The 57,536-nt window shown below is 63.9% G+C and carries 50 protein-coding genes and 1 pseudogene (2 of these 51 only partly in view); 37 read left to right on the forward strand and 14 right to left on the reverse strand.

Going from position 1 to position 57,536, the window contains the following annotated elements; translation table 11 throughout:
• Positions 1–592, forward strand: partial view of a methyl-accepting chemotaxis protein gene (locus JOE27_RS13440; RefSeq protein WP_204918960.1) — the end only. It extends 1,355 nt beyond the left edge of the window; the window shows 592 of its 1,947 coding nt (coding positions 1,356–1,947); its start codon lies off the left edge, out of view; its stop codon occupies positions 590–592.
• Positions 593–647: 55 nt separating this feature from the next.
• On the opposite strand, the gene JOE27_RS13445 is transcribed toward JOE27_RS13440, so the two are convergent.
• Together JOE27_RS13445 and JOE27_RS13450 are read right to left on the reverse strand one after the other, a co-directional pair.
• Positions 648–1,427, reverse strand: a complete 780-nt coding sequence (locus JOE27_RS13445; RefSeq protein ID WP_046787860.1) for a helix-turn-helix transcriptional regulator — start codon at positions 1,425–1,427, stop codon at positions 648–650.
• Between the two features lie 70 nt (positions 1,428–1,497).
• Positions 1,498–2,775 (reverse strand): acetyl-CoA C-acetyltransferase, encoded by a 1,278-nt coding sequence (locus JOE27_RS13450; RefSeq protein ID WP_125925040.1) that lies wholly within the window; start codon positions 2,773–2,775, stop codon positions 1,498–1,500.
• A 118-nt stretch (positions 2,776–2,893) separates the two neighbouring features.
• Here JOE27_RS13450 and JOE27_RS13455 point away from each other — a divergent pair, with 118 nt between their 5' ends.
• The 8 genes from JOE27_RS13455 to JOE27_RS13490 all read left to right on the forward strand — a co-directional run bounded on the left by JOE27_RS13455 (position 2,894) and on the right by JOE27_RS13490 (position 8,942).
• Entirely contained in the window at positions 2,894–4,246 is a 1,353-nt protein-coding gene (locus tag JOE27_RS13455) for a 3-oxoacyl-ACP reductase (RefSeq protein WP_046787858.1), read from the forward strand.
• A 2-nt stretch (positions 4,247–4,248) separates the two neighbouring features.
• Complete coding sequence (locus JOE27_RS13460) at positions 4,249–5,100, forward strand: MaoC/PaaZ C-terminal domain-containing protein (RefSeq protein WP_115273811.1); 852 nt, start codon at positions 4,249–4,251, stop codon at positions 5,098–5,100.
• Between the two features lie 84 nt (positions 5,101–5,184).
• Positions 5,185–5,490, forward strand: a complete 306-nt coding sequence (locus JOE27_RS13465; protein WP_012316385.1) for a MazG-like family protein — start codon at positions 5,185–5,187, stop codon at positions 5,488–5,490.
• Complete coding sequence (locus JOE27_RS13470; protein ID WP_204918962.1) at positions 5,487–6,236, forward strand: methyltransferase; 750 nt, start codon at positions 5,487–5,489, stop codon at positions 6,234–6,236. The genes JOE27_RS13465 and JOE27_RS13470 overlap by 4 nt, the downstream gene beginning before the upstream one ends.
• 21 nt (positions 6,237–6,257) lie before the next feature.
• Entirely contained in the window at positions 6,258–6,893 is a 636-nt protein-coding gene (locus JOE27_RS13475; protein WP_115273810.1) for a DUF4136 domain-containing protein, read from the forward strand.
• A 19-nt stretch (positions 6,894–6,912) separates the two neighbouring features.
• Positions 6,913–7,482 carry a DUF4136 domain-containing protein gene (locus JOE27_RS13480; protein WP_174142009.1) on the forward strand — a complete coding sequence of 190 codons (570 nt, stop codon included), beginning with the start codon at positions 6,913–6,915 and terminating at the stop codon, positions 7,480–7,482.
• 93 nt (positions 7,483–7,575) lie between these two features.
• The gene (locus JOE27_RS13485; protein ID WP_115273809.1) at positions 7,576–8,046 is read left to right on the forward strand and encodes an A24 family peptidase; all 471 of its coding nucleotides are present in this window, start codon (positions 7,576–7,578) and stop codon (positions 8,044–8,046) included.
• A gap of 119 nt (positions 8,047–8,165) precedes the next feature.
• Complete coding sequence (locus tag JOE27_RS13490) at positions 8,166–8,942, forward strand: response regulator transcription factor (protein ID WP_046787882.1); 777 nt, start codon at positions 8,166–8,168, stop codon at positions 8,940–8,942.
• A gap of 62 nt (positions 8,943–9,004) precedes the next feature.
• Here JOE27_RS13490 and JOE27_RS13495 read toward each other — a convergent pair whose 3' ends face one another.
• Both JOE27_RS13495 and pbpC read right to left on the reverse strand, forming a co-directional pair.
• Positions 9,005–10,663, reverse strand: coding sequence for a ShlB/FhaC/HecB family hemolysin secretion/activation protein (locus JOE27_RS13495; protein ID WP_204918964.1), 1,659 nt, complete (start codon positions 10,661–10,663; stop codon positions 9,005–9,007).
• A 92-nt stretch (positions 10,664–10,755) separates the two neighbouring features.
• A complete protein-coding gene (gene pbpC, locus JOE27_RS13500; protein WP_204918966.1) occupies positions 10,756–13,110 on the reverse strand; it encodes a peptidoglycan glycosyltransferase PbpC in 2,355 nt (784 codons plus the stop codon).
• A gap of 77 nt (positions 13,111–13,187) precedes the next feature.
• Between pbpC and JOE27_RS13505 the strand changes: the two genes are divergently transcribed.
• Positions 13,188–13,481 carry a hypothetical protein gene (locus JOE27_RS13505; RefSeq protein WP_204918968.1) on the forward strand — a complete coding sequence of 98 codons (294 nt, stop codon included), beginning with the start codon at positions 13,188–13,190 and terminating at the stop codon, positions 13,479–13,481.
• 163 nt (positions 13,482–13,644) lie between these two features.
• On the opposite strand, the pseudogene JOE27_RS13510 reads toward JOE27_RS13505, so the two are convergent.
• Positions 13,645–18,545: pseudogene (locus JOE27_RS13510) on the reverse strand (alpha-2-macroglobulin).
• A gap of 133 nt (positions 18,546–18,678) precedes the next feature.
• On the opposite strand from JOE27_RS13510, the gene JOE27_RS13515 reads away from it, so the two are divergent.
• Complete coding sequence (locus tag JOE27_RS13515) at positions 18,679–20,016, forward strand: MATE family efflux transporter (protein WP_204918971.1); 1,338 nt, start codon at positions 18,679–18,681, stop codon at positions 20,014–20,016.
• A 108-nt stretch (positions 20,017–20,124) separates the two neighbouring features.
• Here the strand turns inward: JOE27_RS13515 and JOE27_RS13520 are convergent, their stop codons facing one another.
• The 5 genes from JOE27_RS13520 to JOE27_RS13540 all read right to left on the reverse strand — a co-directional run bounded on the left by JOE27_RS13520 (position 20,125) and on the right by JOE27_RS13540 (position 24,990).
• On the reverse strand, positions 20,125–20,580 hold the full coding sequence (locus JOE27_RS13520) for a transposase (protein ID WP_204918973.1): 456 nt from the start codon (positions 20,578–20,580) through the stop codon (positions 20,125–20,127).
• A gap of 152 nt (positions 20,581–20,732) precedes the next feature.
• Positions 20,733–22,646, reverse strand: coding sequence for an arginine decarboxylase (gene speA, locus JOE27_RS13525; protein WP_012316398.1), 1,914 nt, complete (start codon positions 22,644–22,646; stop codon positions 20,733–20,735).
• 149 nt (positions 22,647–22,795) lie between these two features.
• Positions 22,796–23,167 carry a translation initiation factor Sui1 gene (locus JOE27_RS13530; protein ID WP_012316399.1) on the reverse strand — a complete coding sequence of 124 codons (372 nt, stop codon included), beginning with the start codon at positions 23,165–23,167 and terminating at the stop codon, positions 22,796–22,798.
• A 216-nt stretch (positions 23,168–23,383) separates the two neighbouring features.
• Positions 23,384–23,920, reverse strand: coding sequence for an NUDIX hydrolase (locus JOE27_RS13535; RefSeq protein ID WP_046787850.1), 537 nt, complete (start codon positions 23,918–23,920; stop codon positions 23,384–23,386).
• A gap of 2 nt (positions 23,921–23,922) precedes the next feature.
• Positions 23,923–24,990, reverse strand: a complete 1,068-nt coding sequence (locus JOE27_RS13540; protein ID WP_046787849.1) for a DUF2333 family protein — start codon at positions 24,988–24,990, stop codon at positions 23,923–23,925.
• Positions 24,991–25,236: 246 nt separating this feature from the next.
• Between JOE27_RS13540 and JOE27_RS13545 the strand changes: the two genes are divergently transcribed.
• From JOE27_RS13545 to JOE27_RS13610, 14 genes are all read left to right on the forward strand, one after another.
• Positions 25,237–26,616, forward strand: a complete 1,380-nt coding sequence (locus JOE27_RS13545) for a diguanylate cyclase (protein WP_046787848.1) — start codon at positions 25,237–25,239, stop codon at positions 26,614–26,616.
• A gap of 113 nt (positions 26,617–26,729) precedes the next feature.
• Entirely contained in the window at positions 26,730–28,691 is a 1,962-nt protein-coding gene (locus tag JOE27_RS13550) for a methyl-accepting chemotaxis protein (protein WP_204918976.1), read from the forward strand.
• 76 nt (positions 28,692–28,767) lie between these two features.
• On the forward strand, positions 28,768–30,549 hold the full coding sequence (locus JOE27_RS13555) for a protein-disulfide reductase DsbD (protein ID WP_204918978.1): 1,782 nt from the start codon (positions 28,768–28,770) through the stop codon (positions 30,547–30,549).
• Positions 30,550–30,728: 179 nt separating this feature from the next.
• Positions 30,729–31,181: a type II 3-dehydroquinate dehydratase gene (gene aroQ / locus JOE27_RS13560; protein ID WP_012316405.1), complete on the forward strand. Its 453-nt coding sequence runs from the start codon at positions 30,729–30,731 to the stop codon at positions 31,179–31,181.
• Positions 31,182–31,283: 102 nt separating this feature from the next.
• Positions 31,284–31,742, forward strand: a complete 459-nt coding sequence (gene accB, locus JOE27_RS13565; RefSeq protein WP_046787845.1) for an acetyl-CoA carboxylase biotin carboxyl carrier protein — start codon at positions 31,284–31,286, stop codon at positions 31,740–31,742.
• Positions 31,743–31,759: 17 nt separating this feature from the next.
• Entirely contained in the window at positions 31,760–33,115 is a 1,356-nt protein-coding gene (gene accC / locus JOE27_RS13570) for an acetyl-CoA carboxylase biotin carboxylase subunit (protein WP_012316407.1), read from the forward strand.
• A 298-nt stretch (positions 33,116–33,413) separates the two neighbouring features.
• On the forward strand, positions 33,414–34,292 hold the full coding sequence (gene prmA / locus JOE27_RS13575; RefSeq protein WP_046787844.1) for a 50S ribosomal protein L11 methyltransferase: 879 nt from the start codon (positions 33,414–33,416) through the stop codon (positions 34,290–34,292).
• A 42-nt stretch (positions 34,293–34,334) separates the two neighbouring features.
• Positions 34,335–35,663, forward strand: a complete 1,329-nt coding sequence (locus JOE27_RS13580; protein WP_177010427.1) for a DUF3426 domain-containing protein — start codon at positions 34,335–34,337, stop codon at positions 35,661–35,663.
• A gap of 205 nt (positions 35,664–35,868) precedes the next feature.
• On the forward strand, positions 35,869–36,882 hold the full coding sequence (gene dusB, locus JOE27_RS13585) for a tRNA dihydrouridine synthase DusB (RefSeq protein WP_115273799.1): 1,014 nt from the start codon (positions 35,869–35,871) through the stop codon (positions 36,880–36,882).
• Positions 36,879–37,199 (forward strand): DNA-binding transcriptional regulator Fis, encoded by a 321-nt coding sequence (fis, locus tag JOE27_RS13590; protein WP_008093076.1) that lies wholly within the window; start codon positions 36,879–36,881, stop codon positions 37,197–37,199. Before dusB ends, fis begins: the two co-directional genes overlap by 4 nt.
• A gap of 81 nt (positions 37,200–37,280) precedes the next feature.
• On the forward strand, positions 37,281–38,888 hold the full coding sequence (gene purH / locus JOE27_RS13595) for a bifunctional phosphoribosylaminoimidazolecarboxamide formyltransferase/IMP cyclohydrolase (protein WP_115273798.1): 1,608 nt from the start codon (positions 37,281–37,283) through the stop codon (positions 38,886–38,888).
• A 167-nt stretch (positions 38,889–39,055) separates the two neighbouring features.
• Positions 39,056–40,351: a phosphoribosylamine--glycine ligase gene (gene purD, locus JOE27_RS13600; protein ID WP_046787841.1), complete on the forward strand. Its 1,296-nt coding sequence runs from the start codon at positions 39,056–39,058 to the stop codon at positions 40,349–40,351.
• 136 nt (positions 40,352–40,487) lie between these two features.
• The gene (locus JOE27_RS13605; RefSeq protein ID WP_046787840.1) at positions 40,488–43,259 is read left to right on the forward strand and encodes a hybrid sensor histidine kinase/response regulator; all 2,772 of its coding nucleotides are present in this window, start codon (positions 40,488–40,490) and stop codon (positions 43,257–43,259) included.
• Between the two features lie 141 nt (positions 43,260–43,400).
• Positions 43,401–43,997, forward strand: coding sequence for a MarC family protein (locus tag JOE27_RS13610; RefSeq protein WP_012316414.1), 597 nt, complete (start codon positions 43,401–43,403; stop codon positions 43,995–43,997).
• Between the two features lie 9 nt (positions 43,998–44,006).
• Here the strand turns inward: JOE27_RS13610 and cobJ are convergent, their stop codons facing one another.
• From cobJ to cobG, 4 genes are read right to left on the reverse strand one after another with little or no spacing between them, the layout of a single operon-like run.
• Positions 44,007–45,698, reverse strand: coding sequence for a precorrin-3B C(17)-methyltransferase (gene cobJ / locus JOE27_RS13615; protein ID WP_204920636.1), 1,692 nt, complete (start codon positions 45,696–45,698; stop codon positions 44,007–44,009).
• A gap of 2 nt (positions 45,699–45,700) precedes the next feature.
• The gene (locus JOE27_RS13620) at positions 45,701–46,435 is read right to left on the reverse strand and encodes a precorrin-2 C(20)-methyltransferase (protein ID WP_177010426.1); all 735 of its coding nucleotides are present in this window, start codon (positions 46,433–46,435) and stop codon (positions 45,701–45,703) included.
• Entirely contained in the window at positions 46,432–47,058 is a 627-nt protein-coding gene (locus tag JOE27_RS13625) for a precorrin-8X methylmutase (RefSeq protein ID WP_039602489.1), read from the reverse strand. Before JOE27_RS13625 ends, JOE27_RS13620 begins: the two co-directional genes overlap by 4 nt.
• Positions 47,051–48,382 carry a precorrin-3B synthase gene (cobG, locus tag JOE27_RS13630; RefSeq protein WP_204918980.1) on the reverse strand — a complete coding sequence of 444 codons (1,332 nt, stop codon included), beginning with the start codon at positions 48,380–48,382 and terminating at the stop codon, positions 47,051–47,053. Before cobG ends, JOE27_RS13625 begins: the two co-directional genes overlap by 8 nt.
• Positions 48,383–48,556: 174 nt before the next feature.
• Between cobG and cbiE the strand changes: the two genes are divergently transcribed.
• The 12 genes from cbiE to JOE27_RS13690 all read left to right on the forward strand — a co-directional run.
• Complete coding sequence (cbiE, locus tag JOE27_RS13635; RefSeq protein WP_204918982.1) at positions 48,557–49,768, forward strand: precorrin-6y C5,15-methyltransferase (decarboxylating) subunit CbiE; 1,212 nt, start codon at positions 48,557–48,559, stop codon at positions 49,766–49,768.
• Entirely contained in the window at positions 49,761–50,855 is a 1,095-nt protein-coding gene (locus JOE27_RS13640) for a cobalt-precorrin-5B (C(1))-methyltransferase (protein WP_115273793.1), read from the forward strand. Before cbiE ends, JOE27_RS13640 begins: the two co-directional genes overlap by 8 nt.
• Positions 50,852–51,571 (forward strand): cobalt-precorrin-6A reductase, encoded by a 720-nt coding sequence (locus JOE27_RS13645; RefSeq protein ID WP_115273792.1) that lies wholly within the window; start codon positions 50,852–50,854, stop codon positions 51,569–51,571. Before JOE27_RS13640 ends, JOE27_RS13645 begins: the two co-directional genes overlap by 4 nt.
• Positions 51,572–51,662: 91 nt before the next feature.
• A complete protein-coding gene (locus JOE27_RS13650; RefSeq protein WP_012316422.1) occupies positions 51,663–51,893 on the forward strand; it encodes an AbrB/MazE/SpoVT family DNA-binding domain-containing protein in 231 nt (76 codons plus the stop codon).
• Entirely contained in the window at positions 51,893–52,303 is a 411-nt protein-coding gene (vapC, locus tag JOE27_RS13655; RefSeq protein ID WP_115273791.1) for a tRNA(fMet)-specific endonuclease VapC, read from the forward strand. The genes JOE27_RS13650 and vapC overlap by 1 nt, the downstream gene beginning before the upstream one ends.
• A 134-nt stretch (positions 52,304–52,437) precedes the next feature.
• Positions 52,438–52,875, forward strand: a complete 438-nt coding sequence (locus JOE27_RS13660) for an NfeD family protein (RefSeq protein WP_115273790.1) — start codon at positions 52,438–52,440, stop codon at positions 52,873–52,875.
• 24 nt (positions 52,876–52,899) lie between these two features.
• Positions 52,900–53,754 carry an SPFH domain-containing protein gene (locus tag JOE27_RS13665; protein ID WP_012316425.1) on the forward strand — a complete coding sequence of 285 codons (855 nt, stop codon included), beginning with the start codon at positions 52,900–52,902 and terminating at the stop codon, positions 53,752–53,754.
• 146 nt (positions 53,755–53,900) lie between these two features.
• Complete coding sequence (locus JOE27_RS13670) at positions 53,901–54,290, forward strand: DUF2946 domain-containing protein (RefSeq protein ID WP_046787833.1); 390 nt, start codon at positions 53,901–53,903, stop codon at positions 54,288–54,290.
• A 48-nt stretch (positions 54,291–54,338) separates the two neighbouring features.
• Positions 54,339–54,818 (forward strand): copper chaperone PCu(A)C, encoded by a 480-nt coding sequence (locus JOE27_RS13675; RefSeq protein ID WP_046787832.1) that lies wholly within the window; start codon positions 54,339–54,341, stop codon positions 54,816–54,818.
• A gap of 26 nt (positions 54,819–54,844) precedes the next feature.
• Positions 54,845–55,276, forward strand: a complete 432-nt coding sequence (locus JOE27_RS13680; protein WP_046787831.1) for a DUF2946 domain-containing protein — start codon at positions 54,845–54,847, stop codon at positions 55,274–55,276.
• Positions 55,277–55,341: 65 nt separating this feature from the next.
• Complete coding sequence (locus JOE27_RS13685; RefSeq protein WP_204918984.1) at positions 55,342–57,408, forward strand: TonB-dependent copper receptor; 2,067 nt, start codon at positions 55,342–55,344, stop codon at positions 57,406–57,408.
• A 59-nt stretch (positions 57,409–57,467) separates the two neighbouring features.
• On the forward strand, positions 57,468–57,536 hold the 5' portion of the coding sequence (locus JOE27_RS13690; RefSeq protein ID WP_204918986.1) for a PepSY domain-containing protein. Its footprint extends 1,296 nt past the window's final position; the window shows 69 of its 1,365 coding nt (coding positions 1–69); its start codon is at positions 57,468–57,470; the stop codon falls past the right edge of the window.

Consider the following 57,536-nt stretch of genomic DNA (forward strand, 5'->3'; position numbering starts at 1 on the left):
CAGTGTCGACCGGCTGAGCCAGGAGATCGAGCAATCGGCGCAGTCGATTCAGCAGTTGGAGCGCGACAGCAATGCCATTCAGTCGATCCTCGGTACCATTCGCTCGATTGCCGAACAGACCAACCTGCTGGCGCTCAATGCTGCGATCGAAGCCGCCCGCGCCGGCGAACAGGGCCGTGGGTTTGCGGTAGTTGCCGACGAGGTCCGGGCGCTGGCCAAGCGCACCGCCGATTCCACTGCTGAAATCGACGGGCTGCTTGGCAACCTGGCCAGCCGTACCGCCGAAGTGGCCGAGCAGATGCATGCCAGCCTGGAAGTGTCGCAGCAGTCGGTCAGCCGCATTGGCCTGGCCCGCGACAGCTTTGGCCAGATACGCGAGTCGGTGGACATCATCCGCGACATGAACACGCAGATCGCCACCGCAGCGGAAGAACAGCACCAGGTTGCCGAAGACATCAACCGCCATATCAGCCAGATTCACGGTGATGCGCAGCTGGTGGCCGACCTGGCTCAGGCGGCGCGGCAGGACTCGGAAAGCCTGGCCGGGTTATCCAATGAGCTGGATTCGCTGGTACGACGCTTCCGTACCTGACCGGTTGTCTGCACCGGCCTCTTCGCGAGTTATCGGGAAGAGGCCGGTACCCCTGCTACAACGTCAACTCACCCGGTGTCGAGCCAAACAATTGCTTGAAGGCGGCGATATAGGCCGACGTCGAGTCATAGCCACAGCCCAGCGCCGCTTCGGTCACGCTCGCCCCCGTCTCCAGCAGCGCCAGCGACGACAATAGCCGCATGCGTTGACGCCAGTTGCGAAAACTCAACCCCGTCTCTCGCTGAAAAAGGCGCATGAGGGTCTTCTCCGAGCACTGCAGTTGGCGGGCCCACTGCTGCAGGGTCTGCACCTGATCCGGCGCGGCTATCAGGCTGTTGCACAGCGCCAGCAAGCCTGTATGCCGTGGCAGTGGCAGGGAAAACCCCACTTCAGGCAACGTACGAAGCTGGTCGAGCAGCACCGAGACCAAGCGGCCTTCCACGCTGTCGCCTTCGGGATAGTGCGGCGGGAACACGCAAAACTGCTTTATCAACTCACGCGCCAGCGGGGTCACTTCCAATACCCGGCACTGCGCCGAAGCCCACGGGCAAGCGTCGCGGCGAATGTACAGGCTGCGCATTTCCGCCCGCCCGGACGTCACCACTTCATGTTCGGCGTCGGCAGGGATCCACACGCCCCACTGCGGCGGCGCGAAATAGCTGCCATCACGCGTGTAGACACCCAGCACGCCGCTGATCGCATAGGAAAACTGCACCCAGTCGTGGCTGTGGCGGGTGGTCCAGGAGCCGGCCCCCAAGCTTTCAGCACGGGCATAGAGCGGCCTGGGCAAATGGACCAGGGCAGGGATGGCGCGGGGGTGTCCTATAATCGGCATGGTGAGTTCTTGTAGTTCTGACCAGACAAGCCTAACACCCGCCATCGCGACCCTGCAGCCCTTCAGGCAGTTACCGCTCGACGATCACTGTCACCCCTTGCCCGCCCGCCGCGCAGATCGAAATCAAGCCTCGCCCCTTCCCTGCCGTCGCCAGCAGTTTGGCGAGGTTTGCCAGGATCCGCCCCCCGGTCGCCGCAAACGGGTGCCCTGCCGCCAATGAGCTGCCTTTGACGTTGAGCTTGCTCCGATCGATCGCACCCAGGGGGGCATCCAGCCCCAGCCGCTCGCGGCAGAACTCGGCACTCTCCCAGGCCTTGAGCGTGCACAGCACCTGGGCAGCAAATGCCTCATGGATCTCGTAGTAATCGAAGTCTTGCAGGGTAAGGCCATTGCGCGCCAGAAGCCGCGGCACCGCATAGGCCGGCGCCATCAGCAGCCCTTCCTGGCCCTTGACGAAGTCCACCGCAGCAGTCTCGCCATCGACCAGATAGGCCAGCACCGGCAGGCCCTGTGCCTGCGCCCACTCCTCTGTGCCCAGCAGCACCAGCGACGCACCATCGGTCAGCGGTGTGGAATTGCCTGCTGTGAGTGTGCCCAAGCCACTGCGGTCGAACGCGGGCTTGAGCTTGCTCAACTGCGCAAGGGTCAAGTCCGGCCGCAGGTTGTTGTCGCGCGTAAGGCCCAGAAACGGTGTCAGCAGGTCATCCTGCCAACCCTCGGCGTAGGCCGCTGCCAGATGCTGATGGCTAAGCAGAGCCAGCTCATCTTGCTCGGCGCGACCGATCTGCCAGGCCTGGGCCATGCGCTCGCAGTGTTCGCCCATCGACAACCCGGTACGCGGCTCGCCATTGCGTGGCAGCTCGGGCTTGAGATGGCCCGGGCGCAACTGTAGGAAGGGCTTCAAACGCTCGCCCAGAGTCCTGCCGCGGTTGGCCTGCAGCAAGATGCGCCGCAACCCCTCATTGACCCCGATCGGGGCATCGGATGTGGTGTCGACGCCACCGGCGATACCGCTGTCGATCTGCCCGAGGGCAATCTTGTTGGCCACCAGCAGGGCAGCCTCCAGCCCGGTACCGCACGCCTGCTGAATATCGTAGGCCGGTGTCTGCGGCGACAGCCGCGAACCGAGCACGCATTCGCGGGTCAGGCTCATGTCGCGCGAATGCTTGAGCACCGCACCGGCCACTACTTCACCCAGGCGCAAACCGTGCAGGCGGTAGCGTTCTGTCAGGCCCTCCAGCGTGACCGTGAGCATCGCCTGGTTGCTGACAGTGGCGTAGGCACCGTTGGAGCGGGCGAAAGGGATTCGGTTGCCGCCCAGAATCGCGACCCGGCGAAGTGAACGCATGCGTAAATTCCTCCTGAAACAATTCGATCCGAACAGCCTAGGTGTTTTTGCCGCATTCGAACGACCTCTTCACAAAGTTGGTCCACACTTCAATGCTTGCCTTCAGGGAGACCCGCACATGAGCGACCGCTATCTCGGCTTTGCCAACTCCAACCTCGGCCGCCGCTTCGTCGATGCCCTCGGGCTGCCACGCCCGGCACCGCTGGAACGCTGGCAGGCCGGGCGCCTGCGCCCGGTGGAGGGCGCACTGGTCATCGGCGGTGGGCCTCTGGCAAATCAGGTCGAAGCCATCGCTCCACGCCTGACCGACGAATGCTACAGCTTCAATGGTGTAAGCCTGCAGGCTCCCGCCTGGGTGGCTGGCCTGGGGCCCAAGCTCAAGGCCGTGGTGTTCGATGCCAGTCATCTGTCCGACAGCGATGAGCTGAAGCAGTTGCGCGAATTCTTCCAGCCGTTGCTGCGCAGCCTGGCACCCTGCGCCCATGTGGTCATACTCGGGCGCGCACCGGAAGGCATCGACGACCCGCTGGCCAGCGTCGCCCAGCGTGCTCTGGAGGGTTTCAGCCGCTCGCTGGCCAAGGAATTGCGTAACGGTGCGACGGCGCAGCTGTTGTACGTGGATGAAGCTGCCGATGGCCAGCTCGAAGGCGCCTTGCGCTTCTTCCTGTCACCCAAGAGCGCATTCATTTCCGGCCAGGTGCTGCGTTTGCAGGCCTGTGCCAGCCAGGTCGAAGACTGGACGCGGCCGCTCGCCGGGCGCCGGGCATTGGTCACTGGCGCTGCACGCGGGATAGGCGCCGCCATTGCCGAAACCTTGGCACGTGATGGTGCCGAGGTGATGCTGCTGGACGTGCCGCAGGCCCAGCAAGATCTCGATGCCCTCGCTGCCCGCCTGGGCGGCAAGGCGCTGGGGCTGGACATCTGTGCCAGTGACGCAGCCGCGCAACTGCTCCAGGCCTTGCCTGATGGCATCGATATCGTCGTGCACAACGCCGGCATCACCCGGGACAAGACCCTCGCCAACATGACCCCCGATTACTGGGACGCCGTCATGGCGGTCAACCTCAAAGCACCCCAGGTACTGACCCAGGCGCTGTATGAAGGCGGCGCCCTGGGCGCAGATGCACGCATCACTCTGCTGGCCTCGGTCAGCGGCATCGCCGGCAACCGCGGCCAGGCCAACTATGCCGCAAGCAAGGCCGGGCTGATCGGTTTTGCCCAGGCCTGGGCACCCAAGCTCGCCGGCCAAGGTGGCAGCATCAATGCCGTGGCTCCCGGTTTTATCGAGACGCACATGACCGCCGCCATGCCCATGGGCCTGCGTGAAGCCGGGCGGCGCCTGAGCTCGCTGGGCCAGGGCGGGCGCCCGCAGGATGTCGCCGAGGCCATCGCCTGGCTCAGCCAGCCCGGTTCCGGCGCGGTGAATGGCCAAGCGCTGCGGGTCTGTGGCCAGGCATTGATGGGAGCTTGAGCATGAACCGGCACTGGCATGACCTGAACAGCCCCGACTCACGCGCAAGCCTTTATCTGCGCGCGGCCAGCAAACGCAAGATCAGCGGCCACGCCCTGCCAGCCGATGGCCTGCGCTGCTTCATCCCTATGCAGCCCGGCAATCTCGCGGCGTACCGCAATCTGTGCCACTTCACCGATGACGGCCGCTTGCCGGGCACCTACCCCCATATCATGGCGTTTAACCTGCAGTTGCAGTTGCTGACCGCCCACGGCTTCCCTTTCCCGCTGCTGGGCCTGGTACACCTGCACAACCGCATCGAGGTGCTGCGCCCCCTGGGTGGTATCGACGGGCTGCACTTTGCGGTGTTTGCCGACAACCTGCAGCCACATGCCAAAGGCGGCACATTCGACCTGATCACCGAAGCCGAAGATGGCCTTGGCCTTTTGTGGCGCGAAACCAGCCGCATGCTGGTGCGCGGCTTGAAACTTGAAGGGCAGCCCGAAGAAAGCGAGGAAAGCGAACCGCAGCCTTTGCCTGAGACGACCCGCTGGTACGCCGACAGCGATATTGGCCGGCGCTACGCCAAAGTCTGTGGCGACTACAACCCGATTCATCTGAGCGCCACAAGTGCCCGGTTGTTTGGCTTCCCCAGGGCGATCGCCCATGGCATGTGGAGCAAGGCCATGGCGCTGGCAGCGCTGCGTGGGCACCTGCCAGGCAGCGGGTATGCCTTCGAAGTGGATTTCCGCAAGCCAGTGCGGTTGCCCTCGGAGGTGGTATTGAGTGCCAGCGCCGCCGGCCCTGCCGGTGAGCTGCGCCTGGATGGGCACGGTGAGCTGCTGCACATGGTCGGGCGCTGGGGTTCGCTCTGAAGGCCGCAGGCTGCTTTGGCCCCTTGAATCCTCTTGCTTTGCATTGGGGCTGCACGGAAGCTATGCGGCACTAGGAGAACCGCAATGAACCTGCAAGAACTCACTCAACGCCTGCACCAGATCCGTGACAACAACGACTGGCGCGGCTTCCACAGCCCGAAGAACCTGGCCATGGCCGCCAGCGTGGAAATGGCCGAGCTGGTGGAAATCTTCCAATGGCTCAGCGAAGACGAATCGCGCCAACTGCCTGCGGACAAGCTCGCCCACGCCGGCCAAGAGGTAGGTGACGTCATTCTCTACCTGCTGCTGCTGTGCAGCGAACTGGGCCTGGACATGGAGCAGGTGGTACGGGCCAAGCTGGCCGACACCGAAAGGCGCTTCGCCCGATGAACGACCGTCACTTCGATGAGCTGGCCACTCGCTTCGCCGAGAAGATCTACGGCGGCGCCAAAGGCGCGATCCGCCTGGCCGTGCTGCAGGCCGACCTGGCCGACGCCCTCCCCGACCGCCCGCTGCGGGTACTCGACATCGGAGCCGGGCTCGGCCACATGGCTTTATGGCTGGCCGAGCGCGGTCACCAACTGACCCTGGCCGAGCCGGCCGCACCCATGCTCGAAGGTGCCCGCACGCGCTTTGCCGATGCCGGCCAGACCGCCACGTTCATCCAGGCGCCATGGCAGGACCTGCTCGGTCAGCTCACCGAGCCCTACGATCTGGTGCTGTGCCACGCCGTGCTCGAATGGCTGGCCGAGCCAGAGAGCATCCTGCCAGTGCTGCACCAACTGACCGCACTTGGCGGGTGGTTGTCCCTGGCCTTCTACAACCGGGATGCGCTGGTTTATCGCAACCTGCTCAAGGGCCATTTCCGCAAGTTGCGCAGCAACCGCCTGGAAGGTGAAAAACAGAGCCTCACCCCGCAGAAACCGCTTGATCCACGTGAGCTCAAGGTGCAACTTGATCCTCTGTGGCAGGTCGAAACCGAGAGTGGCGTGCGAGTTTTCCACGACTACATGCCCAGGGAATTCCAGGCCAAGGCCGAGATGCTCGACCTGCTGGAAATGGAACTGGCCCACCGCCGCCACCCGAGCTTTGCCGGGCTTGGCCGCTACCTGCACTGGATGTGCCGCCCTCGCTGAACCACCCGCCGGGAGGATTTCATGCCGTACCGCCTGCTGTGCCTGGCCTTGCTCCCGCTTGCCCTCAGCGCCTGTCAGGGCAGCAACCCGTACGTTGCCAGCAGCCGCCCCTTGCCGCCGGCCCCCGCGCAGGCGGCCAGCACCTTCGACGCCAGTGCCTACCCGGCCCCACCGCGTGACTATGGCCGTTACCGCAGTTGGAGCTGGCGCGACGGCCAGTTGCCAAGCGGCACTGCTGACGCCGCCCCGGGGCAACTGGCCGATGCCGTCAGTGGCGCCCTCGACCAGCATGGACTGCGCCCGGCCAGGGGCGCGACCGGCGACTTGCTGGTCAGTGCCGACATGCGCCTGGAGCGGCGTTTGCGCCAGGTACGCGACTATGACTACTACGACCCCTACTACGGCCCGTCCCCCTACGGCGGTGTCGGTTTCGGCGGTTACCGCAACGGTTACGGCGCCTATGGCAGCGTGCCGATCGTACGCACTTACGAAGTTGAAGTGATGGTGGTGCGCATCGACCTGTTCGACGCCCGCAACGGCCAGCCGGTGTGGAGCGCGAGCGCTGAAAGCGGCAGTGACAAAAGCTCGCCGCGTGACCGCGAAAGCGCATTGCGCGAATCGGTACACAAGGCACTCAGCGGCTATCCTCCCAGTTAATGCCTAACGGAGAACCATCATGTTGCGTCGCTTCGTTCTACTGTCATTCGTGCTGTTGCTTGCCGCCTGCTCCAGCAACAACGTCCAGCAGGATTTCGACGCCAGCCGAGACTTTGCCGCGTACCGCAGCTGGGCATGGCAAGAGCCGGCCCTGCACTACCGCCCGGATGACCCGCGTATCAAGAGCGACCTCACCGAACAGCGGATCCGCCAGGCCGTCGCCGACCAGCTCGACCAGCGCGGCCTGCGCCCGGCACAAGGCAATGCCCAACCTGATGTCACTGTGCGTGCCTACCTGATCGTCGAACAACGCCAGCAGCAGATCACCACCAACTACGGTGGTGGCTGGGGCGGTTATTGGGGTGGCTATTGGGGCGGGCCGATGTACAACGAAACCCGTAGCGTCGATTACAAGGTAGCGACCATCCAGGTCGACATGTTCGATGGCCGCGACGGCAAGCTGGTCTGGCGCGGCAGTGCAGAGCAGATCATGAACAACTACCCGCCCAGCCCTGAGGAACGCAACAGCGCCATCCAGAAGACCGTTGGCCAGGTACTGGGCAATTACCCGCCAGGCAGGGCCAGATGAGCATGGCATAGCCCGTTCGTCAGATCGCGTCTACCCTGTTGATAAACCTGCTGAACGGGTAGACGTGTTCAACGAATAAGGATCGACCTGCCAATGCAAAGCATTGTTCTGCTGATGTGGCTTGCCTTGTGCACTGAACAGGATATTCGCGAACGCCAGATCGCCGATGTCCTGACCTTGGGCGTAGCAGCCTGTGCGCTGATCTGGCTGTTCTTCACCGGCCACACCTGGATTGGCGCCGACGCCAGCGATGCCGGCTGGGCATTGGCCATCGTCATGCTATTGACCTTGCCCGGCTACATGCTCGGCCACTTCGGCGCTGACGACGTCAAGCTGATGGGCGCCCTGGCGTTGGCGACCAGTCATCAGTATGTGCTGGGGACCTTTATCGGTGCCGGCGTCAGCGTGTTGCTGTGGCTGGTGACTCGCCGCCGCCTGTGGACCCTGTTCAACCCCAAGGTAAAGAAGCGGCTGCAGGCGCTCACCGAACAAATGGGCGACAAACAAGCCTTCGTGCCTTATGTGCTGGCCGGCTTTCTGCTCACAGCGGTATGGATCCAATAATCAGTCCCGTTGTCCGATAACTTGTACATGCGTTGTACAGGTTCGCAAGCAGCGTCTATGGTTAAGCTGCCAGAGCGTCTGGCCCGGGAGCAGGGCCGCTTAGGAACAGGGAGTTGATCGTGAACAAGTCATTCAGCGAGGTGAAGGTTCTGGTGGTCGATGACCAGCCCCTGATCGTCGAACAGTTGTGTGAGTATCTCGAAAATCAGGGCCACCATTGCGTGGCCGCGCATTCAACAGACGAAGCCATCGAGCGCTATGTGGCAGATGAATCCATTGGCCTGGTGCTGTGCGACCTGCACATGCCCGAGCGCGATGGCATTGAACTGGTGAGGGCGTTGAAAGAAATTGCCGGGCGCCAGCGCGTGTTCGAAGCGATCATGCTCACTGGCCGAGCCGACAAGCAGGACGTGATTCGTGCGCTGCGCGAAGGCTTCGCTGATTACTACCAGAAACCCGTTGACCTCGACGAACTGCTGGAAGGCGTGCGTCGCCAGGAGCAGGTTTTGCTGGAGCGCAAATCCAACTTCCAGAACCTGGGCAGTCTCAACAAACGGTTGCAAGACCTGGCGGGCTGCATCGATGAGCTTTACCAGGACCTGGAGAAAGCGCGGGGCCAGGGCGTCCACCGCCGCGCCAGCGATGTCGAAGAGGGCGAGAGCGATCTGCCCGCCGCCTTCGAGAAGCTCTCACCACGCCAGCTGGAAGTGGCCCGGCTGGTGAGCAAAGGCAAGACCAACTACCAGATTGCCTGCGAGCTCGGGATCACCGAAAACACCGTGAAGCTGTACGTTTCGCAGGTGTTGCGACTGACCCATATGCACAACCGCACGCAACTGGCGCTTGCGTTGACACCCAGTTCGTCGCCGGTGCACCAGCGGTTCACCACCCATTGAGTGAAACGGTCTTCACAGGCCCTGTCACCGGCAGCCGCCGATAGGGCCTGAAGACCCGACGCTCAATCCAGCTGATAGCTGACGCTCAGCATCAGCCGAGGCCGGCGGTTCAGGCTGTCCAGTGCCACATCCGCCAGCGGCTTGGCCACCTCCAGCGCCACATTGCCATATCGCCCGCCTGCCAGGCGCACGCCCAGCGCTGCCGAACTAAGGTGCGCATCCTCGAAAGGCCCGCCGTTGTACCAGGCGTGCGCCGCATCGAGCACCGCATAGGGCTGCACCCGTTGCAACCAGGCACGGCCAGCCATAATGCTGTAGTTGAGCTCGTAAGCCACACCCCAGCCCTTGTCACCTGAGGCCTGGTCGCTCGGGTAGCCGCGGCCGAAACGCTGCCCGCCAAACACCGCTCGCTCACTGTCGGGCAGCCTGTAGTCACTCCAGTGCACTGCGGCCGACACGACGCCCTGCCACTTTTCAGACAGTTGGTCGCTCTGCAGCCCGGCGATCCGAAAGCGCAGAAAGTCCATGTCGTAGTCCGCATCGCTACGCGCCCCCAGATAATCCATACCCTGATAGACCCCGGCGCTGGCGATGCGCAGGCGACCGGGATCTGCCTTGCGCCAGTCGCCTTCGAATGACAGCGCGCGAACATAGGTGTCGTACTCGGGTAAGCCGCCCGCCCGATACTCAATGTGCTCGCCGACCGAATAAAAACGCCCGGCCACGTTCACCCATTCGTTCGGTGCAATCATCAGGGGCTGGCCGAGGCCAATAGAATAACGCTCGCTCTCAAGGCGCTGATTGATGTCGGCACCGCCATCCAGCCGGACACGAGTACGCGGCTCACTGCGGTACCGTGCAGCGCCTAGCAGCAATTGGTTGCCGTGAGCGTCCAGAGGCTGGCTGTAATCCAGGCGCTGGTAATCAACGTGTTCGTCACCGGCCGGCAGCAGAAAGCTCGCAGTCAGTTGCTCGGCAAAGCGTGTCTGGCCATTGCTGGAGATTTTGAACAGCGCCTGCAGGTCCCCGCGGCTGCCGTCACTCAGGGTCACGCCAGCATCAACTGGCCTGCGCCACGCACGTATTTTCAGACGGTTCGCGTCTTCAGGGGCGGGCCCCACCGCCACTTCAGCCTTCACATTGATACCCGGTAGCCGCTGCACCGCGCCGACATAGCGCTCGAGCGTTTCCTGGGTCAGTGGCCGCTCGGCCAGCAGGCGTCCTGTCACCTGCTTGAGGTAGAGCGCGGGCGGGCCGATATCACCCAGCAGTTCATAGCCCTGGATGTACCCTTCCACCAGCACCACATGCACACGGCCATCGGCAAAGTCCTGAGGTGGCAGGTAGGCATACGACAGCGGGTAGCCATCATGCTGGTAACGCTGGGTCAGTCGCTCAGTGAATTGCTGCAGATCACCCAAGGAGATCTCGTGCCCAATCAATGCTTGATAGTGCTCACGCAATTCACTCAGCGGGTAAACCGTACCGCCCTCGAAGCGCACCTTGTGCAGTACGAATCGGGCATCTGACGGCAAGCTCTCGGGTGCAGCAGGTAACACGACATGCAGCGCCGGGGTAACGGGGCGATAGGTATCTACCGGCAGGTTGGCGGTGGGCAGGCGGCGCTCGTATTCATGGGTATCGAGAAAAGCCGGCAACGGCTCGGCAAGGGCCAGGCTGGCCCAGGTCAGCAGTAACAGGGGCACGACCGCAAGACGCATAGGACGCTCCACGATCCCTTGGGCGCCGGGGGGTCGGCCGGCCACACCCATCACCAGCAAGCGTAGGTGCTGCCCCGGCAAACGTCGAACGGCTAATCGCTGACCTGGAACGCCACCCGCGCGGTTTCACCGCTCTCATCGAGTGCGCTGAGCTCGATCTGCCCGGCCTGCTCAAAGCGCACCCGCATGCTGCCCTGGCCCTCGGTCTGGCCAAGGGGCTGGCCGTTGAGGAACCACCAGCGCCGCCCACCCCCACCCAGGGCCGAAACCTGCAGTTGCAACGGCTCGCTGCTGGTGGCCGGGCGGCGCAGGTTGTCGCCTGGGCGTACACCGACGATAGACAGGGGCGGTGCCGTGGCAGGTACCTGCGGCGGGCAGCTTGGGTCCACCGCCGGCAGCCGCGCCGCACGCCGCTCGACCCGCGCCAGCCAAGGCTCGAGCGGGGCCGGCCAAAGGGCGACATCACGCGCGTGGGCACCTGGGCACGAGCCATCCACCCGCAGCCCCCGCGCGTTGACCCAGACCTGCTCACGCAAACCCAGCCCAAGCGGTTGATCGGCTGCCTGCAGGGTCGGCGGGGTGGTGCCGTCGAGTGTCCAGGCAAAGCGCTGGCGCCTGCAGTTGGGGTCTTGCCGGTTCATGGGCTGGCCCAGCGGCCAGCAGATCGCGGCCACGCCAATGCTGGCGGGCACCTGTTCGACCGGCACGCCAAGGCCCCGCTGGCTGTCACGGTTGGTCAGCAGGTCGTGAATCTGCAGCATCAGCGGCGCCGCCGAAGCCAGGCCGAACTGGCCGGGCACTGGGGTGCCGTCGGGCCGGCCAATCCACACGCCAATCAGATAACGCGGCCCGACGCCGATCGACCAGGCATCACGAAAGCCATAGCTGGTACCCGTTTTCCAGGCCAACTGCGGGCGTTGCACCAACTGCGCGTGCGGGTCACGGTCCGGCCGCGCCTGGCCGCTGAGAATACGGCGGATGATCCACGCCGCCCCCGGTGACAGCAGACGCCGCTCCAGCAGCGGATCCTGCGGTTGCAGACGCACCCGTGCACTGTTACCGCCACGGGCCAATGCCGCATAACCACCCACCAGCTCCTCCAGGCGGCTGCCTGCGCCACCGAGGATCAACGACAGATTAGGCTCGGCCAATGGCGGCAGCGCCAGCGGCATGCCGGCCATGCGCAGTTGCGCAGCAAAGCGCTTGGGCCCATACGCTTCGAGCAACTGCACCGCCGGCAGGTTGAGCGACAAGGCCAGCGCCGAACTGGCCGAGACCGGGCCGCTGAAACCCATCGAGAAGTTGCCAGGCCGGTAATCGCCATAGCGGCGCGGTACATCCTGCAGCAGCGATTCGGAATGGATCAGGCCGTCGTCCAGGGCCATGCCATAGAGAAACGGCTTGAGGGTCGAGCCCGGTGAACGCAGCGAGTGGACCATGTCGACGTGGCCGAAACGGCGCTCATCGGCAAGGTCGATCGAACCCAGGTAGGCACGCACGGCCATGCTCTGCGCATCCACCACCAGCACGGCCGCGGAGGTACGTTCCGGCAAGCGGGCACGCCAGCCCAGCAGCAGGTCCTCGAGGCGCCGCTGCAACGAGGCATCGAGCGTGGTGCGGATCAACGGCGGGCTGCCGGGAGTGTTCAGGCGGCGCGCCAGCAGCGGTGCCAAGGCTGGCTCCTTACGTGGGGCCAGCAATAACGGCTCTTCGGCAGCTTCCTTGATCTGCCAGGCAGGCCACACCTGATACTCGTCCAGGCGCTGCAGCACCTTGTCCCGCGCACGCTGGGCGCGTGCGGGGTGACGGTCCGGGCGCAACCGGCTGGGTGCCTGGGGCAGCACTGCCAGCAGCGCCGCTTCGGCAGGCGTGAGGTGCATCGGCGATTTGCCGAGGTAGGCCCAACTGGCCGCCGCCACGCCCTGCAAGGTGCCACCGAAGGGTGCGCGATTGAGGTAGATCTGCAGAATCTCGTGCTTGGACAGGTGCCATTCCAGCTGCGCCGTACGCCACAGTTGCCGCAGCTTGCCTGCCAGCGTGCGTTCGTGCGGGTCGAGTAAACGCGCAACCTGCATCGACAGCGTGCTGCCACCTGAAACAACCCGCCCGCCGCGCACGTTCAGCCATGCCGCGCGCACCAGCGCCAGCGGGTTGACCCCTGGGTGGTGGTAGAACCAGCGGTCCTCATAGGTCAGCAGCGCCTGCAGGTACAAAGGCGAAACCTCTTTGGGGCTGACCGGGTAGCGCCACACGCCCTCGGCATCGGCGAAGCGCCACAAGGGCGTGCCGTCTTCGGCCAGCACGACCCGCGCCAGATCATCTGCCGGCATGGGCAATGGCCAGATGCGGTCAGCCAGCCACAACAGGCCGGCGATGCCCACCAGCGCCACCACACTGGCGCGCAGGATCCTTGCCGCTCGGGTGCGCGGTCGCGCTAAGCTAGGCATCGGGAACCGACCGGGCCAGGTGATGGCCAAAGGCTTGGGGACGGCAACCTCGCCGATTCGTACATCAGGAAGCAACTATGCATGTAGAAGGTTTTTTCGAGTGGCTTGGCCAGGCACTGGGTTCGTTGATCCGCTTCATCGTCGACGCGTTGAGCGGCCTGTTCAACCTGCTGGCCAACGCCGGGGGTAACTTCATCGATGGCCTTGCGCGCACATTGGGCATGGACACCTCACTGGTCAGCATCCTTGCTCTGGTCGTCGGCCTGCTGCTGCTGTACTCGGCAATCCGCGCCTTCATGCGCGCGTCCATCATCCTCGGGATCATCTGGCTGGTGCTGGGGTTGTGGGTGATGAGCTGGGTGATTCATTGAGCGTGCACCGTCAATTGTAGGAGCGGCCTTGCGTCGCGATCGGGCGCGCAGCGGCCGCAAAAACGGCACACACGATACTTCTTGTTCACCACAGTTGCTGGTCTGGGGCCTCTATGAGGCCCTTTCGCGACGCAAGGCCGCTCCTACAAAAGAGCAGCATGCCCTACCTTGATTTAACCGTCATCTCACCCTGCCCATCGCCCACCGCCTGCAGATTCGGCCGGTACATCGACTCCACTTGCGGCGGCGGTATACGGTAGGTGCCAGGGGTCACCGCTCGCGCCAGATACAACAGGTGAGTGGTGCCATAGCCGTCGAGCTTGAGCGCCGCCACATACCGGTCATCACGGTATTCCTGATGCACCACGCTGGCGTTTTGCATCGACTCACGCCACTGCTTCACTGCGCTGCTGGCATTGTTCAGGCTGGCAGCGCTCTGCGCCAGGTTCTGGTTCTCCAGCTCCAGGCCCGCCGGCAACAGGTCGACCACCAGCGCATCCGGAACCCGGTCCGTGGCCTTGAGCGCCAGATGCACCAGCACCAGGTCGCCGCTGCGCACGTTGTGCAGGTCCAGTAGCTGGCCGTTCATGCCCAGGTATTCGCGGCGGATCTCCATACCGTTGCCGCCCGCGGCAGGCGCCTGACGTGGATAGCCCGAGAGGGTCAGTTGCTGGTAGACAGTTTCACTGCCTTCGTTCTGCACACTCAGCGGCGAGGCCAACAGTGGGCCTTCGAGCTTCATGCCAGCGTCGCCATTGCTGAACTCCCGCACCTCACCGGCACTTTCCAGGCGCGCCTTCCACGGGCTCTCAGGCTTATCGAGCAAGCCACGCCCGGCCAAGTACAGCGCATTGCGCTCCTGCGTCGACAGCCAACGGTTGGCTGCCAGCTCATCAGACAGCGCGAACAACCGCTGATCGACCTGATTACTGGCCAGATCACTCTCCTGCAGCAACGCCAGGATCAGTGCCTGGTCACGCAGGCTGCTGCCGTAATCGGCCATCCAGCCTTTGCTGCGGCTGATACCCAGGCCTGCTTGCAATGCCTCTTGCGAACGCGGCTTGTCGCCCATCTTGTCCAGCGCCACCGCCAGTTGCACCAGCGGCAGGCCGGAGCGCGCATCGGCGCGCCGTTCGAACAGGCTGCGCAAGGCACCCAGCGGAGCCTGCTGGCTGCGCGAAAGCACCAGCGCGGCATAGGCCTGCACGGCAAAGCGGGTGTGTTCGGCGTTCTCGCTGTAGTCGACCTCAATCAGGTTACGCTCCTGCAAGTAGCGCAACAGGCGTTCATTGGCTTTCCTCAGCGCGTCGGCCGGCACACCGTAGCCTTGGTCACGGGCCCTGAGCAGGAAGTCGGTGACATAGGCGGTCAGCCAGTACTCCTCCTCGCTGTCCGAACTCCACAGGCCGAAACTGCCGTTGTAGCGCTGCATCCCCAGCAAGTGTTCGATGCCCATTTCGATCTTGCGCTTGCGCACCTCGGCCGGCTCTCCCTTGATCCCCAGGCGCTTGAGGCTCTGCGCATCGGCGTACAGCGAGGGGTACAGGCCGCTGGTGGTCTGTTCCAGGCAACCGTAGGGGTAGGCTTCGAGGGCACGGATCTGCTCGGCCAGGTTCAGTGGCGGGCGGCTCGACAACGCCAGGCTGGCTTCCAGCCCGGCAGGTTCGAATGCTGCCAGGTCGGCTTCAGGCAGCGTCCAGGGCTGGTCCTTGAGAGCCACGCGGTAATGCTTGAGCACGGCCGGGTACGCGGGGCGTACGCCCAGCGTCCATTCACGCTCGAAGGTGTTCAGCGGCTCGCCCGGCAACTGCAGGCCATTGACCCGTACATGCACCTTGCCCTGGCCCAAGCCACCCTGCGCCTGCACCGGGATCATCAGGGTGGTGTGCTGGCCCTCGGCCAGGGCAACACGCTGCTGGGCGCTCATTGCCAGGCTCACCTGCCCCTCGGTGCTGATATCGACAGTCAGCTGCTGGGCCAGGCCGGAAAGGTTGGCCAGGTCCAGCGCCAGGCTGGTGCGGTCGCCACCGGCAAGGAAGCGCGGCGCCGAGAGTTCGGCAATCAGCGGGGCCGCCACCACGGTCTTGCCCTCGGCCATGCCGAAGTGGTCCTCGGTCCAGGCCTGGGCCATCAGCCGCAGTTCGCCATTGAAGTCGGGAATATCGACGCTCGCCTCGCCCTCGCCCTGCTCGTTCAGGGTCACCGGCACACTCTGCCGGGCAACGATGGTGACCGTGGTGTTGGGGCGCTTGCCCCCCTTGGCCATGGCTGCGTCACCGCCGAAGGCCAGGCTGGCCAGGCGCCCCTGACCGGCTTCGATCAGTTGGCCATAGATGTCCAGCTGGTCGGCGCCATAGGCCTTGCGGCCGAACAGGCTGGCGTATGGGTCAGGGGTCTTGAAGTCGGTGATGTTGAGGATGCCCACATCCACAGCAGACAACAGCACATGGGCCTGTTTGGGAATACTGCCATCGGCATTGGTGGCCTTGATCCTGACCGTCAGGGGTTGCTTGGGGCGCATTTTTTCCGGTGCCTGCAGGCTGACCGCCAGCTTGCGCTCGGCGCGGCCCAGCGGCAGGTGTAGCACACCGACGGCACGCTTGGGCGTGGCATTGGCCTTGCGCTCACCCGGGCGGATCACCAAGGCACTGATGTACAGGTCGTGGCGAGCCCACTGCTTGTCCAGTTGCACATCGAAGGTCTTGCCTTCGGCGGGGACGTCGATCTCCTGCCACCACAGCGGGCCATCGCTGGATTCGATCATCAGGTAGCCATTGCCGGCAGCTGGCGGGGTTACCGTGACCTTGGCAGTAGCGCCATCAGCGTAAGCCGGCTGGTCCAGCGCCAGCTTGACCTGGTCGGGGCGCACTGCGCCGCCTTCGGCATTGTCCTGGGCGCGATACCCCGCCCAGAAGCGTTCGCTGGACACCAGGCCAGTCTGTGGGTCTTCCACCTCGACGCGGTAAGGCCCCCACTCGACCTGGAAGGTCAGCTTGGCAGTCGAGCCCGCTTGTACGTTGACGCTTTGCTCGCTCTGAGTGAGGAATTTTTCGTTGTAGTTGTAGCTCCAGCCGTCGCTTTGCGAGTAGTTCCAGTAGTAATCGCGGCGCTCTCGGATCAGCCGTACCTTGAGGTCGCTTGCAGCGAGCTTGTTGCCGTCTCGGTCGGCCACCAGGAACTCGAATTCCACCGGGCCGTCGCTGTCGGTTTCCTCGCCCTCGAACACGCCACGCAGGCCAGGCAGGCGGTCGGCGGGCCAGATCGGTTGTTCGAGACGACGGGTGATCGGTCGGCCACCGGACTCCTGCAAGCTGGCCTGCACGGTCAACTGCAGCGGCGAGCGCGCTTCGGCCCAGCGGCTTTCGATATCGACCACGGCCTTGCCAGCCTCATCGAGGGTCACTTCATCCAGCTCCAGGTCTTGGTTCAGCTCGGTTTCGGTGACCGAACCAAACTGATAACCCGGCAAAGCAGGTACCGCTTCGCGCAAGGGCGCAAGTACGCCTGGCCGCTCAGGCGATTGCCCGCCGCCGGCGCACCGTAGAGGTACCGGCCATTGACCTGGACCTGCGCCGTTTCTTCGGGCGAGAGCGGTGTGCTGCTGCCCTTCAGTTCAAGCGCCAGGCGTTCAGGAAGGAAGTCTTCGACGAGGAACTCATAGACCTGCTTACGCCCCCCGCCAAGGTCGAGCAGCAGTTGCCAACGACCGGTCGGCGCTTCTGTAGCCAGTTGCAACTGGTACTGATAAAGGCCGTTGGCATCGGCCTCCCAGACAAACTTGCGGCTGACCTGCTCATCCGGGCGGCGTACCTCCACACTGACCGGCTGGGCCTTTACCGGCTTGCCATCCTGGTCGCGCAACAGGCCGTTGAGCAGCACCGTCTCACCCGGGCGATACAGGTCGCGCGGGCCAAAGATGAAGAACTGCAGCGGGTTTGCCTGCGGGCCGGTGATGTCGAATTCGGCCAGGTCCAGCGCTGCAGTGTTCAGGCGTAGCAGTGTGGTATGCACACCCTGGGTCGCGATCAGGGTATCGGCCTTGGCCGTGAGCGGCAGCTGGGCATGGCCTTGGCCATCGGTCTTGGCCTGGGCCAGCAGCTTGCCCTTGTCGTCATGAAGTTCGAGGTTTACCTGGTTGAGCGCCTTGCCGCCCTCCAGGGCCTGGGCAAACACGTCAAGACGGTCGCGATAGCGGTGGGCCGAGACGCCGATATCGCTGAGGGTGAACAGCGTCGCCGGCTGCGAATAATCGTAGGTTCCTGACGCGCGCATCACTGCCAGGTATACGCCCGGCTCCTGCAGCGGCTTGATCCCGGCGATCGGCAGCAACACGGTCTCACGGGTATTGCGCGCCGGGTTGAGGTCGAACCGGCCGCTGTAGACCAGGTCGGCCAGGGCCAGGGTTTCCTTGGACTGGTAGTAGTAGAGGCTGCTGTTGCGGCCCCAGTTGACCAGGAAGGTCGAGAGCATGTCCGGCTTGACCCGGAAAAACTCGACATCGACCTTGTCGACGTTCAGGGCAATCACCGGCAGGCCCTCGGCCAGCCGCGTAGGCAGCAGCGAGCCACGGCTGGCGAAGCCGATGGTCGGCTGCATGTCGCGGGTTTCCAGGCGGGTCACCGACTCGCTTTCCAGCTGCTTGCCGTTGACAGCCAGCAGGCCCTTGTCGACGGTCAACACAAGCTTGCGCTGCGGCTCGAGGTGACGCAGGCGCAGTTCCATCTGGTTGTCGGCAAGCTCCCAGGCACCGTCGACCTTGCCTTTGACGGTATCGACCAGATGCAGCTTGGCAGCGAAGTTCTGCTTGGCGTCCAGCGGTGCGGAAAAACTGACCGAGAGGGCACTGGCGCCGTCGAGCTGCACTTCCGAAACATCCAGCACGCTGAGCTCACGGCCTTCGTAGCGTTTGGCGAGTTCGGCAGGGTCCTGGCGCTTGGGCGCAGCAGATTCGGCCGGGGTGCTTGCCGCCGGTTTTTCGGTGGCGGCAGGTGTGTCTGGCGTGGAGGAATCACAGGCACTGAGCAGGGCCAGCGCGCAGGCCAGCAACAATCCTTTGTTGAACATGGAGTGGGGACTCTAATCGGCAGCGTATGCGTGAAGGCAGCAACTATAGCGCAACGGCAGGTGGCTGGCCGTTAGAATGCGGCCTATCGATCCAGAAGGGCCGCTATGCGGGCCTGTTTTCCCAGGAACTCAAATGTCGCAAATTGCCACCGACTGGCAGCACCGCCTCACCCACCGCAAAGTCTGGGCCCTGGCCGCACCGATGATTTTGTCCAACATCTCGGTGCCCTTGGTGGCCCTGGTAGACAGCACGGTCATCGGTCACCTGCCCCACGCCCATCAGCTTGGCGCGGTGGCGGTGGGTGCCACGCTGTTCACTTTCATGGTCGGCCTGATGGGCTTCCTGCGCATGGGCTCCACCGGCTTCGCTGCCCAGGCCGCGGGGCGTGCCGACGGTGCTGCGCTGCGCCAGGTCCTGGTGCAAGGCCTGCTGCTGGCGGTGGGCTTTGCCCTGCTCATCGGCCTGCTCGCCCTGCCCTTCAGCCAACTGGCGCTGCACGCGATGCAACCGAGCCAAGCCTTGCAGCAATCAACCGAGGCCTTCTTCCATACCCGCCTGCTCGGCCTGCCGGCGGCGCTGGCCAGCTACGCGCTGGTCGGCTGGTTCCTCGGCACCCAGAACGCCCGAGCACCGCTTGCCATATTGCTGACCACCAACCTGCTGAACATCGGCCTCAACCTATGGTTCGTTCTTGGCCTGGATTGGGGAGTGCTGGGGTCGGCGCGGGCGTCGGTGATCGCCGAGTGGTCGGCCGCACTGCTGGGCCTGGCCCTGACCCGCCCTGCCCTGCGCGCCTATCCCGGGCATATCGCCTGGGCGGCACTCAAGCGCTGGCAAGCCTGGCGGCCGTTGCTATCGGTCAACCGCGATATCTTCCTGCGCAGCCTGGCCTTGCAGCTGGTGTTCCTGCTGATCACCGTGCAAGGCGCGCGACTGGGCGAGGCCACGGTGGCGGCCAATGCACTGCTGCTCAACGGCCTGCTGCTCACCGCCTACGCCCTCGACGGCCTGGCGCATGCGGTGGAAGCCCTGTGCGGCCATGCCATTGGCGCCCGCGATCGCGACACCCTGCGCCGCTCGCTGGTGGTGGCCTGTGGATGGTCATTGATTACCAGTCTGGGTTTTGCCGGGCTGTTCCTGCTGGCCGGGCATTTGTTCATCGACCTGCAGACCGATATCGAGAGTGTACGCGCGGCCGCCTATCCGTACCTGCCGTACCTGGCGGTACTGCCATTGGTAGCGGTGTGGAGTTACTTGCTGGACGGCCTGTTCATCGGTGCCACGCGGGCGCGGGAGATGCGCAATGCAATGCTGGTTTCGGTGCTGGTTGCATTGCCGCTGGCGTGGGCCATGAGTGGCTTTGGCAACCACGGGCTGTGGTTGGCGTTTCTCGGGTTCATGGCGTTGCGGGCGCTGACGTTGGGATGGGTGGGCTGGCGCATGCAACGAAAAGGACTGTGGATTCACTGATGCTGGGGCTGCCTTGCAGCCCTTTCGCGACGCAAGGCCGCTCTACGGGCGACCGCTGTAGGAGCGGCCTTGTGTCGCGAAATGAGGGCGCAGCCCTCACCTGCACACTCACAGCCATACACAATCCCAGTGAGAATACTCGCCAGCACGCTGTACCAGTCCGGCACGGATTGGGTTGGCGATGATGTATCGAGCAACGGCCCTGATGTCCTGCTCACGCCGTAACGCTCGGTCATGGAAGCCAGGTTGCCAGATACGGCGCCTATCAGCTCCGGCTCGATAAAGCGCGCAACTGCTTCGAGATTTGAATGCGCACATCAATTCGCCAAGCGTTCCGTGGCCTAGCTCGATCAGCCAGTGCAGATGATCTGGCATCAAGACCCACGCCAGCGTTCGACAGCACGCTTCCTGATCGCTTAGCCGCAACTGTTGAATGGTGGCTGGGGCGAAAGGAAGATTCTTGAAGATTGGAGCGCGATTGCGGGTAACCGTTGTTAATAGATACAGCCTCCCCTGCTCCGAGTGGCGGCCTTTGCGCAAACGGTGATTGCCTTGACGGTCCATGTCGGTATCCCTTGAACATTGCGTTCAACGGTAGTCAGCCCCATGCAGCCGGGTACGTTTGTTCCTTTTCCTGATGTGACACCGGTGAGGGCTGTGCCCTCATTCGCGACGCAAGGCCGCTCCTACAGGGGTAGCAGGAGCGGCCGTGACAATCACGACGACAGGTAGGAAGACCGGGTCAGCCCCAGGCGCAGTGCATCGAGGAACTGGGTACGCTCTCGGGCGCTGATCTTGGCGCTGGCCACTTTGTCGCGGTAGTGGGTCATCAACTCCTCCGGCGACAGGTGCACATAGCGCAACATGTCTTCGATGGTGTCGTGGGTCTCGATACCGGCGTGGAACACGCTGCCATCGGCGTTCTGGTAAATGTTCACCGAGTCGGTATCACCGAACAGGTTGTGCATGTCACCGAGAATTTCCTGGTAGGCACCGACCAGGAACACGCCCAGCAGGTAGTCCTCACCGTCCTTGAGCGAGTGCACCGGCATGCTGGTCTCGATGCTCTGCTCGTCGACGTACTGGTTGATCTTGCCGTCGGAGTCGCAGGTCAGGTCCTGCAGCACTGCACGGCGCAGCGGCTCTTCGTCCAGACGGTGCAACGGGATGATCGGCAGCACCTGGCCGATGGCCCAGGTGTCCGGCAGGCTCTGGAACACCGAGAAGTTGCAGATGTACTTGTCGGCCAGCTTGTCGTTCAGTTCGTCCAGCACCTGGCGGTGCGAGCGCTGGCGGGCCTTGAGCGAGTTGTGCAGGCGACGGCACACGGCGAAGTAGCACTGCTCGGCCAGGGCCTTTTCGGCCAGGCTGATCTTGCCATCGGCATATTGCGCTGCCACGTCACCCATGTAGTGCGTGGCGCGCCAGTAGGTCTCGGTGACCATCTCGATGTCGGTCGGGCCGAGCAGGTCGGCCAGCCACTGCACGGTCTCGGGCAGGCTTTCCTTGTTTTCGATGGTCGGCACGTCGTCGTTGTGTTTCTCGACGTCGGTCACCTGGATCACCAGCATGGCGTGGTGCGCAGTCAGCGAACGGCCACTCTCAGAGAAAATGTGCGGATGCGGCAAGCCCTGCGCGTCGCAGAACTCCTTGAGCATGCCCACCACCACGCCGGCATAGTCGTCCATGTCGTAGTTGATCGAACTGGCGTTGCGCGAGTGGGTGCCGTCGTAGTCCACACCCAGGCCACCGCCCACGTCGATATGGTCGACGGGCAGGCCCAGGGCACGCAGCTCGCCGTAGTAGCGGATGGCTTCCTTGAAGCCGTGCTGGTAGTCGGCCAGGTTGGCGATCTGCGAACCCATGTGGAAGTGCAGCAGGCGGATGCCCTGGTCCAGCCCGGCATCGCGGAAGCGCTGCACGACCGAAATCAACTGGGCAGCCGACAGGCCGAACTTGGACTTCTCGCCACCGGTGTCTGCCCACTTGCTCGAAGCCAGCGACGACAGGCGAACGCGCAGCCCAACCTGCGGCTTGACCTTGAGCTCGGCGGCCTCTTCGATCACCAGCGCCACTTCGGACTCTTTCTCGATGACGATGAACACGTTGTGGCCGAGCTTCTGGCCCATCAGCGCCAAGCGGATGAACTCGCGGTCCTTGTAGCCGTTGCAGACGATGGTGCCGCCCTTCGGCGCCAGCGCCAGCACCGCCAGCAGTTCAGGTTTGGAACCCGCCTCCAGGCCGATGGAAACGTTCTGCGTGGCGATGATGTTCTCTACCACCGCTTCCTGCTGGTTGACCTTGATCGGATACAGCGCGGTGTACTGGCTCTGGTACTCAAGGCGCGCGATGTTGGCGTCGAAGGCACCGGTCAACTGGCGCACGCGGTCCTGCAGAATGTCGGGGAAGCGTACCAGCAGCGGCAGCGACAAGCCGCTCTGGCGCAGCTCATCGACCTGCTCGAACAAGTCGATCGGCGCGCTCTGAGGGCCGTTGGGGCGCACTTCGACGCGCCCGGCTTCATTGATGGCGAAATAACCAGCGCCCCAATGGCGGATACCATAAACACTACGGCTGTCGGCCACGGTCCATTGGCTACCATCGTCTTTGCGTGTGCGTCGTACGGACATTCAAGTCCCCTATAAAGTCGAAAACACTGCCCCACATGGTGGCGGGCGCAGTGTAAAAGCTGGAAATGACGATTCATCCGTGCCCAGCAATAGACCCTGGTCACGGGAACGAGTTTAGAAAGCGCTGGGCAAAAAATCGCGTGATGGCCTCAGCCCCCGGACTTTTTCGCCTTGAAACCCTGTTTGGTCAGCTCGCCGATCAACAGCTCGACATGGTCGCCCTGGATCTCGATAACCCCGTCCTTCAGAGCACCGCCGGTACCGCAGCGGCGCTTGAGGGTGGTGGCCAGCTCCTTGAGCTGGTCTGGCGGCAGCGGCACGCCGGTGACAGTGGTCACGGTCTTGCCGCCACGGCCTTTGCTCTCACGGCGAACACGGGCGATGCCGTCGCCTTCGGGGATGGTTTGCTGCTTGCAGATGCAGGCATCCACCGGCTGGCTACAGTCGGGGCAGTGCCGACCGGCGTCGGTGGAAAACACGAGACCGCCAAGGGCGGAAAAGGAAGAAGCTTTCTTGGCCACTTTTGTTCCTCTGTGCTGAGGACAAAAACTGGTCGGCAGGAGCCGACCGCGAAGCCCCACTCTGGCAGGGGCGGCGCTACTGCCGCAAGATCCTGCAACAGCCCGAAAAGGGCGCGCAGTGTAACGATAAATCAGGTGATTGCTAAGTACCGGAATGCGCCATTTTGCGAAAGATTTGCGACTCATGGGACCTGGGACCGCAAAGCGGCCCCAGCCTTAGCCCAGACTGACCTTGTACCGCTGCAGCGCCGCCAGCGAGTCCGGACAGTAGGGCTTGCTGAGGCTTTCTGCCTCAGCCTGGGCGAGGCTGATGAACCTCGCCTCGCTCACCTCTTCAGGCTGCAACCGCAGCGGCGCGTCCGACACTGCCGAATACACCGCGCACCATAACCGGTTGTCGGGCTGGTCGAAGTAGAACCGTTCGTGGAAACGCAACTCGGCGCCCTCGATGCCCAACTCCTCGGCCAGTTCACGGGCCGCCGAGTCGGCATACGCCTCCCCCGCCGCCACCATGCCCCCTGCGGCCACATCCCAATAGCCCGGATACAGCGCCTTGCTCAAGGTGCGCCGGTGTACGCACAACTCACCGGCGCCATTGAACAGCAGAATGAAGGTACAGCGGCCAATCAGACCACGCTCGCGAAGCTCTGCCCTGGGCAGCGCACCAAGCACCTGATCGGCTTCGTCCACCCAGGCGACCAGTTCGCGGTCGGAAGCCGCCCGGTGGGCGGCCTCGTTGGGGCTTATAGCCATGTTCAACCCTGCGACAACAGTTGACGCAGGTCGATGACCGCCGCGTTGGCCCGCGAAATATAGTTGGCCATGACCAGCGAGTGGTTGGCCCACATGCCGAAGCCGCTGCCGTTGAGCACCATCGGGCTCCACAACGCTTCCTGCGACGCCTCCAGTTCACGAATGATCTGGCGCACGCTGACGGTGGCATTCTTCTTCGCCAGCACGTCAGCGAAGTCCACTTCGATGGCACGCAGCAGGTGCGACAGCGCCCAAGCCTGGCCGCGGGCTTCGTAGAACACGTTGTCGATCTGCAGCCAAGGCGTTTCCACCACCTCCTCGTCCACCTGCGGCGCTTGGCCAGCAACCACCGATTCGGTCTTCAGGGTGGTATTGAGCTTGACCCGGCCAACACTTGCCGACAGGCGCTGCGACAGCGAACCCAGGCGCGTGGCGACATCGCCCAGCCAGTTGTTCAGGTTGTCGGCACGGGTATAGAAGATCGCACCCTTGTCGCCAGCCGCCAGGCGGGTCTGGTAGCGGGCAAGCGATTTGATGCCCTCTTCGAACTCCGATTCGCTCGATGGCAGGATCCAGCTCTTGTTGTCGAAGTTGAAGCGCGGCTCGGCCTTGGCAAGGTCCGCGTCCTCGGTGGACTGCGACTGCGAGCGGGCGAAGTCTTTGCGCAAAGCGCGGGACAGGTCACGCACCTGGACCAGCACGCCGTATTCCCAGCTCGGCATGTTGTCCATCCACAGCCCCGGCGGGAAGCGATCGTTGGAAATGTAGCCGCCCGGCTTGTTCAGCAGGGTTTCGGCCACAGTCTTGAGCGTTTCGATGGTGGTGTAACCAATCACCATCTGCTGGCCGTTGCGCTCGGCTGCTGCCTGGGCATTCTGCTGCACCGGGAACAGCTCCGGTTCCTGGCTCCAGTACCAGCCCAGCCCGATGCAGACCAGCAGGTACAACCCGATCAGGGTCCCCAGGGCTCGGCTCCAGAGGCCACCCACATAGCTACGGGCGGCAGCACCGCGGCCATCGACACGCTCACGGGGCTCGGCCTTGGCCTCGCGGTTTTTCCAGTCCAGCATGGCTTTGTCCTTATCAGTCACGACGGTTCAGGGCTTTTGACCACAGGCCAGTGCCAGGGTGCCACGGCAAGCCCACGTTGCTGCACTATAAAGCAGACACCACCGTACGCATAAGCGACCAATCGGTCAGCAACTGAATATTCGTCATCAACGCTTTGTTGATCCCGCGCACTCGCATGCCTGGAAAGAACTGCTAGCATAGAGCCATCATCGCACCTGCATATCCCACTAATAAGTAGTCAGGACATGACCCAAGCCGCGGAGCCGAGCCAAGAGCGCCTCAAGCAGGAGCTCGATCACCTGTTGCAACGCCTGTCGCGCACTCGTTTGCGCCAGGGCGACCAACTTGATCAGCTGACGTTGCCACCTGCCCGCAGGCCGGTGTATCTGCTGCTGCGCGACCATGAGCGCGCCGAGCGTCTGGCCCAGCAACTGGAGTTCTTCGGCCTGAGCGTGCAAGCGCTGTTCAGCGTCGACGCTTTGCTGGCGTCAGTGGCCGAGCAGGCACCCTCTGCCATCGTGATGGATGTCGACTTCAGCGGGCCAGGTTGCGGCATGCAACTGGCGGCACAGGCGCAGTCGGGTCTGGAGCAGCCGATCCCGCTGCTGTTCTTCAGCCTGCACGAAGCCGACACGCCAACGCGCCTGGCCGCAGTACGCGCAGGTGGTCAAGCATTTCTCACCGGCACACTGGAAGCCTCCAGCCTGCTTGAGAAGCTCGAGATCATGACCAGCACCGCGCCTCTTGAACCGCTGCGCGTGCTGATCATCGACGACTCGCGCACCCAGGCACTGCACACCGAACGCGTGCTGGGCAGCGCCGGCATGATCACCCGCAGCCTGACCGACCCGATCCGCGCCATGGCCGAGTTGGCCGAGTTCCAGCCCGACCTGATCATTCTCGACCTGTACATGCCAGCCTGCTCGGGCCCGGAACTGGCCAAAGTGATCCGCCACAACGACCGCTACGTCAGCGTCCCCATCATCTACCTGTCCGCCGAGGACGACCTGGACAAACAGCTCGACGCCATGAGCGAGGGCGGCGACGACTTTCTGACCAAACCGATCCGCTCGCGCCACCTGATCACCACTGTGCGCAACCGTGCTGCCCGAGCGCGCCACCTCAAGTCGCGCATGGTCCGCGACAGCCTTACCGGCCTGTACAACCACACGCACATCCTGCAATTGCTGGAAGATTGCAGCTTTCGCGCCCGTCGCGAGGGCCAGCCGCTCAGCTTTGCCATGCTCGACATCGACCACTTCAAGAAGATCAACGACCGCCATGGCCACCCCATGGGTGATCGGGTTATCAAAAGCCTGGCGCTTTTTCTCAAGCAACGGCTGCGCAAGACCGACTTCATCGGCCGCTATGGCGGCGAGGAGTTCGCCATCGTCATGCCCAACACCGCACTGGATGCCGCGCACAAGGTTCTCGACGAGATTCGCCGGCGCTTCGCCGAAATCCTCTACCCGGCACAGCCTTGCGACCTGCGGTGCACGTTCAGTGCCGGGGTGGTGCAGCTGGACGATGAGCTCGATGCATTGAGCATGGCCAGCACCGCTGACGAGGCGCTGTATCGGGCCAAGCATGCGGGGCGCAACTGTGTGGTGCGGGTCGAGCCTTAGCCGGCCGGCCCGCGCCCATTAGATAGCGTTAAGCCACCATCGTCATCACTCCGTCACAAAATAGCAATAACTTCAGGCACCTACCCCTCCACCCCCGCAGGAAGTTCGCGGCTATGCGCCTGAAGTGGCTGACCAATTTCAACACCCTGTTGCTGGTGACCGTGTGTATCGCTCTGGGCGCGACCCTTTGGTGGTCGCAGCGCGCCCTGGAGCGCCCCTATCAATTGATGGAACGCTATCTGGGCCTGTCGCAGCAGTTCCAGAACCAGGCCGCGCGCAACATCCAGGCTTATCTGGGCAGCGGCGACGCCCTGCGCCATGCGGCGGCGCTGGAGGCCAACCAACAGCTTGGGCAGGCACTGGCCGACTGGCCTGAGGAGCTGGCCGGCCAATTGCGCCCAAGCCTTGATACCCTGCAAGCCTTCACCGCCAACGAGCTGCTCGCGGCCGGCAAACTGGCCGGCGACCCTCAAGCCTTGCTGTTGCAGGCCGAACGTGAACTAGGCGCCAATTTCGAACAACTGGCCGGCTATGCCCGCGACAGTGCCAGCAGCGAGGCGAGCCGTTACCTGCTGCCGTTGCTCGACGCCAGCGTACACCTGGGCCGCCTGTCGCTGGCCCGTGACAAACTGGTCAGCGGCGGCCGCGCCGAGCTGGCCGACGAGGTGGAACGCGAGCTGCAACTGATCCGCGCCCAGGCTCAGGTCATCGACAACCTGCCGTTGCTGGGCGTGACCCGCGCCGCCGAATCCAACGCTGATGATTTCGCCGCCATGATGGGCCTGGAAACGCAGGCCGCCGGGCAACAGGAAGACGTTGCCGTTGGCCTCAAGCGCGAACTGCAGAGCCTGCTCAACCGCTACCCTGGCGAACTGCAACGCACCCGCGAACAGATCGAGCGGCGCACAGCCCTGGCCGCCAGCACCAATGAACGGCTCGACGCCGTGCAAAAAGCCATTGCCAGCCTTGAGCCTGAAGTGCGCGGCCAGCACGCCCGTATCGCCAGCGAAGTGCGCCTTATCCAGGGCCTGATGATCGGCCTGATCCTGCTGATCGCCCTGCTCATCGACACATTGCAGCGGCGGCTGACGCGCACCCTGACCGGCCTGGCCCCGGCCCTGTCGCGATGGGCCGAAGGCGATTTCGCCGCCCCCATCGCCCTGGGCAAGACAAACCGCGAGCTGCACGACATCCAGGAATCGCTCAACCGCCTGCGCCAGTACCTGGTGGAGCTGGTCGGCACCATCCGCCACAACGCCGAGCAGGTGGCCGGCAGCAGCCACGCACTGGCCGGCATGAGCGCCGCCCTGCATGACGGCGCAGAGCGCCAGGCCGGTGACACAGGGCAGATCCGCGATGCGCTGGGCGAACTGGAAGCCACCATTTTGCAGGTGGCTGATGATGCCAGCTCCGCGGCCGATGCCAGCCGCGATGCCGGCCGCGCCGTGGAGCAAGGCCAGACGGTGATCGGCCAGAGCCTTGGCGGGCTGCGCACGCTGGTCGATGAGGTGCAGGGCAATGCCCGCATGATCGAACAGCTGGCCGAGGAGTCGGCCACCATCGGCGGTGTGCTCACCGTGATCAGATCGATCGCCGAGCAGACCAACCTGCTGGCATTGAACGCCGCCATCGAAGCCGCCCGCGCGGGCGAAATGGGCCGCGGCTTTGCCGTGGTTGCAGACGAAGTACGCTCGCTGGCACAACGCACCACGGGCGCCACTGGCGAGATCCAGACCTTGATCGACCGGCTGCAACAGGCGGCACGGGAGTCGGTGACAGGTATGCGGGCGCAACTGGAACATGCGCAAGCCACAGCTGACCAGGCTCAGGCTGCCGATGGCGCGCTGGACGAGATCGTCAACGCGATCCGCACCATCGCCGATACTGCAGTGCGCATTGCCGACGTCACGGCGCAGCAGAGTGATGCGGTGAGCGAGATTCGAGGGCACAGCGAGCGGATTCATGAGCTGGGTGAAGACAACCTGCAGCGCATCGGTGAAGGGCGCGAGCAGGGCGAGCAATTGCTGACCCTTGGCGGCGAGCTGAACCGTGCGGTGCGGGCCTTCAGGCTGTGATCGTTTGCCTGCACTGCCCCCCAACCAAGGCCAACTCCGCTATCATGCCGGGCACGTTCCACCTCGCGAGTCCGCCATGCGCCGCCTGTTTTTCCTGCTGTTCCTGCTGCTGGCCAGCCCTGCCTTCGCCACGGGCCTGCTCGACAACCGCCCCAGCGCCACCCTCGGCGCCGCCTCGCTGAGCAACAGCGCAGACTTTTTGCCCGTACATGAAGCCTTCAAGCTCAGCCTGGTCCAGGCCGATGCGCACACCATCAAACTGCGCTTCGTCGCCACCGACGGCTATTACCTCTACCGCCATCGCTTCCAGTTCCGCAGCGAACCGGCAGACATCACCCTGGGTTCGCCGAACATTCCCAAGGGCGAGGCCAAGCACGATGAGTTCTTCGGCGACGTCGAGGTCTACCACGGGGTGCTCGACATCGAACTGCCGCGCACCGACGCCCGCGCATTCACCCTGCTGGTCGGCTACCAGGGCTGTGCCGACAAGGGCCTGTGCTACCCACCAGAGACGGCACGCCTGAGCATCGACGGCGCAGGGGGGAGCACGGCCGACGCCCCGGCGACGGCCAGCGAGCAAGGCTGGAGCTGGAAATCGTTGCTGCTGTTCTTCCTCGCCGGGGTCGGCCTGACCTTCACGCCCTGCGTGCTGCCAATGCTGCCGATCCTCTCTGGCGTGCTCCTGCGCGGCCAGGTCGCCGGCCTGCGCGGCCTGGCCCTGTCGCTGGCCTATGTGCTGGCCATGGCCGCCAGTTTCGCCCTGCTGGGGGCGCTGATGGGCCTGTTCGGTGCAGGCCTGAACCTGCAGGCGCGGCTGCAATCGGCTTGGGTACTGGTGCCTTTCGCGCTGTTCTTCGTGCTGTTCGCACTGGCCATGTTCGGCCTGTTCGAACTCAAACTGCCACAGGCCTTGAACAATCGCCTGGACACGCTCGCCCACCGCACCAAGGGCGGCTCGCTGCTGGGTGCAGCAGTGCTGGGCGTGCTGTCCAGCCTGCTGGTTTCGCCGTGCGTCTCGGCACCATTGGCCGGCGCCTTGCTGTATATCAGTGCCAGCGGTGACGCCCTGGGTGGCGCACTCAAGTTGTTTGCCCTCGGCCTGGGCATGGGCGCGCCATTGTTGCTGGTAGCTACTGGGGGCGCGGCCTGGCTGCCAAAGAGCGGGCCTTGGCTGAACACCGTGAAAAACGCTATTGGTGTGTTGCTGCTGGGCCTCGCCATCGGCCTGCTCAGCCGCGTGCTGCCGGGGCCGGCAACCTTGTTGCTGGTCGGTTTCCTGAGCGTGGGCGTAGCCGTTTTCCTCGGTGCGCTGGAGTTCGTGGTCAAGGCGCCACGCCAACGTCTGGCGCAACTGCTGGGCCTGGCCCTGCTGGTCTACGGCCTGGCCTGCTGGTACGGCGCCCTCAATGGCCAGGGCGACCCGCTGCGCCCATTGCCTGCGCCAGCGCCGACAACCGTCGGCAGTGGCCCGGCAGCTTCGGTGGATGCCTGGCAAACCGTCACTACGCCGGCCGCACTTGACGCGGCCCTGGCCGAGGCGAAAGCTGCGGGGCAGCCGGTCTTGCTCGACTGGTACGCCGACTGGTGCATCAGCTGCAAAGTCATCGAGCATGAAGTACTCAACGCAGCGCAGGTCCAACCGCAACTGGGCGCATTCAAGTTGCTGCGTTTCGACATCACCGAAAGCAACGCCGAGCAACGTACCCTGCTCGACCGCTACCAGCTGTTCGGCCCGCCTGCACTGTTGTTCTTTGCCGCGAACGGCAGCGAAATGACCACCGATCGGGTCATTGGCGAGATAAACGCCGCCGAATTTGCGGGTGTTCTGGCGCGCGTGCGCGGCAAACTCGGTCTATAACTTCCCGCGTGCTGGCATATTTCTGCGAACGAGTGACCAGATTTTAATATTTGGTCACATACTTCGCGCGAACCTCGGACATCGTGCTGGCTATTGCCGGGAACTGGACACTTGCCGTCGCTTTACGGCACACTCGCCGCGCTGTGTCGAATTGCCCTACAAATCCAAGGAATCTGCAGATGGCAACGCTACTGGTGCTTCACGGCCCCAACCTGAACATGCTCGGGCTCCGCGAACCGGGCCACTACGGCGCCGTGACCCTGGCCCAGATCAACCAGGACCTGGAACAGCGCGCCCGCGCCGCAGGCCATCACCTGCAGTACCTGCAGAGCAATGCCGAGTACGAGCTGATCGACCGTATTCACGCCGCACGCAACGAGGGTGTGGACTTCATCCTGATCAATCCGGCTGCTTTCACCCACACAAGCGTCGCATTACGTGACGCATTGCTTTCGGTGAGCATCCCATTCATCGAAGTGCACCTGTCCAACGTGCACAAACGCGAACCGTTCCGTCACCACTCCTACTTCTCCGATGTAGCCGTAGGGGTGATCTGCGGCCTGGGCGCCAGCGGGTATCGCCTGGCCCTGGAGGCCGCACTGGAACAACTGGCTGCCAACGCACAGCCCTGATGATAGAAGCCCTGGCCTGAGTGGGCCGGGGTTCGAGAAAAACGTTTCAGATACGTTTTTAACTTAATGCCCCCTGACCGAACCTTTGGGAGTTGATGATTAATGGATATCCGTAAAGTCAAGAAACTGATCGAGCTGCTGGAAGAGTCTGGCATCGACGAACTGGAGATCAAGGAAGGCGAAGAGTCGGTCCGTATCAGCCGTCACAGCAAGACCCCAGCCGCTCAACAGTTCTACGCACCTGCGCCAATGGCTGCCGCGCCTGTAGCTGCTCCGGCCGCTGCTGCCCCGGTTGCCGAAGCTGCCGCCGCTGCCCCGGCCCTCAAAGGCACCGTGATCCGTTCGCCAATGGTCGGTACCTTCTACCGCAAGCCTTCGCCGACCTCGCCGAACTTCGCTGAAGTTGGCCAGAGCGTGAAGAAAGGCGACACCCTGTGCATCGTCGAAGCGATGAAGATGATGAACCACATCGAAGCCGATGTCGGCGGCGTTATCGACGCCATCCTGGTGGAAGACGGTCAGCCGGTTGAGTTCGACCAGCCGCTGTTCACCATCGTTTGATTCGCGGAGAGCCAACGATGTCTGGGAAGCTGGAAAAAGTCCTGATCGCCAACCGCGGGGAAATTGCCCTGCGGATCCTGCGTGCCTGCAAAGAACTGGGCATCAAGACCGTCGCCGTGCACTCCACGGCCGACCGCGAACTGATGCACCTGGGCCTGGCAGACGAGTCGGTCTGCATTGGTCCTGCTTCGTCCAAAGATTCGTACCTGCACATCCCGGCGATCATCGCCGCCGCTGAAGTGACAGGCGCTACCGCCATCCACCCGGGTTACGGCTTCCTCGCGGAAAACGCCGACTTCGCCGAGCAGGTGGAGAAGTCCGGTTTCGCCTTCATCGGCCCGCGCGCCGACACCATTCGCCTGATGGGCGACAAGGTTTCGGCCAAGGACGCGATGATCAAGACCGGCGTACCGACCGTACCGGGCTCCGATGGCCCGCTGCCGGAAGACGAAGAGGTCGCCCTGGCGATCGCGCGTGATGTCGGCTACCCGGTGATCATCAAGGCCGCCGGTGGTGGTGGTGGTCGCGGTATGCGCGTGGTGCACAAGGAAGAGGACCTGATCGCCTCGGCCAAGCTCACCCGTACCGAAGCCGGTGCAGCCTTCGGCAACCCGATGGTCTACCTGGAGAAGTTCCTGACCAACCCACGTCACGTGGAAGTTCAGGTGCTGTCCGACGGCCAAGGCAACGCCATCCACCTGGGCGACCGCGACTGCTCGCTGCAGCGTCGTCACCAGAAGGTACTTGAAGAAGCACCTGCCCCGGGCATCGACGAGAAGGCCCGCCAGGAAGTCTTCAAGCGTTGCGTCGATGCGTGCGTCGAGATCGGCTACCGTGGCGCCGGTACTTTCGAGTTCCTGTACGAAAACGGCCGTTTCTACTTCATCGAAATGAACACCCGTGTGCAGGTTGAGCACCCGGTCTCGGAGATGGTCACCGGTATCGACATCGTCAAGGAGATGCTCAGCATCGCCGCTGGCAACAAGCTGTCGATCCGTCAGGAAGACGTGGTGATCCGCGGCCACTCGCTGGAGTGCCGGATCAACGCCGAAGACCCGAAGAAGTTCATTCCGAGCCCAGGCAAGGTCAAGCACTTCCACGCCCCGGGTGGCAACGGCGTTCGCGTCGATTCGCACCTGTACAGCGGTTATTCGGTTCCGCCGAACTACGACTCGCTGATCGGCAAGCTGATCACCTACGGCAAGGACCGCGACGAAGCCATGGCGCGCATGCGCAATGCCCTGGACGAGATCGTCGTCGACGGCATTAAGACCAACATCCCGCTGCACCGCGACCTGGTGCGTGATGAAGGTTTCTGCAAAGGCGGCGTGAACATCCACTACCTCGAGCACAAACTGGCCAACCAGGAGTGATCGCGTTAGCGTGATGCAGCGAAGAACCCCGGCCCTGTGCCGGGGTTCTTTTTTGTAGGGCTGCTCTCAGACCATCGGTTATGCGTTACCACGTTTACCGGCCCGATCGCTGGCAAACCTGCGCCTACAGTCAGATCAGTGCACTGAAAAACAGTGAAGAGCCCGTTGGACCCGGCTCGCCGGCGATTGGCCTGCAAGGCAGCCCCTCAAGTCATCCACAAACACACCGCACTCGCGTAAACTGCCAGCCTTCGCGCAGCCTCGGGCTGCCCCTCTCGATTTACCAAAGGTGCCCGCCATGCCTTGGCTGCAAGTACGCCTGGCCATCAGCCCGGAACAAGCCGAAACCTACGAAGACGCCCTGCTCGAAGTCGGCGCCGTATCGGTCACGTTCATGGACGCCGAAGACCAGCCCATCTTCGAACCCGACCTCAACACCACGCCGCTGTGGTCGCACACGCACCTGCTGGCACTGTTCGAGGCGGACGCCGACCCTGAGCAGGTATTCGCTCACCTGCGCCTGCTGACCGGTGCGCAGCTGCCGGAACACCAGGCCGAAGTGATCGAAGATCAGGATTGGGAACGCAGCTGGATGGACAACTTCCAGCCAATGCGCTTCGGCCGCCGCCTGTGGATCGTGCCAAGCTGGCACGAAGCGCCGGAAAAGGACGCAGTCAACCTGCTGCTTGACCCTGGCCTGGCCTTCGGCACCGGCACCCACCCGACCACCGCCCTGTGCCTGGAATGGCTCGACGGCCAACAGCTCGAAGGCACCCAGGTGCTGGACTTCGGCTGCGGCTCGGGCATTCTGGCCATCGCTGCATTGTTGTTGGGCGCACGCGAAGCGGTCGGTACCGACATCGACGTGCAGGCCATCGAAGCCTCGCGTGACAACGCCCAGCGCAATGGCGTCGCCGACGAGAAGCTGGCGCTGTACCTGCCCGAGCATATGCCGGCCATGCAGGCCGACGTGCTGGTCGCCAATATCCTGGCTGGCCCTTTGGTCTCGCTGGCGCCGCAGCTGTCCGGCCTGGTACGCCCAGGTGGTCTGCTCGCGTTGTCTGGCATCCTTGCCGAACAGGGTGAGGAGGTCGCCGCGGCCTACGCCGCCGACTTCGAGCTGGACCCGATCGTCGTGCGCGACGGCTGGGTGCGCATCAGTGGTCGCCGCCGCTAAGCGGGCCTAAAATACTTCTCTGCACAGCTCCCGGATCGCCGCATGACCGACAGTTTCGTCACCCAGTGCCCGCATTGCCAGACCAGCTTTCGCGTCACCCATCACCAGTTGAGCGTGGCGCGCGGCGTAGTGCGCTGCGGCCATTGCCTGCAGGTGTTCAACGCGGCGAAGCAACTGCTGGAGCAGAACCGCGCCAGCGCCGCCCCGGCCGTGCCGCCGATACCGGTGGTCGCGCCCGTCACCGCGCCCGAGCCCCCGGTCAGCGAGCGCTCAGCCGCCGAGCCGCAAGACTGGGCAGCCACAGCGCAAGCCCTCGACGAACTCGACCTGGACCAGGAACTGGCCCGCCTCGAACGCCGTGGCAAGCCAGACGAGCCGCGCCCTGCCGCGCCTGCCGATGCACTGCAGGCACGGCGTGACGAGCCCGCCGCCGAGCCCCATGGCGACGCACTGTTCGGTAATGCAACCGACGATCACCATGAGCCGCTGGAAACCGTCGATCCCGCCCCGGTACTGCTGGAGCAGGAGCCACTGGACCTGGAGCCCGCCCCAGGCGATCGCACCGAGCCCACACTGGACGGCAACCTGGACCTGGACTTCGATGATGAACCTGCCACGCATCGGGCTGCCGAGCGCGATAACGCGCACGACTTTTCCGAGCGGCTGTCGCCAGATGACGAACCCGTTCACGAAAAAGGCCTGAGCGCCCGCGATGATGACGATACGGATCTGCATCTGGCGGCGCACGATGACACCCCTGCCCCGGCGCTGACCGGCGAGCGCCTTGAACCTGGCTTCGCTGCCAGGCCCCAGCGCCCGTCACGCAAGGAGCCGCTCATCGACGTGGTCGACGACCCTCTGCAACTGGGCTGGGAGAAGCCGCGCCCCCACTGGGGCAAACGCGTGCTCTGGGGCTTGCTCACCCTGCTGGCCGCCGGCCTGCTGGCATTCCAGTACGTGTGGTTCCATTTCGACGAAATGGCGCGCCAGGACCAGTACCGCCCGCTCTTCCAGCAACTGTGCCCGATGCTTGGCTGCGAGGTGCCCACCCGTGTCGACATCGGCCGAATCAAGAGCAGCAACCTGGTGGTGCGCAGCCACCCTGACTTCAAGGGCGCGCTGATCGTCGATGCGATCATCTACAACCGCGCGCCCTTCGCCCAGCCGTTCCCGCTGCTGGAACTGCGTTTTGCCGACCTCAATGGCCAATTGATCGCCAGCCGGCGCTTCAAGCCGAGCGAGTATCTCTCGGGTGAATTGGCCGGCCGTGGCGAAATGCCCAGCCAGACGCCGATCCACATTGCCCTGGACATCCTCGACCCTGGCCCGAAAGCAGTGAACTACAGCCTCAGCTTCCGCTCCCCCGAATAAACGTCGAGCGGCAAGCTGCAAGAGAAGCGAGCCGACAACCGGTCTGCTTCCTCTTGCCGCTTGAAGCTGAAGCTTGTAGCCCAAAGGCATAAGCCTACAACTGTTCAGAATTTATCCAAATCCATCTTTATCCGGTCACCGAGAGCGGGTATTATGCCAACCCTTTTTCGACTCCAATGATTCGGCCCCACAACAGGGAACACCTATGTCGGCGGTACGCATCGGCCCATACACACTACGCAACAACCTGATCCTCGCGCCCATGGCCGGGGTCACGGACCAGCCTTTCCGTACACTTTGCAAGCGCCTGGGCGCGGGCATGGTGGTGTCGGAGATGGTCAGCAGCGACATGAGCCTGTGGAACAGCCGCAAGTCGAGCCTGCGCCGCATTCACGAAGGCGATCCCGAGCCGCGCTCGGTACAGATCGCCGGTGGCGATGCGCAGATGATGGCGGCGGCGGCCAGGGCCAACGTCGAAGCTGGCGCCCAGATCATCGACATCAACATGGGTTGCCCGGCGAAAAAAGTCTGCAACAAAGCTGCAGGCTCTGCTTTATTGAGAGATGAAGTTTTGGTCAGCGAGATTCTCCACGCCGTCGTCGGCGCGGTGGACGTCCCGGTGACCCTGAAGATCCGCACCGGTTGGGACCGGGCGAACAAGAACGGCCTGAACGTGGCGAGGATCGCCGAGCAGGCTGGCATCCAGGCGCTGGCGGTGCATGGCCGCACACGCGCCGACCTGTACACCGGCGAAGCCGAATACGACACCATCGCTGCCATCAAGCAGGCGGTGTCCATCCCGGTTTTTGCCAACGGCGATATCACTTCGCCAGAAAAGGCCCGGGCGGTGCTGGACGCCACCGGCGTCGACGGTCTGCTGATTGGCAGGGCCGCCCAGGGGCGGCCCTGGATCTTTCGCGAGATCGAGCATTACCTGGGGACTGGCCAGTATTTGCCGGCCCCGCAGCTGGACGAAGTGGAACGTATCCTGCTGGAGCACCTTGCCGCGCTGCACGCCTTCTATGGCGATGTGATGGGCGTACGTATCGCCCGCAAGCACGTTGGCTGGTACCTGGCAACACGACCCGGCGGCAAGGAGTTTCGCTCCCGGTTCAACGCTTTGGAAGACACACAAGCGCAGTGCGCCAACGTTCGAGCGTATTTCAGCGAACGTCGACAGAGCCTTGAGACAGAGGACGGACAAGGGGTGGCCGCATGACGATGATGACCGAGACATTAGTGAGTGGAACAACGCCCGTGAGCGACAACGCCAACCTCAAACAGCACCTCAACACGCCGAGCGAAGAGGGCCAGACCCTTCGTGACAGCGTCGAGAAGGCGCTGCACAACTACTTCGCACACCTGGAAGGCGCTACCGTCACTGACGTGTACAACCTGGTGCTCTCCGAAGTCGAGGCGCCCCTGCTCGAAAGCGTGATGAATTACGTCAAGGGCAACCAGACCAAGGCCAGCGAGATGCTCGGGCTCAACCGAGGCACCCTGCGCAAGAAACTCAAGCAGTACGACTTGTTGTAAGCCAGAATCCCAATCAGAAAAGGCGGCTCCCTGAACAGAGGCGCCTTTTTTGCTGACTCCACCGCGTTATTGGAATCCGAAATGACCGACCAGACTACCCGCCTGCCAGTCCGCCGCGCCCTGATCAGCGTCTCCGACAAGACCGGTATCCTCGAATTCGCTCGTGAGCTGCAGCAGCTCGGTGTCGAGATCCTGTCCACCGGCGGCACCTACAAGCTGCTCAAGGACAACGGCGTGAACGCGGTGGAAGTGGCCGACTACACCGGCTTCGCCGAAATGATGGACGGCCGGGTCAAGACCCTGCACCCGAAGATCCACGGCGGCATCCTCGGCCGTCGCGGTGTCGACGACGCCATCATGAACGAGCACGGCATCAAGCCGATCGATCTGGTCGCCGTCAACCTGTACCCATTCGAAGCCACCATCGCAAAACCTGGCTGTGACCTGCCGACCGCCATCGAGAACATCGACATCGGTGGCCCGACCATGGTCCGTTCGGCTGCCAAGAACCACAAGGACGTCGCTATCGTGGTCAACGCCGGCGACTACGCCAGCGTCCTCGAGGGCCTCAAGGCCGGCGGCCTGACCTACGCCCAGCGTTTCGACCTGATGCTCAAGGCCTTCGAGCACACTGCCGCTTACGACGGCATGATCGCCAACTACATGGGCACCATCGACCAGGCCAAGGACACGCTGTCCACCGAAGCGCGCAGCGAGTTCCCGCGCACCTTCAACAGCCAGTTCGTCAAGGCTCAGGAAATGCGCTACGGCGAGAACCCGCACCAGAGCGCGGCGTTCTACGTTGAAGCCAACAAAGGCGAAGCCAGCGTTTCTACCGCCATCCAGCTGCAGGGCAAGGAGCTGTCGTTCAACAACGTGGCCGACACCGATGCCGCGCTCGAGTGCGTGAAGAGCTTCGTCAAGCCGGCCTGCGTCATCGTCAAGCACGCCAACCCATGCGGCGTCGCCGTGGTGCCTGAAGACGAGGGCGGTATCCGCAAGGCCTACGACCTGGCCTACGCTACCGACACCGAATCGGCCTTCGGCGGGATCATCGCCTTCAACCGCGAACTGGATGGCGAAACCGCCCAGGCCATCGTCGAGCGCCAGTTCGTCGAAGTGATCATCGCCCCGAAAATCTCCCAAGCTGCCCGCGACGTGGTGGCTGCCAAGCAAAACGTACGTCTGCTGGAGTGCGGCGAGTGGCCAGCCGAGCGCGCCGCCGGTTGGGACTTCAAGCGCGTCAACGGTGGCCTGCTGGTGCAGAGCCGCGACAACGGCATGATCACCGCAGATGACCTGAAGATCGTCACCAAGCGTGCACCGACCGAGCAGGAAATCCACGACCTGGTGTTCGCCTGGAAAGTGGCCAAGTTCGTCAAGTCCAACGCCATCGTCTACGCCAAGCAGCGCCAGACCATCGGCGTGGGCGCCGGCCAGATGAGCCGCGTCAACTCCGCGCGCATCGCGGCCATCAAGGCAGAGCATGCCGGCCTGCAGGTGCAAGGTGCGGTCATGGCGTCGGACGCGTTCTTCCCGTTCCGTGATGGCATCGACAATGCAGCTAAAGTGGGTATCAGCGCCGTGATCCAGCCAGGTGGTTCGATGCGCGATGCTGAAGTCATCGCCGCTGCCGACGAAGCTGGCATCGCGATGGTATTCACCGGTATGCGCCACTTCCGCCACTGATAGCAGCGGCAAGCTTTAAGCTGCAAGCTGCAAGCAAGAACAGGCCCAGTCGCTCCTGCTTGCAGCCACAGCCCCTTGAATCCCTGAGTTGTGAGCATTTGAAAGGATCAGCGCGAACCGCTTTTGCTTGACGCTTGCAGCTTGCAGCTTCTCCGAAGGAGCCTGTAATGAAAGTTTTGATCATCGGCAGCGGCGGCCGTGAGCACGCCCTGGCCTGGAAAGTCGCCCAGGACCCACGCGTCGAGAAAGTATTCGTCGCCCCCGGCAACGCCGGTACCGCCATTGAAGCCAAGTGCGAGAACGTCGCCATCGACGTCACCGCCCTTGAGCAACTGGCAGACTTCGCCGAGAAGAACGTCGACCTGACCATCGTGGGCCCCGAGGCGCCGCTGGTCATCGGTGTGGTCGACCTGTTCCGCAGCCGCGGCCTGGACTGCTTCGGCCCGACCAAGGGCGCGGCCCAGCTGGAAGGTTCCAAGGCCTTCACCAAGGACTTCCTGGCTCGCCACAAGATCCCGACCGCCGACTACCAGAACTTCACCGAGATCGAGCCGGCCCTGGCCTACCTGCAGGAAAAAGGCGCGCCGATCGTGATCAAGGCCGACGGCCTGGCCGCAGGCAAAGGCGTGATCGTCGCCATGACCCTGGAAGAAGCCGAAGCCGCGGTGCGTGACATGCTCGCGGGCAACGCCTTTGGCGACGCCGGTTCGCGCGTGGTGATCGAAGAGTTCCTCGACGGCGAGGAAGCCAGCTTCATCGTGATGGTCGACGGCCACAACGTGCTGCCAATGGCCACCAGCCAGGACCACAAGCGCGTCGGTGACCAGGACACCGGCCCGAACACGGGCGGTATGGGTGCCTACTCCCCTGCCCCGGTCGTTACCGCCGATGTACACCAGCGCGTGATGGACCAGGTGATCTGGCCGACCGTGCGCGGCATGGCCGAGGAAGGCAACGTGTACACCGGCTTCCTGTATGCCGGCCTGATGATCGACAAGGCGGGCAACCCCAAGGTCATCGAGTTCAACTGCCGCTTTGGCGACCCGGAAACCCAGCCGGTCATGCTGCGTCTGGAGTCGAGCCTGGTGCTGCTGATCGAAGCCGCTTTCGCCAAGGCGCTGGACAAGGTCGAAGCGCAGTGGGACCCCCGCCCAAGCCTGGGTGTGGTGCTGGCTGCCGGCGGTTACCCGGGCGACTACGCCAAGGGCGACGCGATCAGCGGCCTGGAGGCCGCAGCCAAGATCGAAGGCAAGGTGTTCCATGCCGGTACTTCGCTCAAGGACGGCCAGGTAGTGACCAACGGTGGCCGCGTGCTCTGCGCCACGGCCATGGGCAGCACGGTTGCCGATGCCCAGCAGCAGGCTTACCGCCTGGCCAAGGAAGTCACCTGGAACGGTAGCTTCTACCGTACCGACATCGGCTACCGGGCTATCGCCCGCGAGCGCGGTGAACACCAGCAATAACCTTTACCGGATAGCCGCAGCGTCTTGCGCATGCGGCCTTCGGCTCGTCGACAGGGCCCCATCGCGGGCCTTGCCTTCGACTTGGCGCGCCGCGCATAGTTACTACACGGCACATCAGCTAGGAAGGGATCTCGTAGTGCGTCGGCTTCGGATTGCCACAGCTCTGATCGTCAGCTTGCTGACCCTGCTCTGCCTGCTCCCGGCTTCGGCTGACCAAGGCGGAGGCTGGTCCGTTTTGCTCGACGAACAAGCCAACCTGCAATTGAGCGACGTCCGCTCGGATCGCTATCGCAACCAGTTCAGCCCTACTACGCTGAGCGACCTCGATGCCGCACCGGCGCAACAGGCCCTGTGGCTGCACTATCGCCTCGAACCGGGTGACCAGGAGCAACTGCTGCGGGTCTTTGCCCCGGACCTTTCACGCCTGGACCTCTACGCCCTCGACGGCGACAGGCTATTACGCCAACTGCACCACGGGCGCCAGGCCGGCAACGCCAGCACGACCCTGCGCGGCAGCGATCACGTATTGCCCTTGCCAAACAGCCGCAAAGCGGTGGACATCTACCTGCGCCTGGTTTCCGAGCATCAGCTGCGCCCGGCCATCAGCCTGGAGCCTGCGGCAGTCGCCGCTTCAAACCATGGCCAGCCGTTGCTGTTCGGCATGCTCTTCGGCGGCCTGGTCATGCTCATACTGCACAACCTGATCCGCTTTCTGTACACCCGCTCCAGCACCACCCTGATCCTTGCGCTGTACCATGGGCTGATGCTGCTCAGCGGCCTGATCCTGCTCAACCTCAGCGGCCCCTGGTGGCACCTGTGGCACAGCGCGCAAACCCCGGCCGCCTACCTGACCCTGGTACTGGCGGGCCTCGCGGGGCTGTATTTCACCCAGCACTTCTTCTCGCGCTGCAACTCACCGCAGCTCAATCGCTTGCTGCAGGGCGAAATGCTGGTGGCCGGGGTCAGCGGCCTGATCCTGCTGTTCGTGGATACCCTGCCGCTCAACCTGATGACCTACGCCCTGCTGGCCCTGGGCAGTGTGAGCATGCTGCTGGTCAGCAGCTACCACTGGTACAAAGGTTATGCGCCGGCACGCCTGTTCAGCCTGGCCATGGTGGTGTTCAACCTGGGCGGGCTGGTGCTGCTGCCGGCCCTGCTTGGCCTGACCCGCACCTCGACGCCCTGGCTGCTGTGCATTCTGCTCGGGTTGACGGTGGCCAGCGGCCTGCTGCTCAACCTGGCGGTCAGCGAGCGCCTGCGGCGGATGAGCGAAGAGCGCTTCAGCGCCAGCCGCGCACTGGCGGCCAGCGATGCCGAAATCAATGCCAAGGCCGAGTTCCTGGCCAAGATCAGCCATGAAATCCGCACGCCCATGAACGGCGTGCTGGGCATGACCGAACTGCTGCTGGGCACGCCACTGTCGGTCAAACAACGTGACTACGTGCAGACCATCCACAGCGCCGGCAACGAACTGCTCACACTGATCAACGAAATTCTCGACATTTCCAAACTCGAGTCGCGACAGATCGAACTGGACGATGTGCAGTTCGACCTCAATGCCCTGATCGAAGACTGCCTGAACATCTTCCGCGCCAAGGCCGAACAACAGAACATCGAGCTGATCAGCTTCACCCAGCCGCAGGTACCACGGGTCATCAGCGGTGACCCGACGCGCCTGCGCCAGGCCCTCTCCAGCCTGCTGGAAAACGCCCTGAAAAATACCGACCAGGGCGAAATCCTCCTGGTCGTTGCACTGGACCAGCGCGGCGAGGTGCCGCGCCTGCGTATCGCCGTGCAGGACAGCGGCGAGCCACTGCCTGCGGCCGAACGTGAAGCCCTGCTGCAGGCAGAGCTGCACAGCCATCACTTCCTTTCCAGCAACAAGCTTGGCGGCCACCTTGGGCTGATCATCGCCAAGCAGTTGATCGGCCTGATGCAAGGCGAGTTCGGCATCAAGAGCAGCACCAGCATGGGCAACACCCTGTGGCTGACCCTGCCGCTCGACCCCTCTCGCCTGGAGCAACCCTTGGCCGACCTCGACAGCCCATTGCGCGACGCCCGGGTGCTGGTGGTGGACGACAACGACACCTGCCGCAAGGTGCTGGTGCAGCAGTGCAGCGCCTGGGGCATGAACGTGAGTGCCGTACCCTCGGGCAAGGAGGCCTTGGCCCTGCTACGGACCAAGGCGCACCTGCGCGACTACTTCGACGCGGTCTTGCTCGACCAGAACATGCCGGGCATGACCGGCATGCAGCTGGCGGCCAAGATCAAGGAAGACCCAAGCCTGAACCACGACATCCTCGTGGTGATGCTCACCGGTATCAGCAATGCACCGAGCAAAGTCATTGCCCGTAATGCCGGGGTCAAGCGCATCCTGGCCAAACCGGTGGCCGGCTACACCCTCAAGACCACTCTGGCCGAGGAGCTGGCCCAGCGCGGCCGCGAACAGACCGTGCCGACGCCCTTGCCAGGCACACCGCCCACCCACGAGCTGCCGGGCGACTTCCGCGTGCTGGTCGCCGAGGACAACAGCATCTCGACCAAGGTGATCCGCGGCATGCTGGGCAAACTCAACCTCGAACCGGACACCGCCAGCAATGGTGAGGAAGCCCTGCAGGCCATGAAGGCCCAGCGTTATGACCTGGTGCTGATGGATTGTGAAATGCCGGTACTGGATGGTTTCTCTGCCACCCAGCAACTGCGCGCCTGGGAAGTCGCCAACCAGCGCCCGCGCACCCCGGTGGTGGCACTGACCGCGCACATCCTGGCCGAACACAAAGAGCGCGCACGGCTGGCCGGCATGGACGGGCACATGGCCAAGCCGGTGGAGCTGTCGCAATTGCGCGAGTTGATCCAGTATTGGGCGAACCAGCGGGAAGCCAAGACCGATCCGCTGCATACTTCGTAACCGATAAAGCGCTGTAGGAGCGGCCTTGTGTCGCGAAAGGGCTGCGCAGCAGCCCCAGAATTTCAGCAGCACCACACGGAACTGGGGCTGCTGCGCACCCCTTTCGCGACACAAGGCCGCTCCTACAAAGGACTCACCCTCATGCTTCATGAGTTGTTCAGTGTCTACCTGAAGATGCTGGTGCTCTACAGCCCGTTCTTCGTGCTGTCGTGCTTCATCAGCCTGACCCGAGGCCACTCCAGCAAGGAGCGCAAGCAGCTGGCCTGGAAGGTTGCCTTCGCCGCCTTGGTCGCCAGCGTATTGCTGTACCTGTTCGGGCGGGCGATCTTCGGCATTTTCGGCATCACGGCCGATGCCTTCCGCATCGGCGCCGGCAGCGTGCTGTTCATCTCTGCCTTGGGCATGGCCCAGGGCAAACCGGCCGTGCAGGCCGACAACGTGCAGCAGGACGTGACCATCGTACCGCTGACCATCCCGCTCACCGTAGGCCCGGGCACCATAGGCGCCCTGCTGGTGATGGGCGTCAGCCAGCCGCACTGGGACGACAAGTTGCTGGCCATCGTCAGTATCGCGCTGGCCAGCTTCACCGTGGGCCTGGTGCTGTATCTGTCGCACGGGATCGAGCGCATTCTCGGCGATCAAGGCCTGCAGATCGTCAGCCGGCTGATGGGGCTGTTTGTCTGCGCCTTGGCGGCGCAGATCATCTTCACCGGCATCAGGGGCTACCTGGTCGGCTAGCCCTGCGACTCAGGGCGCAACAGGGTACCAGCGCGGGGTATAGACCCACTGCCCACCGTCGGCACGGGCAAAGGTACAGGTCGTGGAAGAACCGACCAGGACCATGGTGCGCATGTCGACCATCTCTGGCGTCAGCTCGGCGAGGGTGACCACCCTGAGCGTCTGCCCCGGCCTGCCGATGTCACGCCCCAGCACCACGGGTGTATTGCCATCCCGGTGCTGGCGCACGATTTCCAGCGCGCGCCCAAGCTGCCAAGGGCGCGAACGCGAGATCGGGTTGTAGAAGGCCAGCACCAGGTCGGCCTGGGCCGCCAGGGCCAGCCGATGCTCGATGGTCGGCCACGGTTTGAGGTTGTCCGATAGCGACATCACGCAGAAGTCATGCCCCAGCGGCGCGCCCGCCTGAGCGGCAGTGGCCAGCGAGGCCGAAACCCCCGGCAGGATTTCCAGATCGACACGATGCCAGGCGGGGTCAGTGGACCCGTGCAGCGCTTCCAGCACGGCGGCAGCCATGGCGAATACCCCCGGGTCACCCGACGACACCACCACCACCGAGCGCCCTTGTGCGGCGAGCTCGAAAGCATGACGCGCGCGCTGCATTTCTTCGCGATTGTCGGTGCAATGTTGCACCTGGTCATCGCGGAACGGCCCGGCCATGCGTACGTAGGTTTCGTAACCGAGAATATCTTCGGCGCGTGCCAGCTCGGCTTTGACCGCCGGCACCATCAGCTCGGCGGCGCCAGGGCCAAGGCCGATGACGGCCAGGCGACCACGCCTGTGGCCCAGTTGGTTGACCTTGACAGGCACCGATGCCAGCGCAATGACCAGGCCCCCTTGTTCGATCAGGCGCGCATCCGGCAGTGCTTCGGCGGCCATGCTGACAAGCGTGCTTTCTTTGGCAGCAAAACGCAGTGCGACACCCAGCACCTTGGCCGCTGCCTGCAAGGACGGTTCGGCCATGGCCTGTTCGGCAACCAGCAGGCACGCCAGTGACTGCTCGGCGATGCCCGCCTCACGCAGGGCATCGCTGACGCGTTCAACCAGATCAGGACCGCCCGCATCCACCGCAACCACCACCGAACGGGGGTGGATCAGCAACTCGTCACGGCTGGCCGGGCGCGCAGTGCATCCCACATGAATGGTGCGCTGGGCGGCTTCACTGGCCGGCAATTGGGCGTGAGCCAGCCAAGGCGCATCGCCCTCGATACGTACGGCCTGCCCCGCCAGCAGATCGGAGACGAAACGCTTGCCCTGTTCGATATCCGCCAGGGCGTAGCCCTCGGGTGGGTTCAACAGGCAGGTGCCGAAACGCAGCTCGCCACTGGTGGTGATCGCCGCCGCTACGCCCAGCGCCTCACCGATCTCGCGGGCCATGACATTGACGCCGCTCAGCCCGCCAAGCAGCGGCACTACCGCACTGCCGTCCTCGGCCACCGCCAGCACCGGCGGCTCCGCACCTTTCTCGCTGAGCAGGCTGGCCAGGCTACGGATGACGATACCCGCCGCACACAGGGCTATGATCGGCGTGTCTTGCAGGTACAGGGCGCGCAGCGTGTCGCCAAATGCTTCGTAATACTGGTCGGCCATCTCGACCCGGCCGCTCAGGCCATGGATCGTCGCCTGTGGATAATGCTGCTGAATGCGCCGCGCGGTGGCCACGCTGCCAGCGCCGAGCACGATGATTGCCGGTGCCTTGTGCATGCTCATCCCTGCCATTTTTCACCCGGCACGATGATCAGCGAGAAGTACGGTGATGACTGTGGGTCCACCTGGTCCAGCGCGACGATTTTCTGATTTGCCATGGTCGCCCGCTCGACGTACAGCGCTCGCCCGTCCAGGCCCAGTTCGCCCAGCACCTGGCGCACCTTGGGGAAGTTGCGGCCCAGCTTCATGATCACTGCCGCATCGGCATCGGCCAGGCGCCGCTTGAGTTCTTCGGCCGGCAGCACGCCCGACAGCACCGACAGGCTCTGGTTGCGGTAAACCAGGGGTGCTCCCAGTACCGACGCGCCTCCCAGCATCGAGCAGACACCAGGGATCACTTGCGCGTCATAGCGCTGCGCCAGACGGTCATGCAGGTACATGTAGGAGCCGTAAAAGAACGGGTCGCCCTCGCAGATCACCGCGACATCGCGGCCGGCATCGAGGTGCTCGGCCACCTGCACGCTGGCCTCGTCATAAAAATCGCTGATGACCTGCTCGTACGACAACGGTGCCGGCAACGCCTCGGTGGTCACCGGATAGACCAGCGGCAGCAGCGTTTGCGCTGGCTGCAGGTGCGCCTCGATGATGCCGAAGGCATTGCCACGCTTGCCCTTGGCCACGAAGTAGGCGACCACTGGGGCCTCGCGCAGCAAGCGCAGGGCCTTGAGGGTGATCAGCTCAGGGTCGCCAGGGCCTACGCCCAGGCCCAGCAGACGTCCACGCGGCGCCATCATTCCACCTCCGTGGCGAGGGCATTGACCGCGGCAGCAGCCATCGCGCTACCGCCCAGGCGGCCCTGCATGATCACGAACGGGACGCCCCGGCTGTCGGCGGCGAGCATGGCCTTGGACTCCGCCGCACCGACGAAGCCAACCGGGAAACCGAGGATAAGCGCAGGCTTTGGTGCACCTGCATCGATCATTTCCAGCAAGTAGAACAGTGCGGTCGGCGCGTTGCCGATCACCACCACGCTGCCCTCCAGGTAAGGCCGCCACAGCTCCAGAGCCACCGCCGAGCGGGTATTGCCGGCATCTTTGGCCAGGGCCGGGACACTCGGGTCGCGCAGGGTGCAGATCACCTTGTTGTCGGCGGGCAGGCGTGCACGGGTGATGCCTTCGGCGACCATGTGCGCATCGCAGAGGATCGGCGCGCCGTTGGCCAGGGCCTGGCGCCCGGCGCGGCCGGCACCTTCGGAGAACTGCAGGCCGTCGATGGCCTCGACCATGCCACAGGCATGGATCACACGTACGGCGAGTTTCTCGAGGTCTGCGGGGATCCGCTCGAGCCGGGCCTCCTCACGGATGATCCGGAAGGAATTGCGATAGATCTCCTGACCATCGCGGATGTAATCAATCATCAAGGTGCTCCGTCGGCAGGTCGAGCATGGCGCCTGCTTCGTTCAAGGTGAGGTTGGCGGCGCGCAGGGCACCGAAGCCCGGCAGGCGCGCGTCACGCAAATAGAGGTCATAGCGGCCCGGCGAGCGGGCCAGCAGTGTGGCCGGGGCGACATGGGCCACGGCGCAGGATCGGGGGCAACCAGACAGGTGCACACTGGCAGGGGCGCCAGCGGGCAACAGGGCCGCCAGGGCCAGGGCATCGGCCTTGGTTTCGCCGTGCGCCTTGGCGCAGCCGCTGGCGCCGGTGCAGGCAACCAGGCGGGCCAAGGGTTCATGGCTGTGGCAGAGCAGGCCCAGGGCCGACAACTCACGTTGCGCCGGGGCGATGCTCGCGCCAGCTACAGAGGTCAGCATCAGGCTCTGCCAGGGGCTCAGGCGCAGGCTGCCATCACCGTGTTCACGCGCGATTCGCGCCGCACCGCGCAGCATGTCGGCGCTGAGCCTGCCAAGCGGCGGGGCAACGCCCAGGGCCATGCCCTGCAGCTGCTCAACGGCACCCAGCCATGGGCTGTTGCCCGCTTTGCGGCGCCAATCGAGCACGGCATCATCCCGGCGGATCGCCAGCCCTAGCCCCTCGATGAATCGCTCCACTGAGCAGTTTTCAAGCAACTGGCGCATGCGCGCCTGGTCCGGGCTGGCCAGGTCGAGGAAGCGCTCAAGCACTGCGCGCACCAGCGCCAGCCCCTGTTCCACCGGCACCGCACCCAGCACCTGGCCGTCAGCCGGGCAACCGGCCAGGCCGAACGCCAGCCAGGTGCGTTGCTCGAGTCGCACGGCTGACAGCCATAGATCGTGCGGGTGCTCGAGCATCGCCAGGCCTTCGCCGCCGTCCAGTTGCACCGCGAACTTGGCCGATAACTGGTGAAAGCGCGGTGTGCCTTGCAGCATGTCGAGGATGTGTTCGGCCAGGGGACGAACATCCAGCACCATCAAGGGGTCATGCCCGGCCAAGGGGCTGAGCATCAGGTTGCGCACATCGTCACTGGCAGCATTGCGTGGGCCCAGGCCTGCTGCCAGCAGGCTTTCGATCAGGCCGGCGTGATCGTCGCCAATGCCACGGACCTGCAGGTTGCCGCGGTTGGTCGCCTCGATCACGCCACCGGCGAAACGCTCGGCAGCCGCTGCCACGGCATCGGCCTGATCGGCCAGCAGCAGCCCACCGGGCAGTTTGATCCGGCAGATCCCGCCATCAAGGGCACTGACGATGCGCCACAACCCCGGGCAAGCCGAGGGACGGGGCGATACGGGTGGGGTATGGGCCTGCTTCAAAGGGACGTCCGGCAATCGCTGAAAATGCGCTTGAGTGTAGAAGGCGCGGTATTATGCCTGCTTTGTCCGGCGGCATGAAAAGCCGGTGGTCGAGCATCGCTGGCGATTGAACAGAAATTCATCACCGCGTCGCCCCCTTTGCCGGCTTAGGGGGGCGATGCGCCCCCAAAAATGGCGGATCAGAAACACATGACACCCTGGCTGACAGTAGTAGGCATCGGCGAAGACGGCTTCAACGGCCTGGGCAAGCAGGCCCGACGCGCCCTGCTCGGCGCTTCGCGGATCATCGGCAGCCCACGTCAGCTGGCCCTGCTGCCGCGCTGCGTAAGCGCCGCCCGCGAACATTGGCCGAGCCCGTTCTCGCTCGCCCCGGTACTGGCTCGGCGCGGTGAGCAGGTGTGCGTGCTGGCAAGCGGTGACCCGATGTTCTACGGCGTCGGTGCCAGCCTGGCGCGGCAGGTGCCGGCCCAAGAGCTGCAGGTACTGTCGATGCCCTCCTCTTGCGCCCTGGCCGCTGCCCGCCTTGGCTGGCCGCTGCAGGATGTGCAGGTGGTGTCTCTGGTCGCGCGCCCCCTGGCCTCTCTCAACGCCCACCTTTACAGCGGCATGCGCCTGCTGGTGCTGAGCAACGACGGTGAGAGCCCCGCAGCCATCGCCGCCCTGCTGCGCGAGCGCGGTTTCGGGCCAAGCCGCCTGCAGGTGTTCGAGCACCTCGGCGGCCCTGCCGAACGCCACTTGGCGGGCATCGCCGATGACTGGGCCCAAGCCCAGGTCGCCGCGCTGAATCTGGTTGCCATCGAGTGCCAGGCTGCTGCCGACGCTCCGCGGCTGTCACGCGCAGCCGGCCTGCCGGACGATGCTTTCCGTCATGACGGCCAGCTGACCAAACGTGACGTACGGGCTATCACCTTGGCCCGTCTGGCCCCCCAACCAGGCGAGTTGCTGTGGGACGTTGGCGCAGGCTGTGGCTCGATCGGCATCGAGTGGATGCGCGCCCACCCCGCCTGCCGAACACTGGCAATCGAAGCCGACGAGGGCCGCCAGGGCTTCATCGAGTACAACCGTGATGCCCTTGGCGTTCCCGGCCTGCAACTGGTGCGCGGCAAAGCACCGCAGGCCTTGGCCGAGCTGGAGCGCCCGGATGCGATCTTCATCGGCGGTGGCGTCACCCGTGAAGGCGTGTTGCCGTTGTGTTGGGAGCGGCTTCGCCCCGGAGGGCGATTGGTGGCCAATGCCGTGACCCTGCAAAGCGAACTGGCACTGGCGCACTTTCGCCAACAGCATGGCGGTGAACTGACGCGTATCCATGTCGCCCAGGCCCAGCCATTGGGCGCCTTCGACACGTGGCGCCAGGCATTGCCGATCACCTTGCTCGACGTGGTGAAGCCCCACGATGCGTGAAGAAACCCGCGAACAGCCGGCGCCACTGCGCAGCGGCCTGACCACTGGCAGCTGCGCCACTGCCACCAGCCTGGCGGCAGCGCGCCTGCTGCTCACCGGTGTGAGCACTGACGCCGTGAGCATCACCTTGCCCAAGGGCAAGGTGGTGCAGATGCGCCTGGAATTCTGCCGCCGCGAGGACGAGCGCGCCGAAGCCGGCACACTCAAGGATGCTGGCGACGACCCCGATGTCACCCATGGCGCGCTGCTCTACAGCCAGGTGCGGTTGCAGGACGAGCCGGGCATACGCTTTGTAGCGGGCGTGGGTGTCGGCACGGTCACCCGCCCCGGGCTGGTACTCGCCGTGGGCGAGCCGGCGATCAACCCGGTACCGCGACGCATGATCAGTGAACACCTGCAGCAACTGGCCGACGACTGCGCCTACCACGGCGGCTTCGAGGTCACGGTCAACGTAAAAGGCGGCGAGCAGCTGGCACTCAAGACCATGAACCCGCGCCTGGGTATCCTCGGCGGGCTGTCGATTCTTGGTACCAGCGGCATCGTGCGGCCTTTCTCCTGCGCGGCCTACATCGCCTCCATCCACCAGGGCATCGATGTGGCCCACACCAATGGCTATACCCATATCGCCGCCTGCACCGGCAATGCCAGCGAAGACACCATGCGCCGCGTCTACGGCCTGCCGGAAATTGCCCTGATCGAGATGGGCGATTTTGTCGGCGCGGTGCTCAAGCACCTGCGCAAGGTGCCGGTGCCACGCCTGTCACTGTGCGGTGGCTTTGGCAAGATCAGCAAGCTGGCCGCCGGGCATATGGACCTGCACAGCCGCCACTCGAGCATCGACCTGCCGCAACTGGCCGGGTGGGCCGCGGACATCGGCGCCGATGCCGACCTGCAGGCAGCGATCATGGCCGCCAACACCAGCCAGCAAGCCCTGGCCCTGGCACACGCCGCCGGCATCGCCCTGGGCGACGCGGTCTGCGCCCACGCCCTGGCGTTCGCCCGCAGCGTGGTGCCCGCACAGGTGCAGGTGGAAGTGTTCGCCATCGACCGCCAGGGCGGCATCGTCGGCAAGGCAGGTGTGCAATGAACCGGCGCATCCTGCTGCTGGGCGGTGTCACCGAGGCACTGGCCATCGCCCGTCAGCTTGGCCCGGAGCATGTCTACAGCCTGGCTGGCATCGGCCGGGTGCCGCAGGGCCTGGCCTGCCAGGTGCGGGTCGGCGGCTATGGTGGGGCTGATGGCCTGGCCGCGTACCTGCGCGAGGCGGGTATCACGTTACTGATAGACGCCACCCATCCCTATGCCGCGCAGATCAGCCACAATGCCGCCGCCGCCGCACGGGCCGTGGGCATCCCGTGCTGGGCCTTGCGTCGCCCGGCATGGCAGGCCCAGCCCGGTGACGACTGGCGAGAAGTGGAGGATTGGGCGGGGCTGATCCATGCACTCAAGCCGTTCCGTCGGCCTTTGTTCACCTTGGGGCGCGAGCCGCTGCAGCATCTGGACGAGATTCCGCCAGAGCAGTTCTGGACCCTCAGGGCGTTGCAGGCCTGCCCTGGTAATGATCGCTGCGAAGTGATCGGTGCGCGGGGGCCGTTTCACCTTGACGATGAGCGGGCGCTGTTCGCACGGCGCGATATCGATGTGCTGGTCAGCAAGAACAGCGGCAGCGTGGCGACCGAGCCCAAGCTTGAGGTGGCGCGGGAGCTGGGGGTTCCAGTACTCATTCTGAAGCGCCCCACACTCCCACAGGTCGATGCTGAGTTCACCCGGTACTGCCTGTTGCTCAGCGCCCTGCATCTATGACTGGCTGCCTTTGGCAAGGTATATCCCATTGACATATACCTTGCGGAATTTAAACTTCAGTCACAGTTTGCCGCTTCCAGGGAGGCCCATCATGGAGCAAGGTGCTGTCTTCAAAAGCAATCGTAGCCAGGCCATCCGCTTGCCGAAATCCGTCGCATTTCCCGAAGAGGTGACCCGCGTGGACATTGTTGCAGTGGGTCGAACCCGCATCATCACTCCCGCTGGTGAATCATGGGATAGCTGGTTTGACGGCGAAGATGCGAGCCCGGACTTCATGGCCAGCCGCGACCAACCTGCCGACCAGGAACGTGAAGGGTTTTAATGCTCAAGTACATGCTCGATACGAATATCTGCATCTTCACGATCAAGAACAAACCCCAGGTAGTTCGTGAAGCGTTCAACCGCCACCATGGTCAGCTGGCAATCAGCACCGTCACACTGATGGAGCTGGTTTACGGTGCAGAGAAATCGGCCGCTCCTGCACAAAATCTCTCGATTGTGGAGGGTTTCGTAGCGCGTCTTGAAGTACTCGACTATGACAGCCATGCAGCAGAACACAGCGGGCAGCTTCGCTCAGAACTGGCAAAGGCCGGTACGCCCATCGGCCCTTTCGATCAGTTGATTGCCGGGCATGCCCGCGCGCGGGGGCTTACCTTGGTAACCAACAACCTGCGAGAGTTCATGCGCGTTCCGGGGTTGCGGGTTGAGGATTGGCTGGCCACGCCAGGGTAAAAGACGTAGCCCTTTCCATATTCCGACAGTGGCTATCGACCATCGCTGCGCTGTGACCAGATACATTCATATGGCCGTTGGCCTGTCGTCAGTCTTAAACTCAACCCCCCTCCCCTCCGGAAATCGTCAACCATATGGAAATGCAATGGTGGATCTGGCTGGTCTTCGGCATCGCGCTGATCCTGCTCGAACTGGTCCTGCCCACGTTCTTCATCATCTGGTTCGGCATCGGTGCCGTGCTGGTGTCGCTCATCTCGCTCGCCGCCCCCAGCCTGCAACTGGACATGCAGGTACTGTCGTGGGTGCTGTTCTCGTCGGTCACCACGGCACTCTGGTTCAAGCTGTTCCGGCGCAAGCAGCCGGATGTGCGCTGGACCGCCGACAGCGTGATCGGCGAAGTCGGGCTGCTGATCAGCAGCGTTTCGCAATTCCAGAAAGGCCGTGTGCGGTTCCAGAAACCGATCCTGGGCAATGAGGAATGGATCTGCGTCGCTGACAGCGACATCCCGTCAGGCGAGCGTGTACGTCTCGTCGCCATCGAAGGCAATACTGCCCGGGTCATCCGGGCCTGACCGCATTAAAAGGAAGTTCGCATCATGACCAGCCTTATCGTCGTCGGCACCCTCGCCGTTTTCGTCCTGATCACTGTCTTCAAGGGTGTACGCATCGTACCCCAGGGGGAGGAGTGGATCGTCGAGCGCCTGGGCCGCTACCACAGCACACTCAAGCCCGGCCTGAACATCGTCATCCCGTACATGGACGTGGTCGCCTATCGCCTGCCGACCAAGGACATCATCCTCGATGTGCAGGAGCAGGAAATCATCACTCGCGACAATGCGGTGATCGTCGCCAATGCACTGTGTTTCGCCAAAGTGGTCGACCCGCAGAAGGCCTCCTATGGCGTGCAGAATTTCTCGTTTGCCGTCACCAGCCTGACCATGACATCGCTGCGCGCAATCGTCGGCGCCATGGACCTGGACGAAGCGCTGTCCAGCCGCGAGCAGATCAAGGCACGCCTGCGAGAGGCGATGTCCGAACAGACCGAAGACTGGGGCGTGACCGTGCGCTCGGTAGAAATCCAGGACATCAAGCCATCGGAAAACATGCAGCTGGCCATGGAACGTCAGGCGGCGGCCGAACGTGAACGTAAAGCCGACGTGACCCGTGCCGAAGGTGCCAAGCAGGCCGCCATTCTCGAGGCCGAAGCCCGCCTGCAGTCGGCCAAGCTCGATGCCGAGGCGCAAATCAACCTTGCCGAGGCTTCGGCAAAGGCGATTTCGCTGGTCAAGGACGCGGTGGGCAACGAGACGGTGCCAGCCATGTACCTGCTGGGTGAGCGCTATGTCGGCGCCATGGAGAACCTGGCCAGCAGCAACAATGCCAAGGTGGTGGTGCTGCCGGCTGATTTGCAAGAGACCGTGCGTGGCTTGATGGGCCGTAACAAGGCTTGATAGCTGCTGTAGCTTCATGGCCGGCTTGCCGGCCATGGTCCGCGCAGCAGCCCCATCGACCCGCCTGCGTCACTTCACCGCACCCCATCATTTTTACCTATACTGCGCCGTACAATACCCGCCACGATTCCTGACCGGATCTCTCCATGCCCCCACGTCGGCACATCGCCTGGATAGCCTGCCTCGCAGTGCTGTTCAACCTGCTGGCCATGCCGCTGTCCTCTGCCGCGCCCAAGGGCCCGGCCGAACAGCTGCTGTGGGGGGCTTTCTGTTCCAGCATGGCAGGCAAGGCCAAGGTCGACGTCCAGGCACTGGCCAAGATCGACCTCGGCACGCAAAACGACGAGCATTCCAACATGCAGCACTGCTGGTGCTGTTCGGGAGCCTCGCCGCTGCTGGCCCTGCCAGGTTATCCGCCACAACTGCACAACCCGCCCACGTTGCTGGCCGCGCATGTTCCACCGCCAGCCGATTACCAAATGACGCCGCGCCAGCTCTGGCCCGCGCTCAACCCCCGCGCCTCTCCCCTGGTCTGAGTTCATCACGCTGTCTGCCTGAACCTGAACAGAACGGAGACTTACACCATGCTCAAGCAAGCTCTCGTAGTGGCCGCACTGCTGCTGCCCGGCGCCTTCGCCAACGCCCATGAATACACTGTGGGCGACCTGCATATCGCCCACCCCTGGTCGCTGCAACTGCCGCCGAACGCGCCCAATGTGGCCGCCTATTTCATCGTGCACAACAACGGCAAGGTCGATGACCGCCTGCTCAGCGTGGACAGCCCCATCACTGCTGACGCACAACTGCACGAACACGTGATGAGTGCCAACGGCGCCATGAAGATGCAGCAGGTGCCCAATGTAGTAGTGCCCGCCGGCAAGGACGTGGTCTTCGCCCCCAGCGCCTATCATGTGATGCTGATGCAGCCCAAGGACCGTAGCCTGCTCAGCGACGGCAAGCGCTTCCCGCTGACCCTGCATTTCGAGAAGGCAGGCGACATCACGGTCGACGTGGCTGTGCAGAGGCAGGCCCCGGCGGACCAGCCGCACGAACACGCACACTGACCCTTCGCTGACTGGCGCTCGCCTTCATGAGCCTGCCATGCAACAGACGCAGCCGTACCACCCGCCCTGAACGCAGGCGCGTCGGTGGCGGCTGGCTGAGCCTGTTCGCCATGTGGATGATCTTTATCGGCCCGCTGATTTCCCAGTCGATGCCGATGGATCATCACGCGGGCATGAGCATGCCGATGGGCATGGCTCTGTCCTCGGAACACGGGCACGCCAGCGACTCGCATCACGGCCACGGCGACGATGGCCAACTGCATGTGATGTGGGAAAAATGCGGCTACTGCAGCCTGCTGTTCAACTGCCCTGCATTACCGCAGACCTTCAGCCCACTCGTTGCCGGGCACGCCCTGCCCGTCACCCTCATCCCTGCGGCAACCCTTCAGGGCCATGCCCGACAGGCCATATTCCCCGGTGCGCGCAGCCGCGCGCCACCGCCTTCGATCAGCGTCTGAATCCCTGCTGCCGCACGGAGCCTGAAGGCTCCGTGCCCACCCATGACTGATCGACTGGAATCACTATGTCCGGCTGCACCCCTGTATTCGCCCCCTCTCTGCGAGGGACATTCGCCGTGTTGTGCGGGTCGCTGCTCGCACCCATGGCCCTGGCCGCCGAACCTGGCCATGAAACGCACGAGCAAGCGCCGCCCGAGCTGAGCCCGACGGTGATCACCGCCATCGCACCCAGCTCGCCCCTGACGGTCGTCACCAACCCCAAAGACCCGCGCCAGCCCGTGCCGGCCAGCGATGGTGCCGATTACCTCAAGACCATCCCTGGTTTTTCAGCCATCCGCGCCGGTGGCACCAACGGTGACCCGGTGCTGCGCGGCATGTTCGGTTCGCGCCTGAACATCCTCACCAACGGCGGTGTGATGCTAGGTGCCTGCCCCAACCGCATGGACGCACCGACCTCTTACATCGCGCCGGAAACCTATGACCGCCTCACGGTTATCAAAGGCCCGCAAAGCGTAATCTGGGGCCCCGGTGGTTCTGCCGGGACCATCCTTTTCGAACGTGAACCGGAAAAATTCGGCACCCTCGGCAGCCGGATCAACGCCAGCCTGCTGGCCGGTTCCAACGGCCGCTTCGATCAGGTGCTCGACGCCGCCGCAGGCAATAGCCAGGCCTATGCGCGCTTCGTCGGCAACCAGTCGCGCTCGGACGACTACCAGGACGGCAACGGCGACACCGTGCCCTCGCGCTGGGACAAATGGAACGGCGATGTGACCCTGGGCTGGACGCCCGACCAGGACACCTTGCTCGAACTCACCGCCGGCAAGGGTGACGGCGAGGCCCGCTATGCCGGCCGTGGCATGGACGGCTCGCAGTTCAAGCGCGAAAGCCTGGGCCTGCGCTTTGAAAAGTCCAACCTGGGCGAGGTGCTCGACAAGGTCGAGGCACAGGTCTATTACAACTACGCCGACCACGTGATGGACAACTACAGCCTGCGCACCCCATCGGGCAGCGGCATGATGGGCATGCCCATGGTCAGCAATGTCGACCGCCGCACAATGGGCGCACGCATCAAGGCCACCTGGCGCTGGGCCGACGTGCAACTGATCAGTGGCATCGACGCACAGACCAACGAACATCGCCAGCGTGGCGGCATGGGCGTTGATGCGCACAAGGGCCAGCCCTGGACCAAGGATGCCGACTTCCATAACTATGGGGCCTTTGGCGAACTGACCTGGTACGCCACAGGGGTTGACCGGCTGATCACCGGCGCCCGTCTCGATCGCGCCTCCGCCCGCGACTTCCGGGCTGGCAGCGCTACCGAAGGTGATACCCGCGCCGATACCCTACCCAGCGGTTTCGTACGTTATGAGCACGACCTCGCGGCGGTGCCGGCCACCACTTACATCGGCCTTGGCCATGCCCAGCGTTTCCCCGACTATTGGGAGCTGTTCTCGCCCAAGCTGGCGCCCTCTGGCGCCGCCAACGCCTTCGACGGCATCAAGCCAGAAAAGACCACCCAGCTCGACTTCGGCATCCAGTACCGCGACGAGCGCCTTGAAGCCTGGGCTTCGGGTTATGTCGGGCAGATCCGCGACTACATCCTGTTCGACTACCGTACCGGCATGATGGGCATGAGCACCTCCCAGGCGCAGAACATCGACGCCCGCATCATGGGTGGCGAACTGGGCGCCGCCTACAAGCTGACGGAAACCTGGAAGGCCGATGCGACCCTGGCCTACGCCTGGGGCAAGAACAGCAGTGACGGCAAGGCACTGCCGCAGATGCCACCACTGGAAAGCCGCATGGGCCTGACCTACAGCCGCGACACCTGGAGCGCCGGGGCCTTGTGGCGGCTGGTGGCTGCACAGAACCGCATCGCCGAAAACCAGGGCAATGTGGTCGGCAAGGACTACGAAAAAAGCGCCGGGTTCGGCGTGTTCTCGCTCAATGGGGCCTACAAGGTAAACAACAACCTCAAGCTCAGCGCAGGCGTCGACAACCTGTTCGACAAGGCTTACGCCGAGCACCTGAACCTGGCCGGGAACGCCGGGTTCGGCTACCCGGCTTCCGATCCACAGCCGGTCAACGAACCGGGCAGGACGTTCTGGACCAAGGTCGATTTCAGCTTCTGACAACAACAACGGGCGCAGCCGCTGGTTGCGCCCCTCAGCTGGTCAAACAGGAGGTTCCCATGAGCGGAACACGCGTTTCATTCTACAACCTGGCCTGGCGCTGGCATTTCTATGCGGGGCTGTTCGTC

This window comes from Pseudomonas sp. M5, assembly GCF_016907075.1.
GTDB classification, from domain to species: Bacteria; Pseudomonadota; Gammaproteobacteria; order Pseudomonadales; family Pseudomonadaceae; genus Aquipseudomonas; species Aquipseudomonas putida_E.

Excerpts from the sequence above, each read along its gene's own strand:
- JOE27_RS13645 (WP_115273792.1), top strand. The coding sequence starts at position 50,852 with ATGAACCGGCGCATCCTGCTGCTGGGCGGTGTCACCGAGGCACTGGCC.
- JOE27_RS13450 (WP_125925040.1), bottom strand. The coding sequence starts at position 2,775 with ATGCGTTCACTTCGCCGGGTCGCGATTCTGGGCGGCAACCGAATCCCT.
- JOE27_RS13550 (WP_204918976.1), top strand. The coding sequence starts at position 26,730 with ATGCGCCTGAAGTGGCTGACCAATTTCAACACCCTGTTGCTGGTGACC.
- JOE27_RS13555 (WP_204918978.1), top strand. The coding sequence starts at position 28,768 with ATGCGCCGCCTGTTTTTCCTGCTGTTCCTGCTGCTGGCCAGCCCTGCC.
- dusB (WP_115273799.1), top strand. The coding sequence starts at position 35,869 with ATGTCGGCGGTACGCATCGGCCCATACACACTACGCAACAACCTGATC.
- pbpC (WP_204918966.1), bottom strand. The coding sequence starts at position 13,110 with ATGCCTAGCTTAGCGCGACCGCGCACCCGAGCGGCAAGGATCCTGCGC.
- JOE27_RS13505 (WP_204918968.1), top strand. The coding sequence starts at position 13,188 with ATGCATGTAGAAGGTTTTTTCGAGTGGCTTGGCCAGGCACTGGGTTCG.
- JOE27_RS13520 (WP_204918973.1), bottom strand. The coding sequence starts at position 20,580 with ATGGACCGTCAAGGCAATCACCGTTTGCGCAAAGGCCGCCACTCGGAG.
- JOE27_RS13540 (WP_046787849.1), bottom strand. The coding sequence starts at position 24,990 with ATGCTGGACTGGAAAAACCGCGAGGCCAAGGCCGAGCCCCGTGAGCGT.
- JOE27_RS13675 (WP_046787832.1), top strand. The coding sequence starts at position 54,339 with ATGCTCAAGCAAGCTCTCGTAGTGGCCGCACTGCTGCTGCCCGGCGCC.
- JOE27_RS13680 (WP_046787831.1), top strand. The coding sequence starts at position 54,845 with ATGAGCCTGCCATGCAACAGACGCAGCCGTACCACCCGCCCTGAACGC.
- JOE27_RS13470 (WP_204918962.1), top strand. The coding sequence starts at position 5,487 with ATGAACGACCGTCACTTCGATGAGCTGGCCACTCGCTTCGCCGAGAAG.
- accC (WP_012316407.1), top strand. The coding sequence starts at position 31,760 with ATGTCTGGGAAGCTGGAAAAAGTCCTGATCGCCAACCGCGGGGAAATT.
- vapC (WP_115273791.1), top strand. The coding sequence starts at position 51,893 with ATGCTCAAGTACATGCTCGATACGAATATCTGCATCTTCACGATCAAG.
- purH (WP_115273798.1), top strand. The coding sequence starts at position 37,281 with ATGACCGACCAGACTACCCGCCTGCCAGTCCGCCGCGCCCTGATCAGC.
- cbiE (WP_204918982.1), top strand. The coding sequence starts at position 48,557 with ATGACACCCTGGCTGACAGTAGTAGGCATCGGCGAAGACGGCTTCAAC.
- JOE27_RS13660 (WP_115273790.1), top strand. The coding sequence starts at position 52,438 with ATGGAAATGCAATGGTGGATCTGGCTGGTCTTCGGCATCGCGCTGATC.
- JOE27_RS13620 (WP_177010426.1), bottom strand. The coding sequence starts at position 46,435 with ATGATGGCGCCGCGTGGACGTCTGCTGGGCCTGGGCGTAGGCCCTGGC.
- JOE27_RS13685 (WP_204918984.1), top strand. The coding sequence starts at position 55,342 with ATGTCCGGCTGCACCCCTGTATTCGCCCCCTCTCTGCGAGGGACATTC.
- fis (WP_008093076.1), top strand. The coding sequence starts at position 36,879 with ATGACGATGATGACCGAGACATTAGTGAGTGGAACAACGCCCGTGAGC.
- aroQ (WP_012316405.1), top strand. The coding sequence starts at position 30,729 with ATGGCAACGCTACTGGTGCTTCACGGCCCCAACCTGAACATGCTCGGG.
- JOE27_RS13460 (WP_115273811.1), top strand. The coding sequence starts at position 4,249 with ATGAACCGGCACTGGCATGACCTGAACAGCCCCGACTCACGCGCAAGC.
- JOE27_RS13535 (WP_046787850.1), bottom strand. The coding sequence starts at position 23,920 with ATGGCTATAAGCCCCAACGAGGCCGCCCACCGGGCGGCTTCCGACCGC.
- JOE27_RS13610 (WP_012316414.1), top strand. The coding sequence starts at position 43,401 with ATGCTTCATGAGTTGTTCAGTGTCTACCTGAAGATGCTGGTGCTCTAC.
- JOE27_RS13665 (WP_012316425.1), top strand. The coding sequence starts at position 52,900 with ATGACCAGCCTTATCGTCGTCGGCACCCTCGCCGTTTTCGTCCTGATC.
- JOE27_RS13480 (WP_174142009.1), top strand. The coding sequence starts at position 6,913 with ATGTTGCGTCGCTTCGTTCTACTGTCATTCGTGCTGTTGCTTGCCGCC.
- JOE27_RS13475 (WP_115273810.1), top strand. The coding sequence starts at position 6,258 with ATGCCGTACCGCCTGCTGTGCCTGGCCTTGCTCCCGCTTGCCCTCAGC.
- cobJ (WP_204920636.1), bottom strand. The coding sequence starts at position 45,698 with ATGCACAAGGCACCGGCAATCATCGTGCTCGGCGCTGGCAGCGTGGCC.
- JOE27_RS13545 (WP_046787848.1), top strand. The coding sequence starts at position 25,237 with ATGACCCAAGCCGCGGAGCCGAGCCAAGAGCGCCTCAAGCAGGAGCTC.
- JOE27_RS13625 (WP_039602489.1), bottom strand. The coding sequence starts at position 47,058 with ATGATTGATTACATCCGCGATGGTCAGGAGATCTATCGCAATTCCTTC.
- JOE27_RS13485 (WP_115273809.1), top strand. The coding sequence starts at position 7,576 with ATGCAAAGCATTGTTCTGCTGATGTGGCTTGCCTTGTGCACTGAACAG.
- JOE27_RS13670 (WP_046787833.1), top strand. The coding sequence starts at position 53,901 with ATGCCCCCACGTCGGCACATCGCCTGGATAGCCTGCCTCGCAGTGCTG.
- purD (WP_046787841.1), top strand. The coding sequence starts at position 39,056 with ATGAAAGTTTTGATCATCGGCAGCGGCGGCCGTGAGCACGCCCTGGCC.
- JOE27_RS13515 (WP_204918971.1), top strand. The coding sequence starts at position 18,679 with ATGTCGCAAATTGCCACCGACTGGCAGCACCGCCTCACCCACCGCAAA.
- JOE27_RS13455 (WP_046787858.1), top strand. The coding sequence starts at position 2,894 with ATGAGCGACCGCTATCTCGGCTTTGCCAACTCCAACCTCGGCCGCCGC.
- JOE27_RS13465 (WP_012316385.1), top strand. The coding sequence starts at position 5,185 with ATGAACCTGCAAGAACTCACTCAACGCCTGCACCAGATCCGTGACAAC.
- JOE27_RS13650 (WP_012316422.1), top strand. The coding sequence starts at position 51,663 with ATGGAGCAAGGTGCTGTCTTCAAAAGCAATCGTAGCCAGGCCATCCGC.
- speA (WP_012316398.1), bottom strand. The coding sequence starts at position 22,646 with ATGTCCGTACGACGCACACGCAAAGACGATGGTAGCCAATGGACCGTG.
- JOE27_RS13445 (WP_046787860.1), bottom strand. The coding sequence starts at position 1,427 with ATGCCGATTATAGGACACCCCCGCGCCATCCCTGCCCTGGTCCATTTG.
- JOE27_RS13580 (WP_177010427.1), top strand. The coding sequence starts at position 34,335 with ATGACCGACAGTTTCGTCACCCAGTGCCCGCATTGCCAGACCAGCTTT.
- JOE27_RS13640 (WP_115273793.1), top strand. The coding sequence starts at position 49,761 with ATGCGTGAAGAAACCCGCGAACAGCCGGCGCCACTGCGCAGCGGCCTG.
- accB (WP_046787845.1), top strand. The coding sequence starts at position 31,284 with ATGGATATCCGTAAAGTCAAGAAACTGATCGAGCTGCTGGAAGAGTCT.
- prmA (WP_046787844.1), top strand. The coding sequence starts at position 33,414 with ATGCCTTGGCTGCAAGTACGCCTGGCCATCAGCCCGGAACAAGCCGAA.
- JOE27_RS13495 (WP_204918964.1), bottom strand. The coding sequence starts at position 10,663 with ATGCGTCTTGCGGTCGTGCCCCTGTTACTGCTGACCTGGGCCAGCCTG.